The organism is Nocardia amikacinitolerans NBRC 108937 (assembly GCF_001612615.1).
Lineage (GTDB): Bacteria > Actinomycetota > Actinomycetes > Mycobacteriales > Mycobacteriaceae > Nocardia > Nocardia amikacinitolerans.
The window spans coordinates 114,163-171,833 of record NZ_BDAU01000021.1; the positions used below are offsets into that span (position 1 = coordinate 114,163).

Sequence of the window (57,671 nt, forward strand, 5' to 3'; positions counted from 1 at the left end):
CGGGCGACGGCCGGGCTCGGAGCGGCGCGCAGGGCGAGGTCGCTGAGCAGCCGGTCGGAAGCCTGGAGTTCGCAGACCTTTTCGACCAGGTAGGCGAAAGAGTCCCAGGGGTCGTCGATTTCGCGCGCCTCTTCGGCGATGCGGCTGCCCGCCTCGAGCCGGTCCTCGACGGCGGCGGCGATGAGGTCGTCGCGGGTGGGGAAGCGGTTGTAGAGCGTGCCGATCGCGACACCCGCCCTGGCGGCGACCTCCTTGAGCGGCGCGTCGAGCCCGCGCTCGGTGAACACCTGCCGCGCCGCCGTCACCAGCGCGTCGCGGTTGCGGCGTGCGTCGCTGCGTAGCGGCTTGTCCTCGGGCACGGGCCGATCCTACAAATTCGGGAATATGTTGAGCATGGGTTCAAGTTATTGTGGTCGTTCGAATGAAACTTGAACCACTGCTCAACTTAATCAGGACGGGTGAAATGACCAGGACCCTCGCGATATTCGGCTACGGACCGGGCCTCGGCGTCGGCACCGCGCGGCGCTTCGGCAAGGAGGGCTTCCGCGTCGCCGTCGTCGGCCGCGACGGGGAAGGCGCGAATCGCAACGCCGAAAGGCTCCGCGCTGAGGGCATCGAGGCCGCCGCCTTCACCGCGGACATCACCGACGCACGGGAACTACAGACCGCCGTCGACGACATCACCGCCACCCTCGGCCCTATCGATGTCGCGATGCACGGTGCGGCCGCCGATCCCTCCGCCCGCACCCCGTCCACCCTCGAAGTGGACGTGGCCGCCCTCGCCGTTCCGATCGCGCTGAAACTGCACTCGCCGATCCTGCTGACCCGCGCGCTGGCCCCCGCCATGATCGAGCGCGGCGACGGCGCACTGCTGTTCTCCTCTGGCTCCTCCGAACGCCACCTGCTGCCCTACCTGGCCAACTTCGGCATCGTCCTCGCCGCACAACGCGCCTACGTCCGTCAGCTGCATGCCGAGCTTGAAGGCACCGGCGTTTACGTCGGCCTGCTCAACATCGGCGCACTGATCGGCAACAGCAAGGCCGAACGTATGGTCGACGAACACCCCGAACTCGTACCGCCCGGCGTCGAAATCCCTCGCATCACCAATGACGAACTGGGCGAACACTACTGGCGCATGTACACCGAGCGCGTCCACGACGAACTCGATGTCGGCTTCCCCGCCTGACCACGCCCATCGTCGACCCCGGCCTCGCAGACCTTCCGTACGCTTCGCGGCCCTTGCACCCTCTGCGAAGCGTATGAAGGCCCTGCGAGGAACCAACTTCAGACCGCGCACATGGACTGCATGACCCCTTTGAGGATCGGCGCGCCATAGGTCGCGGGCGAGAAGGCGAGCGTCTGGATGATCGACAGCGGTGTCGTCACGCTCGAACCGACGCCGGTGAAGCCGAGCGCCATATTGCCCGCGGTCAGCAGCAGGCTGGTGACGTCCAGGGTCAGCGTCGCCAGGTCGAAGGCGTGCTCGACGCGCACCTCCGCGAGCGGCACGGTGTTCAGCGCGCGGCCCTCGTAGAGGCTGAAGCCGAGATTGGTCAGGAAGGTCAGCGGCCCGTAGTCGATGGCGTGCACCAGCGGGCCGAGTTCCTCGGTGCGGCGAAGCAGCGCCAGCTCGGCGACCCGGTTCTCGCCGAGGGAGGCCTGGAGCGAGTCGGCGGCGGCGTGCATCGCGGGCCGGTCCAGCGGCAGAGCGGCGGCGTCCAGGTAGGCCCTGGTGCGTTCGACCAGCGCGGCTGTGGTGAGCTCGGCCATCGGCGTGCAGGTCCCGTCGGCGCGCACCAGGGCGTTGGCCAGGTCGATCAGCGGCGCGGGCAGCTCGACTCGCTCGATCGGGAATTCGTCCAGCTCGAGCTTCGGGTAGGCGTTGGGCGCCGCGCAGTTGGCGGCGATGAACTCCTGCACCTTGCGGGTCACCGCCTTCACGCCGTTGAACATCGCGCCGACGATCGGCTTCAGGAAGAACCGGCGGTGGGCACCAAGCTGGCGGCCAGCTGCGCCGGGATCTTCACGATCCTGGTCGCGAGCACGAACACCTCGATGGCGTCGTTCACCGTGAGGTGGGCGACCGACATGGTCTCGTGGACGCGTCCGGTGCGTATCGCGTCCAGCCCGTTGACGAGATAAGTGACGATCGGGTCGTCCAGGAACTCGGGCCGCTCGCCCACCTCGGCAGGGTGCTTGGGCAGACCGTCGCGGTGCACCCGCACGGCGGCCAGGGTGGCGCGGAAATCGGCGACCTGGCGGTCGTAGCCCGCGACCTGCTCCGGCGGGACCATCGTGCGCACGGCGGTGGCCGCCGCGGTGACGACATCATCGAAGGTGGGAGCGCCGGTGACGCACAGCGCCGCGGCGTCGGTGATCGGCGTCGAGGCGAGGGAATCCTCCTCGGCGTGGGCGGTGGCGGGAATCAGGACGCTGCCGCCGAGGACCGCGCAGGACTGTAATAGCGCCTCGATGGCCGCGACGTAGCCTTTTCGGCGAACAATGCGGGAAATTCCGGTTGCCGCCGCCGGGGGCCCGCCTTCCCCCCGGACCGCGCGCGGACTTCCGATACGCTGGGCTCCCGTGACCGTCGCATCGTCCCCCGGTAACTCCGCCAACCCCTCCGCCCCGTTCGATCTGATCGTCGTCGGCTCCGGCTTCTTCGGGCTGACCATTGCCGAACGCGCCGCCAACGTCCTCGGCAAACGGGTGCTAGTGCTCGATCGCCGCTATCACATCGGCGGCAACGCCTACTCGGAGCCGGAACCGGAAACCGGGATCGAGATCCACAAGTACGGTGCGCATCTGTTCCACACCTCGAACAAGAAGGTCTGGGACTACGTCACGCAGTTCACCGAGTTCACCGGCTACCAGCACCGCGTCTTCGCGATGCACAAGGGACAGGCCTACCAGTTCCCGATGGGCCTCGGCCTGATCTCGCAGTTCTTCGGCCGCTACTTCACCCCGGACGAGGCGAAGGCGCTGATCGCCGAGCAGGCCGCCGAGGTGGAGACCAAGGACGCGCAGAACCTCGAGGAGAAGGCCATCTCGCTGATCGGCCGCCCGCTCTACGAGGCGTTCGTCCGCGACTACACCGCCAAGCAGTGGCAGACCGATCCCAAGGAACTGCCCGCGGGCAACATCACCCGCCTCCCGGTGCGCTACAACTTCGACAACCGCTACTTCAACGACACCTTCGAGGGCCTGCCCGCGCAGGGGTACACGAAGTGGCTGGAGAACATGGCCGCCTCCGAGCTCATCGAGGTCCGGCTGAACACCGACTGGTTCGAGGTCCGCGACGAACTGCGCGCGCAGAACCCGGACGCCCCGGTGGTCTACACCGGCCCGCTGGACCGCTACTTCGACTACAGCGAGGGCGAACTCGGCTGGCGCACCATCGACTTCGAGACCGAAGTGCTCGAAACCGGTGACTTCCAGGGCACCTCGGTGATGAACTACAACGACGCGGACGTGCCATTCACCCGCATCATCGAGCCCCGCCACTTCCACCCCGAGCGCGAATACCCCACCGACAAGACGGTGATCATGCGCGAGTACTCCCGTTTCGCGCAGACCGGCGACGAGCCGTACTACCCGATCAACACGCCGGAGGACCGGGCCAAGCTGCTCGCCTACCGCGAGCGCGCCAAGCAGGAAACCGCGTCGGCGAAGGTGCTTTTCGGCGGTCGCCTCGGCACCTATCAGTACCTGGACATGCACATGGCCATCGGCTCCGCGCTGAGCATGTTCGACAATGTGCTGCGACCGCATCTGGAGTCGGGCGCGCCGCTCGTGGATGCCGAATGACCTCCTCACCGATGTTGGAAGAGATGACGACCGAGACCCGCGCGAAATCGCTGCTGCAGCGCATCATCCTGCCGAGGCCGGGTGAGCCCCTCGACGTGCGCACCCTCTACCTGGAGGAATCGGCGACCAACGCCAAGCGCGCGCACGCGACGACCCGTACCTCGCTGTCCATCGGCGCGGAGTCCGAGGTCTCGTTCTGCACCTACTTCAACGCGCTGCCCGCCAGCTACTGGCGCCGCTGGAGCGTGCTGACCTCGGTGGTGCTGCGACTCGAGCTCGCCGGACACGGCCGGGTCGACATGTACCGCTCCAAGGCCGACGGCTCGCGAATCCACGTGCAAGGCAGCGAGTTCGCCGTCGCCGCGGGCGCTGACTCCACGACGGTGGAGTTCGAGACCGATCTCGCCCCGTTCGAGGACGGCGGCTGGATCTGGTTCGACATCACCACCGACACGGCGGTCACGCTGCTCTCCGGCGGCTGGTACGCCCCGATCGATGCGCCGGGCGACGGCAGCATCGCGGTCGGTATGCCCACCTTCAACCGGCCAACCGACGCGGTGAAGACCCTCGGCGCCCTCGGCTCCGACCCGCTTGTGCTCGAGAAGATCAAGGCCGTCATCATCCCGGACCAGGGCACCAAGAAGGTCGTCGACGAGCCCGGTTTCGCGGAGGCCGCCGCGGTGCTCGGCGACCGGCTCGCCATCCACGACCAGCCCAACCTCGGTGGCTCCGGCGGCTACAGCCGGGTCATGTACGAGGCGCTGAAGACCACCGACGCCCAGTACATCGTCTACATGGACGACGACATCGAGATCGAGCCGGACTCGATCCTGCGCGCGCTGGCCTTCTCCCGGTTCAGCAAGTCGCCGATGCTGGTCGGCGGGCAGATGCTCAACCTCCAGGAGCGCTCGCACCTGCACGTCATGGGCGAGGTGGTCGACCGCAGCATCTTCATGTGGACGGCCGCCCCCAACGTCGAATACGACCACGACTTCGCCAAGTACCCGCTGCGCGACCGCGACAACTCCAAGCTGCTGCACCGCCGCATCGACGTCGACTTCAACGGCTGGTGGACCTGCGTGATCCCGCGCCAGGTCGCCGAGGAGATCGGCCAGCCCCTGCCGCTGTTCCTGAAGTGGGACGACGTCGAGTACGGCCTGCGTGCCCGCGCCGCCGGCTACCCGACCGTCACCCTGCCCGGCGCGGCGGTCTGGCACATGGCGTGGAGCGACAAGGACGACGCCATCGACTGGCAGGCGTACTTCCACCTGCGCAACCGCTTGGTGGTCGCCTCGCTGCACATGCCGGGCGACGGGCGCGGCATGATCGTCAACACCGTCAAGGCCACCCTCAAGCACCTGCTCTGCCTGGAGTACTCGACGGTCGCGATCCAGAACCTCGCCATCCGCGACTTCCTCGCGGGCCCGGAGCGGTTGTTCCAGCTGCTGCCGAGCGCGCTCGGCGCGGTGCACGAGCTGCGCAAGCAGTACCCGGACGCGGTCATCCTGCCCTCCTCGACGGAGTTGCCGCTGGCCAGCCACATCGGCGTCGGCGCGGTGGGCGAGCCGCCGAACCCGATCGCGAAGGTCGTCCGGCTGGTCAAGGGCGTGGTGCACAACTTCCGCCCGGCGCACACCGAACACCACAAGACCCCGCAGCTGAACGTGCCGACGCTGGACGCGCGCTGGTTCCTGCTCTCGCAGGTCGACGGCGTCACCGTCACCACGGCCGACGGCCGCGGCGTCGTCTACCGCAAGCGCGATCCGCGCCAGGCCCTCGGCCTGTTCAAGGAGGCCATGCGGCTGCGCAAGGAGCTCGCCGCCCGCTTCCCGGAAATGCAGCAGCGCTACCGTGCCGCGCACCCGCGGCTCACCAGCACCGCGGCCTGGGAGAACGCCTTCGGTATCGATCAGAACGGAAGCAAGTAGTGAGTGCGATCAACCCGAGCCTCCAGGATTCGGCCACCCGGCCGCCGGAGGTCGCGATCATCAACGCCGTGCAGGCGAGTATCGGCGCGAATCCGTCGGTCGTCTCGGCCGCAAGGGGTATGTCGCACTTCGGCGAGCACGCGCTCGGCTGGATCGGCATCGCGGCCGCCGGCTGGTTGGTCGACAAGCCGCGGCGGCGGCAGTGGGCCGGGGTCGCGGTGGGCGCGGTCGGCGCGCACGCGGCCTCCATCGTGATCAAGCGTGTTGTCCGGCGTCCGCGCCCGAACGACCCGTCGGTGCAGGTCAACGTGGGGACGCCGAGCAAGCTGAGCTTCCCCTCCTCGCACGCCACCTCCACCACGGCGGCTGCGGTGTTGCTCGGCAGGCTCACCGGGCTACCCTTGCCTGCGGTGCTCGTACCGCCGATGTTGCTCTCCCGAGTCGTACTCGGGGTGCACTATCCCTCCGACGTGCTCGCCGGATCCGCGCTCGGTGCCGCGTCCGCCGCCGCCCTGCTCGCCGCCGAAAAGAGGCTCGAGCCGCGGCGCGAGCGACGGGCGCGGAGGCGGTAGCTTGCGTAACCATGCAGGGCACCGGGAGCGCCGCACAACCAGACACAGTGACCGCACGAGAAAAGGCCTTGGTTGACATGAGTGAAGAGCCGACCGGCGCCGATCTGGCAGAGGCCGTTGTCAAGGGCCCGCCCAAGACGCTGGCAGGTGGTTTGATCAAGGCCGTCCGGCCGCGGCAGTGGGTTAAGAACGTCCTCGTGCTCGCCGCCCCGCTCGCCGCGGGGTCGGTGACCGAGATCGACGTGCTCGCCCACGTCGGTGTCGCCTTCGTGGTGTTCTGCATGGCGGCCTCTGGCATCTACCTGGTCAACGACGCGCTGGACGTGGAGGCCGACCGGGCCCACCCGACCAAGCGGTTCCGGCCCATCGCCGCGGGCATCGTCCCGGTGAACCTGGCCTACGGCCTTTCCGCGGTGCTGCTTGTCGGCTCGATCGTCGGCTCGTTCCTGGCGGCCTGGCAGCTCGCCGTGGTGATGGCGGTCTACATCGTCATCCAGCTGGCCTACTGCTTCGGGCTCAAGCACCAGGCGGTGCTGGACATCTGCATCGTGTCGAGCGGCTTCCTGCTGCGCGCCGTCGCGGGCGGCGCGGCGGCGGCCATTCCGCTCTCGCAGTGGTTCCTGCTGATCATGGCGTTCGGCTCGCTGTTCATGGCGGCGGGCAAGCGCTACGCCGAACTGCAGATCGCGCTCGGCACCGGCGCCAAGATCCGCAAGTCGCTGGAGTACTACACGCCCACCTACCTGCGTTTCATCTGGACGCTGGCGGCCACCGCCGTCGTTGTCTTCTACGGTCTGTGGGCCTTCGAGCAGGATCGGGACAACGACACCACCTGGTTCGCGATCTCGATGATTCCGTTTACCATCGCAATCCTGCGTTACGCGGTCGACGTCGACGGTGGCGAGGCCGGAGAACCCGAAGAGATCGCGCTGGGGGATCGCGTCCTCCAGTTCCTCGCAATCGCCTGGATCGGAGCGGTAGGTGTCGCTGTCTATCTCACCTGACGAGATGTTGGTAGAGGGAGCGGAGCGAACTGAAGACGAGGCGGAACGCACTGCCAACGCGCAGGCGCGGTCCGTCTCGTCGTTCCAGCGCCTATCCCGAGCCACGTTCGTCGGTGGGATCGCGCTCACCGCGGCGCTTTTCACGATCGGCGGCTGGCAGCGTCGCTGGATCGCCGACGACGGTCTGATCGTGCTGCGCACCGTGCGCAACCTGCTCGCGGGCAACGGCCCGGTGTTCAACATGGACGAGCGGGTCGAGACCAACACCAGCACGGCGTGGACCTACATCGTGTGGTTCTTCAGCTGGCTGACCCAGGCGCGGCTCGAGTACGTGGTGCTCGGCATCGCGCTGACGCTGTCGGTGGCCGCCATGGTGTTCGCCATGCTCGGCACGGCTCGGCTGTGGGGCGGCACCAAGTCGGCGCTGCTGTTGCCCGCGGGCGTGCTCGTCTACATCGCGGTGCCGCCTGCTCGCGACTACGCCACCTCCGGTCTGGAGAGCGGACTCGTCATCTGCTGGCTCGGCGCGCTGTGGTGGCTGATGCTGCGCTGGGCGCAGGCCGAGCGGGTGCGCCTCGCCGGGTTGTTCGGTCTGGTGTTCTTCGCCGGACTCGCCCCGCTGATCCGTCCGGAGATGACGCTCGTCGGCGCGCTGGCGCTGCTGATGATCTTCTTCGCTCCGCTGCCGGAGACCCGCTTCCGCCCGATCGTGCTGCGCGCGGTCATCGTCGGCGTGGCGGGCCTGGTGCCGCTGGGCTACCAGATCTGGCGGATGGGCTACTACGGCCTGCCCTACCCGAACACCGCCGTCGCGAAGGACGCGGGCGGCGCGAAGTGGAGCCAGGGCTTCACCTACCTGTGGGATCTGGTCGGACCGTACTACCTGTGGATTCCGCTGCTCGTGCTGCTGGTTCTCGGCGTCGTCGCGGCTCGGTCGGCAACGGCCGGTGCCAAGCCCGCCGCGACGGAGGGGCGCCTGCGCCGGTTCAGCGCGTGGCTGCGCTCGCCCGCCGCGGTGGTCACCCTGGTGCTGGTCAGCGGTTTCCTGCTGACGATCTACGCGCTGCGCGTCGGCGGCGACTTCATGCACGGCCGCATGCTGCTCCCGCAGCTGTTCCTGCTGTTGCTGCCGGTCGCGGTGATTCCGCTGCGGCTGCCCGAAGGCGGCCTGCGCGCGGTGAACTGGTCGTTCGCGGTGATCCTGATCGCCTGGCTCGGCACACTGGGCTGGGCGCTGTTCGCCTCGGGTACCACGGCCATCAAGACCGGCACCAAGATCAGCTCGTCCGGCATCGTCGACGAGCGCGTCTACTACGTGCTCAACACCGGCCACGACCACCCGATCCGGGCCGAGGACTACCTCGACTACCCGCGCATCCGGGCCATGGTGAACAACATCCAGGAGACGCCCAACGGCGGCCTGCTGCTGAACTCGCCCTCGTTCATGTTCTGGTACATCGCGCCCCCGCCGCAGCCCATCCCCGATGGCGGCGCAGGCCACACGGTGTACTTCCTGAATCTGGGCATGACCAGCATGAACGTCCCGCTCGACGTGCGCGTCATCGACCAGATGGGTCTGGCGTATCCGCTCGCCGCGCACACCGATCGGCTGGTCGACGGCCGCATCGGCCACGACAAGAGCCTGTACCCGGACTGGGTCGTCGTGGACGCGGGCATGGTCGACAAGAAGCCGTGGATGCCCTGGTACCTGGACGAGAAGTGGGTCACCCAGGCGCGCACGGCCATGTCCTGCCCGGAGACGCAGGCCCTGCTGATCTCCTCTCGCGATCCGCTGACCTTCGAGCGTTTCCGGCACAACCTGCGCAACGCGCTGTCGTTCGCGAAGTACCGGATCGAGCGGGTGCCGAAGTACGAGATCCAGCGCTGCGGGCTCGTCGACCCCTTCCCGCAGCAGCCGCCGAACTGAACCTCTGGAGTCACACTGGGCCCACGGATCACCGTGGGCCCAGTGGTTTCCAGTGAAGTTCGGATAAACGTGGTGTACGCCGCTTTATCTCTTTTTGATAACGCCCTTGCATCGATGGCGGGTTAGGCTCTCCCGGTACGCCCGCCGGGGTGTCCACTCGACGTGGACAGGGACCGGCGGTCTCCGTCGAGGCGCGGCCGTCTCCGGTCGCATGTAGCGAAAGGCCTAAAAAAATAATGCGAGGCGTGATGGGGCGCAGCGCGCAGGCTGGTCGCCTGCGTGCTCGAAGAGCCGGTGGATGGCTCAAGAAGTCGGTCTTGGTGTCGATGGCAGTCGTGCTACCGCTCGGGGCGTCGGTGGCAGGCCAGGGCGCCACCGCGTCCGCGGCGTTCAACCCGGAGGGCTTCGACTTCTGGGTCGACTCCAGCATGGGGCCGATCAAGTCGCGCATCTTCCGCGCGGCCGACGGCAACACCAACCGCGTTGTCTACGCGCTGGACGGCATGCGCGCCCGCGGTGACCTGAGCGGCTGGGAGATCGACACCGAGGTCGCCCGCGAGCTGACCAAGTGGAACATCAACGTGGTCATGCCGGTCGGCGGCCCGTCCAGCTTCTACGCGGACTGGAACGCGCCGAGCACCTTCCTCGGCATCCCGACCGGCTCGGGCCCCTCCGGCTCGTCCTCGGGTTCCTCGATGACCGGCTCGTCCGGCTGGAACGAGACCGTCGGCAAGGTCAGCACCTACAAGTGGGAGACCTTCCTGACCCAGAACCTGCGCTGGGCGCTGCGCGACCGGCTCGGTTTCAGCCCGAACCGCAACGGCGTGTTCGGCCTGTCGATGGGCGGCTCCGCCGCGCTGACGCTCTCGGCCTACCACCCGGATCAGTTCAGCTTCGCCGGTTCCTACTCCGGCTACCTGAACATCTCCGCGCCGGGCATGCGGGAGGCGCTGCGCGTCGCGATGCTGAGCGCCGGTGGCTACAACATCGACGCGATGGCGCCGCCGTGGGGCCCGCAGTGGCTGCGCATGGACCCGTTCGTGTTCGCGCCGCAGCTCAAGGCCAACAACACCCGCCTGTGGATCGCCGCAGGCAGTGGCCTGCCCGCCGCGGGTGACGTGCACTCGCCGATGGACGTCGTCCAAGGCGTGCCGCTGGAAGCGCTCGCGCTGGTCAACACCAGGGCCTTCCAGGTGCGGATGATGACGCTCGGCGCCAACAACGTCACCTACAGCTTCCCGCCCGTCGGTATCCACAACTGGCGCAACTGGGAGTCCGAGGTCTACCGGATGATTCCGGACCTCTCGGCCCACATCGGCTGATTCCAGGCTCGACCCGAAACCGCCCGGCGCGCCCCGCGCCGGGCGGTTTTTCGTACGCCGCGCCGGGCATCCGTAATGGGGGTCGACAACGAATCCTCAGCGGGAAACCCGCGAATCCTTGTGGGCTGGATCACTTTCCAGCAACATAGAAGCATTCGTTGCCGATCGATACCCATAGAACATGCACAGAGGTCGAAAGGTCCGTTTTCAGCGCGGATGCGTGATCTTCGTGCCCGATCAGGGGGCCGGTCGAGTTGCTTGCTGTTTGCCTCCCCCGGTTGTCGAGGAAAGGTCGAGTCGAATGCGTACTGCCCGTGGGAAACACCGTCGCCATTCGTCCGGATCGTGGATGCGCAAGTGGGCGCTCGGCGTAGCGGTCGCGATGTTGGCGCCGCTGGGAGTTTCCGTCGCGGGCACCGGAGCGACGGCCTCGGCGGCGTTCAACCCGGCGGCCTTCGACTTCTGGGTCGATTCGGGCATGGGCCCGATCAAGTCCCGCGTCCTGCGCGCCGCGGACGGCAACACCAACCGCGTCGTCTACGTCCTCGACGGCATGCGCGCTCCCGAGACGCTCAACGGCTGGGAGATCGAGACGAATATCCCCGCGCTCCTGGCCAGCTGGAACATCAACGTCGTGATGCCGGTCGGCGGCATGTCCAGCTTCTACGCGGACTGGAACGCGCCGAGCGAACTCCTCGGCATCCCCGCGGGTTCCGGCTCCAGCTCCGGCTCCGGCGCGATGAACATCCTCGCGGGCGGTCCAGGTAAGAGCTACCGGTACCAGTGGGAGACCTTCCTGACCGAGAACCTGCGCTGGGCGCTGCGCGACCGGCTCGGTTTCAACCCGAATCGCAATGGCGTCTTCGGCCTTTCGATGGGCGGCAGCGCCGCGCTGACCCTGGCGGCCTACCACCCGGACCAATTCAGCTTCGCCGGTTCCTATTCCGGCTACCTGAACATCTCCGCGCCCGGCATGCGCGAGGCGATCCGCATCGCCATGCTCGACGCGGGCGGTTACAACGTCGACTCGATGGCGCCGCCGTGGGGCCAGCAGTGGCTGCGGATGGATCCGTTCGTGTTCGCGCCCAATCTGATTCGCAACGGCACCCGCCTCTGGATCGCCGCGGCGAGCGGCCTGCCCGCTGCCACCGATCCGCCGAGCTTCAACACCCTCAACGGCATGGGGCTCGAGGCGCTCGCGCTCGCCAACACCAGGGCCTTCCAGGTGCGCATGGCGACGTTGGGCGGCGGCAACGCCGTGTACTCCTTCCCGGCCTACGGCATTCACGCCTGGAACAACTGGGCCGACGAGGCGACCCGCATGCTTCCTGACCTGTCCGCGAATATCGGCTGACGCACCACCGAGGACCGCTCGGGGCCGCCAGGGCTCCGGGCGGTCTTTCGCGTTGGCTGAACGATCGCTGGTGAACGAGCGACACCGACCCCCTATATGAGGAGACGCCCACCGGGGCCGGAACCGGCCGCCATCCGGTTTTGATCACGATCCGATATACGGGCGCGTCCCTCGGCTGTTTGCTTCGAATATGCACATATAGAAGAGCAGTACCGCTTCGGAACAGCAGTACCGCCGAAACCCGTGCTAGTCCGGTTCTCGGCACCAGTGGCGATCCTCATGCACGACGGTTGCGGTCGATGGAGACCGCGCGGGCGAAAGGTCTGGTCGATGCGAGTTGACGGGTTGAGCGAACGCAGTGAGCGAATCATGGTCCGGCGCGCACCGCACATGGCGCCGCTGAGCGCGGGCGAGGTGCGGGCATGAGCGAACGCAGTGAGCGAATCATTTGCCAGCGCGCCTCGCGCATGCCGGAGCCGAGCGTCAGCGAGGCGCAGGCATGAGCTGGAGGGTTGCCGGGGGACGTTCCCCGCGGCGGTGGTTGCGGCGTTCGGTCGCCGGTCTCGCGCTCGCGCTCGCGGTACCGTTCGGCGCCGCGTCCGCCGGGCTGACGGCACCGGCCACGGCGGCCTTCAATCCGGCCGGTTTCGATTTCTGGGTCGATTCCAGCATGGGCCCGATCAAGTCGCGCATCTTCCGCGCGGCCGACGGCAACACCAATCGCGTCGTCTACGCACTGGACGGCCTGCGCGCGCGCAACGACCTGAGCGGCTGGGAGATCGACACCGACATCTCCCGGATCCTCACGCAGTGGAACATCAACGTCGTGATGCCGGTCGGCGGTCAGTCCAGCTTCTATTCGGACTGGATCGCGCCGAGCAACACCAACGGCCAAGCGGTCACCTACGCCTGGGAAACGTTCCTGACCGAGAATCTGCGCTGGGCGCTGCGCGACCGGCTCGGTTTCAATCCGAACGGCAACGGCGTGTTCGGCCTGTCCATGGGTGGCAGCGCCGCGCTCGCGCTGGCCGCCTATCACCCCGATCAATTCCGTTACGCGGGTTCGTATTCGGGATATCTGAACATTTCGGCGCCCGGCATGCGCGAGGCTTTGCGGCTCGCGCTGCTCGACGCGGGCGGTTTCAACATCGACGCCATGTGGGGCCCGCCGTGGGACCCGCGCTGGCTGCGCCACGACCCGTTCATGTTCGCGCAATTGTTGCGGCAGAACGGGACGCGGCTCTGGATCTCCGCGGGCAGCGGCCAGAACGGACCGCGTGACGTGATCAACGCGCCGATCGACGTCTATCACCTCGGCAACGCCATGGCATTGGAGACGCTCGCGCTCGCCAACACGCGTGCGTTCCAGGCCAGGATGGACACCCTCGGCGGCGGGAACGCGATCTACAACTACCCGGCGGTCGGCGTGCACAACTGGCATTACTGGCAGGACCAGGTGCTCGCGATGCTGCCCGATATGAGCGCCCATCTTGGATGACGTAACAAAATGACCCTTCGGGGACGACATCACTGCTGAGACGCGGTAGGGTCACCGCACGATCACAGATTGTGCGCGGGCGGATTTCGGCCACCCGGTCGACCGCAGCCTTGCTAAGGATTCGGACGTCGAATATCCTCCTGCGAGCGTAAGTGTGACCATATCGTTGTAGCGCCGTCGATTGATGCCGGAATGTCGGGAACCGGTATCGGTGTGACGCGCGTCTCGTTGGCAGCACGGGTGTCGTCCCGCCGTTTCGGCGCGGCGGCACCGCAACAGCAGAAAGTGAGCAGGATTCATGCGTTTCGGCAGGGCCGCCGCGCCGAAGAGTGTCAAGTCGGGTCGGCGAGGCGCACCTCGTGGTTGGCGTAATCGAATTCTGGCTGTCGGTGCCGCTGCGCTAGCGCTGCCGATCGCCGCAGGACTGGCTTCCCCGACCGTCGCCACAGCCGCTCCCGTGCACGCCCCGGCGCTGCGCGCGCCGGCCGGTGGTTACGAGGAGTTGATGGTCCCGTCGCAGATGGGTCCGATCAAGGTTCAGGTGCAGTGGGCATCGCGCGGCGGCAACGCGGCGCTGTACATGCTCGACGGCCTGCGCGCTCGCGACGACCGCAACGCGTGGTCGTTCGAGACCAACGCGATGGACCAGTTCAAGAACGACAACATCACCCTGGTGATGCCGGTCGGCGGTCAGTCGAGCTTCTACACCGACTGGTACGCGCCGAGCAACACCAACGGTCAGAAGACCACCTACAAGTGGGAAAGCTTCCTGACCAACGAGCTGCCGAACTTCCTCGCGGGCTACGGCGTCTCCAAGACCAACAACGCGGTCATCGGCCTGTCCATGGGCGGTAGCGCCGCGCTGGCGCTGGCCGCCTACCACCGCGACCAGTTCAAGTTCGCCGCCTCCTACTCCGGCTACCTGAACATCTCGGCGCCGGGCATGCGCGAGGCGATCCGCATCGCGATGCTCGACGCGGGCCGCTACAACGTCGACTCGATGGCCGCGCCGTGGAGCCCGCAGTGGCTGCGCATGGACCCGTTCGTGTTCGCGCCGCAGCTGAAGGGCCTGCCGATGTACATCTCGGCGGCGTCGGGTCTGCCCGGTCAGTTCGACCGGCCCGCCTCGCCGGTCGGCCTGTTCAACACCGGTAACGCGATGGCGCTCGAGGCTCTGTCGCTGGTCAACACCCGCGCGTTCCAGGTCCGCCTGAACTCGCTCGGCATCCCGGCCTTCTTCGACTTCCCGGCCGCGGGCACCCACTCCTGGAAGTACTGGGAGGGCCAGCTGTGGAACTCGCGCAAGGGCATCCTGGACGCCACCGGCGCCTGGTGATCACCGCGCACTGAACAACCGCACGACGCCGTCGCTTCCTCGCGAAGCGGCGGCGTCGTCGTTTTCCCGGCCCCGACACGCCGTCGACCGCGCGAAAACACATCGGTTCGCTACGGGCGAGTCTCCCGGAAACTGGAGGTTTGCCGGAGTACAAAACTCATGTGGCTGGAGTTGCGTGTGGTAAATGGAGGAGAGGTCGACGCCGCGGCGGACGCACGACGCGTGGCCGTTTCGCTCTGCTCGCCACCGTCCTGGTGCTACCTCTCGCCGCGGGCATCACCCCGCTGACCGCGCCCGTCGCCGCCCAGCCCGCGGCCGCCCTCGCCGAGGCCACCACGCAGAACGTGGTCTGGCTCGGTGACCGCCGGGTGGCGCTGTGGGTGCACTCGCCGTCGATGGGCACGCCGGTGCAGGTGCAGTTGCTGCTGGCCAGGGACTGGAACTCCCGGCCGGACGCCAGGTTCCCCGTGCTGTTCATGCTCGACGGCCTGCGCGCGACCGAGGACGAGAGCGGCTGGACCAAGGACGCGGGCGCCGCGGGCTTCTACGCCGACAAGAACGTCACCGTGGTGTTGCCGGTCGGCGGCCAGTCCAGCTTCTACTCCGACTGGTTGCAGCCGAACAACGGCAAGAACTACAAGTGGGAGACCTTCCTGACCAAGGAATTGCCGCCGCTGCTGGAGAGCCAGTGGCGGGCCACGGCGGTGCGTGGCATGGCGGGCCTTTCGATGGGCGGTACGGCGGCCATGTTCCTCGCCGGGCGCAACCCCGGTTTCGTCAGGTACGCCGCCTCGTACTCGGGCTTCCTCACCACGACCACGCTCGGCATGCCGCAGGCCATCGAGTTCGCCATGCGCGACGCGGGCGGCTTCGACTCGGCCGCCATGTGGGGTCCGCCGACCAGTCCGGAGTGGGAGAACCACGACCCGTACGTGCTCGCCGACCGGTTGAAGGGCACAAGCATCTACGTCTCCAGCGGCAGCGGCGCCACCGGGCCGTTCGATCAGGCCTCCGGCATTCCCGGCGTGAGCACCAACTACGCGGGCATGGGCCTGGAGATCCTGTCCCGGCTGACCTCGCAGAACTTCGTCACCAAGCTGGCCGAGTTGTCCATTCCGGCGCAGGTCAACTACCGGCCCTCGGGCACTCACTCGTGGCCGTACTGGGACTTCGAGATGCGCCAGTCCTGGACTCAGGCGGCGGCAGCGCTCGGGGTGGAATCCGACAAGCCCGCCTGCGCGCCCGCCGAGACGCTCGGCGCCGCGGTGGCCGCCAACGGCTGGCTCGGCGAATGCCTCACCGGGGAGTACCAGGTGGCGGGCGGCGTCGCGCAGGACTTCCATGGCGGCCGGGTCTTCCATTCGCCGGAGAGCGGCGCGCACGCGGTCGGCGGCATGATCGGCGGCGGCTACCAGGCCGCGCACGGACCCGCGGGCCCGCTCGGCCTGCCCACCGGCGGCGAACGCGCGCTGCCCGACGGTCGCGGCCGGTTCCAGCCGTTCCAGCACGGCTCGCTGTATTGGACGCCACAGACCGGAGCACAAGTGGTGCGAGGCGCGATCCTCGACGAATGGGGCGCGCAAGGCTTCGAACGCGGACCGGCGGGCTATCCGATCGCGCCGGAGATCAAGACGCCGAACAAGGACGGCGCCGTGCAGGCCTTCGAAGGCGGCCCGTTCTATTACAGCGCCAAGACCGGCGTGCACCGGGTGCACGGGCTGATCCTCGGCAAATACGCCCAGCTGGGATTCGAGAACAGCTGGCTCGGTTTCCCTGCGGCGGAAGAACTTCCGCTCAAGGATCTCGGTCGCTACAGCCGATTCGAGGGCGGCAACATCTATTGGAGTCCGCTCTCCGGAGCCTGGGCGGTGCGCAACGGGCCGATGATGGACGCCTGGCAGAGCGCCGGCTTCGAGAACGGCAAACTCGGGTACCCGATCAGCGACGAGTTCGCGATTCCCGGCGGCGTGCGGCAGAACTTCCAGGCCGGGTTCATCACGGTGGTGAACGGCAAATCGGAGGTTCACGGCCTTTGATTCCGACCGGTCTGTTGGCTGACTGACGTCGCCAGGCCCGTCGTTGCCATTACCCTGGGGGCGACCGATCCCCCTTGCCCAATAGATCGAGGACAGAAATACATGCATCGGACCCGAGGAAAGGTACTCGGCGTCGCCGTGGCGATCGCCGCGACCGGCCTGCTCAGCGCCTGCGGTGACAACGACTCGACCGCGACGAGCACGCCGACGCTGAAGCCGACCACGACGACGTCGGCGCAGGCCGCAGCGCCGACCAGCCCGGCAGAAAGCGGCCACGAAGGCCACGAGACCACCCCGGCTCCCGCGCCCGAGCAGGCACCGCCGCCCGCCGAGACCGTCGCGCCGGAGCGCCCGGAGCCGGTGCCGACGAACGAGGTGCCGCCCGCCGACACCTCCAACCTCACCGAGAAGGACCGCAAGTTCCTCGACGCGCTGAAGGCGCAGGGCATCACCCCGTCCAGCCCGGACATCGCGCTGAGCATCGGTAGCTACGTCTGCCAGGGTGTCGCCGCGGGCGCGTCCGAGCAGGACCTGACCACGTTCGTCAACGCGATGGCCGGTTCCGACCCGTCCTTCGACCCGGCCAAGATGCCGGTCGAGCAGGCCGGTCAGATCTACATTCAGACGGCCAAGCAGAACTACTGCCAGTGAACGCGCGCGGTTCGAGACCCCGCCGGCTTCGGCCGGTGGGGTGCCTGATAGCGCTGGCGGTCATCGCGTTGATCGTCGTCGTGGTGATCCTGCTGTGGTTCCTGCTCGCCGGACGGCTGCGGGTGCCAGAGCCTGGCCCCGAACCGCCGAAGCCACCCGTCTCGCAGCCCGCCACCTGCCCGGACGTACAGATGATCTCGGTGCCGGGCACCTGGGAGTCGAACAGCAACGACGACCCGCACAACCCGGCGGCCAACCCGCTGTCGCTGATGCTCAACATCTCCGGGCCGATTCAGCAGCAGTTCCCCGACGAGCGCGTCGACGTCTACACCGTGCCGTACGTCGCGCAGTTCTCGAACCCGATCGCCATCCCGCCGGACGGCCAGGAGTCCTACAACAACAGCCGTTCCGAGGGCACCCAGCGGATGGTCGACATGATGACCGAGCGGTCCCGTGAATGCCCCTTGACGACCTATGTGATCGCCGGGTTCTCCCAGGGCGCGGTGATCGCGGGCGACGTGGCCGCGCAGATCGGCGCGGGCAAGGGTCCGGTTCCCGCCGACCGGGTGCTCGGCGTGACGCTGATCGCCGACGGCCGACGCACCCTCGACACCGGCCAGGGACGCGCCATTCCGATCGGCACGCCGCCGCCCGGCGTCGGCGCGGAGGTCGCGCTGGCGGGCCTGAAGGTGCCAGGCATCACGATGACGGGTCCGCGCGACGGTTTCGGCGCACTCGCCGACCGCACCTACACGATCTGCGCACCGGGCGACATGATCTGCGACTCGCCGCCGCAGGCGCTGAATCCGGTGAACTGGATTCCCAGCGTGCTCGCGTTGGTGCGCGCGGTCGGAAATCCGGTGCACGCCTTGTACAACGGATACGTGGTGGATGGCAACGGCACCACGGCGACCCAGTGGACGGCGAGCTGGGCGAGCGGTCTGATCGAGGGCGCCCCTCGGCCCCCACATTCGTGAGATGGCACAAACCACGCCGACGTCGTCGTGTGTTCGGCCAGCCGCTGCCGCAGCAACCGTACGGGAGTTCGTCGCAACGTTGTAAAGTGCGCTGATGATCGCGACTACCCCCGAGTATCAGGGGCGCGAGTCGCGCCGCATTTTCCTTACAGCCAGGAGCATGAGTTCATGACACAAGCCGCCGCCACGGCCGGTGAGCTGACCGCATTGGGCACCCCGTTGCGTCCTTTTCGCTTCGCGGCTGCGGGCGAGGGAAACAAGCAGGAGGGCGGCGCCCGCAAGTTCGTTCAGACGGCGCAGCAGGCCGAGGAGTACGGCTACGACACCTTCGTCGTGCCGGATCACCTCGGTGACCAGATCGGTCCGATCGCCGCGCTCGGCGCACTGACCCAGGCCACCGAGAAGATCCGTCTCGGTACGTCGGTGCTGGCCAACGGCTTCCGCCACCCCGTGGTGCTCGCCAAGGATCTGGCCACCATCGACGTGCTGTCGAAGGGCCGCCTCGAGGTGGGTCTCGGCGCGGGCTGGAAGCAGGACGAGTACCAGGCCGCGGGTCTGGTGTACGACTCCCCGGGTGTGCGTCTCGCCAAGCTGGACGAGGCGCTGACCATCCTGGACGTGCTGCTGCGCGGTCAGGAGTGCACCTTCGAGGGCAAGTACTACCAGGTCAACGGCATCAAGGGCACCCCGCGTCCGCGGCAGGGTCCGCGCCCGCCGATCTGCACCGGCGGCGGCGGACCGAAGATGCTGCGCCTGGCCGCCAAGCACGCCGACATCATCTCCGTCGTTCCGGTCACCACCAAGAACGGCAAGGGTCTGCTCTCCGGTATCACCTTGGAGAAGACCATCGAGAAGGTGAATCTGATCAAGGAGGCCGCCGGCGAGCGGTTCGATCAGATCGAATTGAACTGGGCCATCACCGCGATCGTCATCACCGACGATCGGGAGAAGACCGCCGAAATGGCGCTGACGGCCATCGAACGCGGCCTGCACCCCGATCTCGAGGTCGACACCAAGCTCTCGGTCGAGGACATCCTGAATTCGCCGTACGTGGCGATCGGGACGTTCGAGGAGATCGCCGAACAGATCCGTCGTGTGCGGCAACTCACCTCGATGTCGTATGTCGGGGTGTTCCCCACCCAGATGGACGCGTTCGCGCCGGTTATCCCCCTGCTGCGGGATGAGTGACCCGGCCTTCTCTGTAACATGACTCTGGTTTGAGAACATTTAGCCGATAGCGGTCACCGCGCAGACCGCGTGAAAATCTGCAGGTTCGGCGCTAGGACGACGAGCACCCGCGGGCGAAAGCGAGTCGGGGCCTCACAGGTAACAGGCGGCGGGGCCGCCGTCTTGCTGCGTGTGCCTCGGAGGAGAAGAAGGAATGGAAGAGACTTTCGACGACTACCTGGACGAAACCGGGAACATCCGTATTCCCGAGGATCACACCCTGGTTGATCACGTCGAGAAGCACACCCGCAACGACGCGAACACGCTCGCGTACCGCTACATCGACTACTCGCGGGAACGCGATGGCGAGGTACACGAGCTGACGTGGCAGCAATTCGGTGTTCGGCTGCGCGCGGTGGCCGCCCGTCTGCAGCAGGTGACCAAGCCGGGCGACCGGGTTGCGATCCTTGCTCCGCAGGGCCTCGACTACGTGGTCTCCTTCTTCGCCGCCATCTACGCGGGCACCATCTCGGTGCCGCTGTTCGACCCGGACGAGCCAGGTCACACCGACCGCCTGCACGCGGTGCTCGGCGACTGTGAGCCCTCGGCCATCCTGACCGCGAGCTCCTCCGCGGCCGGGGTGCGTCAGTTCTTCCGCGCGCTACCCGCGGCGCAGCGCCCGCGCATCATCGCGGTCGACGCGATCCCGGACAGCGTCGGCGACACCTGGGTCCGCCCGGACATCAAGATCGACGACATCGCCTACCTGCAGTACACCTCGGGGTCGACCCGGGTTCCGGCCGGTGTGGAGATCACCCACCGCGCCGTCGGCACCAACCTGCTGCAGATGGTCCACTCCATCAACCTGGACTGGAACTCGCGCGGCGTCACCTGGCTGCCGCTGTTCCACGACATGGGCCTGCTGACGGTGATCCTGCCCGCGGTGGGCGGCAAGTACATCACCATCATGTCGCCGAGCGCGTTCGTGCGCCGCCCGTACCGCTGGATCAAGGAACTCGCCGCGGTCTCCGACGGCGCCGGGACCTTCGCCGCCGCACCGAACTTCGCGTTCGAGCACGCCGCGGCGCGCGGTCTGCCGAAGCCGGGCGAGTCGCTGGACCTGTCGAACGTCATCGGTCTGATCAACGGCAGCGAGCCGGTCACCACCTCCTCGATGAAGAAGTTCAACGAGGCCTTCGCGCCGTACGGTCTGCCCAAGACCGCCATCAAGCCCTGCTACGGCATGGCCGAGGCGACCCTGTTCGTCTCCGCGACCAAGGCCGAGGACGAGGCCAAGGTCGTCTACGTCGACCGCAACGAGCTCAACGCCGGTCGGATGGTGAAGGTCGACCAGAACGCGGAGAACGCCATCGCGCAGGTGTCCTGCGGTTACGTGGCGAAGTCGCAGTGGGCCGTGATCGTCGACCCGGAGACCGTGGAGAACGACGGCGGCGGCCACGAGCTGCCCGACGGCCGGGTCGGCGAGATCTGGTTGCACGGCAACAACATGGGCATCGGCTACTGGGGCCGTCCCGACGAGACCGCGAAGACCTTCCAGAACAAGGTCACCGAGCGGCTTGCCGAGGGCAGCCACGCCGAGGGCGCCGCGGCCGACGGCAACTGGATGCGCACCGGCGACTACGGCGTGTACTTCGAAGGCGAGCTCTACATCACCGGTCGAGTCAAGGACCTGGTGATCGTGGACGGCCGCAACCACTACCCGCAGGACCTCGAGTACTCGGCGCAGGAAGCGAGCAAGGCGCTGCGCCCCGGCTTCGTCGCCGCGTTCTCGGTGCCCGCCAACCAGCTGCCGCCCGAGGTGTTCGAGCAGGGCAGCCACTCCGGCCTGAAGACGTTCGACGCCGACGACGCCTCCGAGCAGCTCGTCATCGTCGCCGAGCGCGGCCCTGGCGCGGGCAAGGCCGATCCGCTGCCGATCGCCGACGCGGTGCGCGCGGCCGTCTCGCAGCGCCACGGCGTCACCGTGCGCGACGTGCTTCTGGTTCCCGCGGGCTCGATCCCGCGCACCTCCAGCGGCAAGATCGCCCGGCGCGCCTGCAAGACCGCTTATCTGGAGGGAACCTTGCGCGGTGGTTACACCCAGCAGGCCTTCCCCGATGCACCGGAAGAGTAATAGCCCAGGGTGAGCTAGAGGCCGACCAGCGACGCTCGGCGCGGACAATACTCATCCACGCCGAGCGTCAATTCACGGCGCGCCCGGTTACGCAGACAGGTAGCTTGAGGAATTGATGGCTGACAACGAGGGCACGCCCACCCAGACGACCGAAATCGCGTCCGCCGCCACGGAAGGCACGGCCGCGCCTGCCACCACGGACATCTCGGTGGCCGAACTGCGAGAATGGTTGCGCCGCTGGGTCGCCGACGCGACCGGGCAGCCGATCGAGCAGATCACCGTTGATCGGCCGATGGAGGAATTCGGGCTCGCCTCGCGCGACGCCCTCGCTCTCGGCGGCGACATCGAAGAGCTCACCGGCGTCGTGCTGAACGCGACCGTCGTCTACAAGCACCCGACCATCGCGTCGCTGGCCGAGGTCATCGTGCACGGTGAGCCCGAGGCGCCCGAGGAGTCGGCCGACGACGCTTTCTACACCGCCGGTTACACGCCGGGCGAGGCGCACGACATCGCGATCGTGGGTCTGTCCACTCGGCTGCCCGGTGCGGGGGATACCCCGGAGTCGACGTGGGAGTTCCTGATCAACCGCGGTGACGGCATCCGGGAAGCACCCGAAGGCCGGTGGTCGGAGTTCCTGAGCGAGCCCGAGGTCGCCAAGGCTGTCGCCGAGGGCAATACGCTCGGCGGTTACCTGGACCAGGATGTCGTCAAGGGCTTCGACGCGGAGTTCTTCGCGATGTCGCCCATCGAAGTCGAGCGCGTCGATCCGCAGCAGCGACTGATGATGGAGCTGACCTGGGAGGCGCTCGAGCACGCCAGGATTCCGGCGAGCGAGTTGCGCGGTGAGTCGGTCGGCGTCTTCATCGGTTCGTCCGCCAACGACTTCCAGTTGATCGCGGCGCTCGGCCTCGGTGGTGAGCGCGACGCCAACTTGCCCGCGACGGCCCAGGGTTACGCCATCATGGGCAGCGTCTCCAGCATCATCCCCAACCGGGTGTCCTACTTCTTCGACTTCCGCGGTCCATCGGTCTCGGTCGATACGGCCTGCTCGTCGACGATCGTCGCCGTGCACCAGGCGGTGCGTGCGCTGCGCGATGGCGATGCCGACCTGGCGCTGGCCGGCGGCGTCAACATGATCCTGACGCCGATGGCCACGCTCGGCTTCGACATGGGCGGCGGCGTCGCGAAAGACGGCCACATCAAGGCCTTCTCCTCCGACGCCGACGGCATGGTCCGCTCCGAGGGCGGCGGCTTGGTCGTGCTGAAGCGTCTGGCCGACGCGGAGCGGGACGGCGACCGGATTCTCGCGGTGATCAAGGGTTCCGCGGTCAACAACGACGGCCGTTCCAACGGTCTGCTGGCGCCGAACCCGGACGCCCAGGCCGACGTACTGCGCGCCGCCTACCGCGACGCGGGCATCAAGCCCTCCACCGTCGACTACATCGAGGCGCACGGCACCGGCACCCCGATCGGCGATCCCATCGAGGCCGACGCGCTCGGCCGGGTGATCGGTCGCGGTCGCGATGCCGACAAGCCAGCGCTGCTCGGCTCGGCCAAGACCAACTTCGGGCACCTGGAGTCCGGCGCAGGCGCGGCCAGCTTGGCCAAGGTGCTGATGGCGTTCCAGCACAACGTCATTCCGCCCAACATCAACTACGCGGGCCCGAGCCCGTTCATCCCGTTCGAGCAGGCGCGGCTGAAGGTCGTCGACGAGCCCACCGAGTTCCCGCGCTACAGCGGCGTCGCCACCGTCGGCATCTCCGGCTTCGGCTTCGGCGGCACCAACGCCCATGTCGTACTCCAGGAGTACGTGCCCGCTGCCGCGCAGGCCGAGGCTCCCGCCGCGAACCTGGACGACGAGAACACCGACGTGGTCGCCGAGGCCACCGAGATCGTCGCCGAAGCCGCCGAGGTGGAAGCCGCGACAGCGGAAGCCGAAGCGTCGGCCGAATGGTCGGCCGAGCGCGAAGAGCCGCTGCCGGTGATTCTCGCGGTGTCCGGCTATCTGCCGTCGCGGCGTAAGCGCGCCGCCGCCGTGCTCGCCGACTGGCTGGAGTCCGACGCGGGTCGCGACGTGCCGCTCGCGGACGTGGCCCGTTCGCTTGCCAAGCGCAGCCACTGGCGTTCGCGCGGTGTCGTGATCGCCAAGACGCACGAGGAGGCCGTCGCCGGTCTGCGCGCGATCGCCGCTGGCAAGCCGGGCAACGGCGTGTTCACCGCCGACGCCCCCGCCGCGCAGGGCCCGGTCTGGGTGCTCGCCGGATTCGGCGCGCAGCACCGCAAGATGGGCAAGCAGCTCTACCTGGAGAACGCGATCTTCCGCGCCACCGTCGACCAGGTCGACGAGCTGGTGCAGGACGAGGCCGGTTACTCGATTCGCGAGATGATCCTGGACGACGCCCAGGACTACAACGTCGGCACCTCGCAGGTCGGCATCTTCACCATCCAGATCGGTCTCGCCGCGCTGCTGCGCGCGCACGGCGCCGAGCCCACCGCCGTCGTCGGCCACTCGATGGGTGAGGTCGCGGGCGCCTACATCGCGGGCGGTCTCGCGCTCGAGGACGCGGTGCGGGTGATCTGCGCCCGTTCGCGCCTGATGGGCGAGGGCGAGGCGATGATCACCGACGCCGACGTGCGCAACATGGCGCTCGTCGAGCTGAGTGCCGCCGACGTCGAGGCCATGCTGCCGGAGTACCCGGACGTGGAGGTCGCGGTGTACGCCGCGCCGACCAACACGGTGATCGGCGGCCCGACCGAGCAGGTGCAGGCGATCGTCGCCAAGGTCGAGGAGGCGGGCAAGTTCGCCCGCGTGCTCCAGACCCGCGGCGCGGGCCACACCTCGCAGATGGACCCCCTGCTGGGCGAGCTGGCCGCGGAACTCGCGGGCATCGAGCCGACCCGCATGAAGGCGGGCCTGTACTCGACGGTGAACAAGGAGCAGTTCTACCGTCCCGGCCACGACCCGATCCACGACGAGGACTACTGGGTCAGGAACATGCGCCACAGCGTGTACTTCACCAACGCGGTGAAGCTCGCGGTGGACTCCGGGCACACCACGTTCCTCGAGCTCGCGCCGAATTCCGTTGCGCTGATGCAGGTTCTGGGCACGACCTTCGCCGCAGGACTGCACGACGCGCAGCTCATCCCGACGCTCAAGCGCAAGGAAGACGAGTCGGCGGGCGTGATCTCCGCGCTTGCCCAGCTCTACGTGCACGGTCACGCCGTCGACCTGCCGTCGCTGCTGCCCGCCGGTGACTACGCCGACGTGCCGCGAACGGTGTTCGTGCGCAAGGAGTACTGGCCGAAGGCGCAGATCAACAGCGGCAGCGGCAATACCAAGGTGCCCGGCGCGCACGTCGCGCTGCCGGACGGTCGCCACGTCTGGGAGGTCCAGGCGGGTGTCGTCACGGATCTCCCGGCGCTGGTGAAGTCCGCCGCGGTGCAGGTGCTCAGCGATGTCGCGGTGGGCGCTTCGATCACCCACGGCGCGCTGCCTGCCGCCGGAACGCTGACCACCACGCTGTCCCCGCACCTCGGCGGCGCGTCGGTGCAGGTGCACGCCAAGGAGGGCAACGGCTTCCGCCTGCTCTACGAGGCCGTCGTCACCTCCGGCGCCCCGCTGCCGGAAACCGCTGTCGCACAGCCGGTCACCGAGACCGCGGTCGCCACCGTCACCGAGCCCGAGGTCGTGGAGACCTTCGGCGACCGCTGGGATCCCAACGGCAGTCAGACCATCGAGGAGCGGCTCGCCATCATCGTCGCCGAGTCCATGGGCTACGCGGTCGAGGACCTGCCGATGGAGATCCCGCTCATGGAGCTGGGTCTGGACTCGCTGATGGCGATGCGCATCAAGAACCGCGTCGAGTACGAATTCGACATTCCGCAGTTGCAGATCCAGGCCGTGCGCGACGCCAACCTCAACGAGGTCGGCAAGGTGCTGCGCTACGCCATCGAGCACCGCGACGAGGTGCAGGCCATCGCCGACAAGCAGGCCGCGGGCGAGGAGATCGCCGTCGACGGCGACTTCATCGCCGCGGCGCGCTCGGCGCTGGAGGCGGGCGAGGATCCGGCCGCCGCGGCGAAGGCCGTTGGCGCACCGGTGCCGGGGCTCGACGCCGAGAACACCACGATCGAGGCCGAGGCGGAAAAGATTGTCGCCGAAGCGGAATCGGCCGCGGTCGCGCCTGCCGAGTCCACCCCGGCCGCCGCGCCTGCCGAGGCGGCGGCGATGTTCGGCGGTCAGCAGCAGAGCTCCGATGCCGAGGACGATGTGCCGCCGCGCGACGCCGCCGAGCGGCTGACCTTCGCCAGCTGGGCGGTCGTCACCGGCAAGTCGGCGGGCGGCATCTTCAACACCCTGCCGATCCTGGAGGAGGAGGTCGCCGAGAAGCTGGCGGCCCGCCTCACCGAGCGGGTCGGCGCCGAGATCACCGTCGACGACGTGCTCGACTGCGAGACGATCGAACAGCTGGCCGACGTGGTCCGCCAGCTCCAGGACAGCGGCGCCGACGTGGACGGCTTCGTCCGGCCACTGCGTGCGCGCGCCGAGGGTTCGAACGCCGTTCCGGTCTTCGTGTTCCACCCCGCCGGTGGCAACACCCTGGTGTACGAGCCGCTGCTCAAGCGACTGCCCGCCGACACCCCGATGTACGGTTTCGAGCGAGTCGACGGCTCGATCGAGGAGCGCGCCCGCCAGTACCTGCCCGAGCTGCGCAAGCTGCAGGGCAACGGACCGTACGTGCTGTACGGCTGGTCCCTCGGCGCCGTCTTGGCGCTGCAGGTCGCGCAGCTGCTGCGGGCCGAGGGCGCGGACGTTCGACTGGTCGGCCTGATCGACCTGGCGATTCCGGTCGAGAACGAGGACAACAGCCCCGCCGAGCGGGTGCGCCGGATCGAGCGCTTCCAGGTCTTCGCCAGGAAGACCTACAACGTCCCCGGCGAGCTGGATCGCGGACAGATCGAAGAGCTGGCCGCAGCCAGTGACGAAGAGCAGTACAAGATGATCACCGACCTCATCAAGATGAGCGGTGCGAAGATTCCGGGCGGCGTGCTCGAGCACCAGCGCACGTCGTGGATCGAACAGCGGGCACTGCAGCAGGTCCAGCCGAGTCGCTACGACGGCGACGTCGTGCTCTACCTCGCCGATCGCTACCACGACGGCGCGATCGAGCTGGAGCCCCGTTACGCGGACCGGCGCCCGAACGGCGGCTGGGACGAGTACATCGAAAACCTCGAGATCGTGCACATCCCCGGTGATCACTTGCAGATCGTCGACGAGCCGCGGATCGGCCGGATCGGTGCCGACCTGACCGCGAAGCTCGGGGAAATCGAGGCGAAAGGCGCACAGTGAGCACTACTGCCGAAAAACTCGCCGACCTGCGTAAGCGCCTCGAGCTGGCGCAGGAACCGGCGGGGGAAGCGGGAGTCGCGAAACGGGCCAAGAAAGGCATCCCCAGCGCCCGCGACCGGATCAACATGCTGCTCGATCCGGGAACGTTCGTGGAAATCGGCGCCCTGGTGCGCAAGCCGGGTGATCCCGCCGCGCTGTACGGCGACGGCGTCGTCACCGGCCACGGCCTCGTGGACGGTAGACCCGTGGCGGTGTTCTCCCACGACCAGACCGTGTACGGCGGGTCGGTCGGCGAGATGTTCGGCCGCAAGGTCGCCTACATCATGGAGTACGCCGCCAAGGTCGGCTGCCCGGTCGTCGGCATCAACGACTCCGGCGGCGCGCGCGTTCAGGAGGCGGTCACCTCGCTGGCCTGGTACGCCGAGCTCGGCAGGCGCCAGGAGCCGCTGTCCGGCCTCGTTCCGCAGATCTCGATGATTCTCGGCAAGTGCGCGGGCGGTGCGGTGTACGCCCCCATCAACACCGACGTGGTGGTGGCGACCGAAGAGGCGTACATGTTCGTCACCGGTCCCAAGGTGATCCGCGAGGTCACCGGCGAGGACGTCAGCCTGGAGGAACTCGGCGGCGCGCAGAGCCAGGCCGAGTACGGCAACATCCATCACGTCGCCAAGGACGAGCAGGCCGCGTTCCAGTGGGTGCGCGACTACCTGAGCTTCCTGCCGACCAGCTGCACCGAGCGGGCCCCGATCGTGAACCCCGGCCTGGAGCCGGAAATCACCGATTCCGACCGCGAACTGAACTCGATCGTGCCCGACTCCGACAACGCGGGCTACGACATGCACGAGATCCTGCTGCGCATCTTCGACGACGGCGATTTCCACGAGATCGGCGCGACCGCGGGACGCAACATCATCACCGGCTTCGCCAGGGTGGACGGTCGCAGCGTCGGCGTGGTCGCCAACCAGCCGATGGTGTACGCCGGAGCGCTGGACGCTCGCGCCTCCGACAAGGCGGCGCACTTCGTCCGCCTCTGCGACGCCTTCGAGATCCCGCTGATCTTCGTGGTGGACACGCCCGGCTTCCTGCCCGGCGTGGAACAGGAGAAGATCGGCGTCATCAAGCGCGGCGGCCGCTTCCTGTTCTCCTTCGTCGAGGCGACCGTGCCCAAGGTGACGGTGGTGATCCGCAAGTCCTACGGCGGCGGTTACGCGGTGATGGGCTCCAAGCAGCTCGGCGCCGACGTGAACCTCGCCTGGCCGACCGCCCGCATCGCGGTGATGGGCGCGGAGAGCGCGGTGAGCCTGATCGGGGCGCGCCAGATCGAGGCCGCGCCGGAGGAGCAGCGCGCCGCGATGCGCCAGCAGATGATCGACTTCTACAACGCGACCGTGGCGACGCCGTGGGTGGCCGCCGAGCGCGGGTACATCGACGCCGTCATCGAGCCGGCGACCACCCGCTTGGAGCTACGCCGCGCCCTGCAGCTGCTGCAGGACAAGCAGCTCGAGCGCAACCCGCGCAAGCACCACCTGCTGCCGCTGTAATTTCCTCGCGAACCGGAATCGGGCCGTACTCCCTTGGAGACGGCCCGATTCGCGTCCTTGCGGAAGGTGTTCAGCCGACGGTCGCGGACTTGATGGTGACGGCCTCGAGCGGCACATCCTGGTGCATGCCCGCCGAGCCGGTCTTCACCCCCGCGATCTTGTCGACCACCTCGGTGCCGTCGACGACGGCGCCGAACACGGTGTAGCCCCAGCCGGACGGGGTCGGCGCCGAGTGGTTCAGGAAGTCGTTGTCGGCGACGTTGATGAAGAACTGCGCGGTGGCCGAGTGCGGGTCGTTGGTCCGCGCCATCGCGACGGTGTACTTGTTGTTCTTCAGGCCGTTGTTCGCCTCGTTCTGGATCGGGGCGTTGGTCTTCTTCTGGCTCATGTTGGGCTCGAAGCCGCCGCCCTGGATCATGAAGTTCGGGATCACGCGGTGGAAAATCGTGCCGTTGTAGTGGCCGGCGTTCACGTAGTCCACGAAGTTCTGCACCGTCTTCGGCGCCTTCTCCTCGTCCAGCTCCAGGACGATCGGACCGAAATTCGTCTCGAGATTCACCTTGGTCATACCCATACCTTTCCATTCGGCCGGTAATGGGTCAGCACGTCGGGTCGACTTTCGGGGTGGAAAGGACCCCGGCCCGGAATTCGGCGAACTCACAGCATGCTTCCGGGACCCGGTGCCGTCCCTTTACCCGCTAGCATTGCCAACCGTGCCCGACGCCGCAACCGCTGTCTTGACGAAGCCTCCCGCCGCACCCGAGATCCGACCGAAGGATTATCGGACGGCGCGAATAATCGCGCTGGTAGCCGGAGTGTTGGGAGCCCTGCTGGCACTGGCGACGCCGTTCCTGCCCGTCGAGCAGACCACCGCGGTGCTGAAGTGGCCGCAGGGCGGCACGCTCGGCAACGTGCAGGCGCCGCTGATGTCGCAGGTGCCGACCGACCTGCGGGCCAGCATTCCGTGTTCGGCCGTGGCGACGCTGCCCGCGCAGGGCGGCATGCTGCTGGCGACCGCGCCGCCGCAGGGCGACCGTGCGGCGCTGGAGGCCATGTTCGTGCGGGTCTCCGAGTCGTCCGTCGACGTCGTCGACCGCAACGCGGTCGTCGCGTCGGCCGAGCGCGAGCGGATGGGCGAGTGCTCCTCGATCGTCATCACCTCCGATCGTGCGCGCACCCACGCCGCGTTCGAGGGACTGACCAGGACGGTCGAGCAGCCGACCGAGGACGGGCGCGGCGTCGAGACGGTCCAGGTCCCGGTCGAGGGACAGTTGACGGGTGACCTGCGTCCGCAGGTGGTCGGCGTCTTCTCCGATCTGAAGGGCGCTGTCCCGGCCGGTCTGTCCTTCGACATGACCGTCGACACTCGGTTCAGCTCCAGCCCGACGCTCGTCAAGATGATCGCGATGATCGCGGCGGTGCTGTGCACGCTGATCGCGCTCGCGGCGCTGGCCCGCCTGGACAGCAGCGACGGCCGCGGGCATCGCCGCTTCCTGCCCGCCAACTGGCGGAAGCCGACCTGGGCCGACGGCGCGGTGATCGGCACCCTGTTGCTGTGGCACTTCGTCGGCGCCAACACCTCCGACGACGGCTACATCCTGAGCATGGTGCGGGTGGCCCCGGAGGCGGGCTACATGGCCAACTACTTCCGCTGGTACGGCGTGCCGGAGGCGCCGTTCGGCTGGTACTACTACGTCATCCAGGTGTTCGCCGAGATCTCCACGGCCAGCCCGTGGGTGCGCCTGCCCGCGCTGGCCTGCGCCATCCTCTGCTGGATGGTGATCAGCCGCGAGGTGGTGCCCCGCCTCGGGCGCGGCGTGCGCACCAGCAAGGTGGCGCTGTGGACCGGCGGCCTGGTGTTCCTCGCCTTCTGGCTGCCGTTCGACAACGGCCTGCGCTCGGAGCCGATCGTCGCCCTCGGCGCGCTGCTGACCTGGGTCTCCATCGAGCGCGCCATCGCGACCGGCCGCCTGCTGCCCGCCGCGGCGGCGGTGCTGATCGCCGCCTTCACGCTCGCGGCCGCGCCGACCGGTCTGATGTGCGTCGCGGCGCTGCTCGCCGGTATCCGGCCGCTGGTGCGGGTCGTGGTGCGTCGTCATCGCGAACACGGCACGCTGCCGCTGCTCGCGCCGATCGCGGCGGCGGGCGTACTCGTGCTGACGGTGGTCTACAGCGATCAGACCTTCGCGGGCATCCAGGAAGCGAACCGGGTGCGTCAGGCGACCGGCCCGAACCTGGCCTGGTACGAGGACTACCTGCGCTACTACTACCTGTTCGTCGAGACGGTGGACGGCTCGCTCTCGCGCCGTTTCGCCTTCCTCGTCATGCTGCTGTGCCTGTTCACCACCATGCTGGTGCTGCTGCGGCGCAGGCGGGTGCCCGGCATCGCGAGCGGCCCGACCTGGCGGCTGATGGGCATCGTGCTCGGCACGATCTTTTTCATGATGTTCAACCCGACGAAGTGGACCCACCACTTCGGCGCGTACGCGGGCATCGCCGGTTCGCTCGCCGCGGTCACCGCCGTCGCGGTCTCGGCAAGCGCGCTGCGGGCGCGCAAGAACCGGGCCATCTTCCTCGCAGGTCTGCTGTTCGTGCTGGCGATCGCGTTCTCCGGCATCAACGGCTACTGGTACGTCTCCAGCTTCGGTGTGCCGTGGTTCGACAAGCAGATCTCGCTGAGCGGCTACCAGTCCAACACGCTGATGCTCATGCTGTTCGGCCTCGCGCTCGCGCTGGTCGCCTGGTTCGCGCTGCGCGAGGATTACACCAAGCCGCAGCCCTCTGCGAAGACGGTGCGCGGCAGGCGGATTCGCAAGTTCGCCGCGATCCCGCTGACCGTGGTCGCCGCCATGATGGTGCTGCTGGAAGTCGCGTCGCTGGCGAAGGGCGCCTACTCGCAGTACCCGGCGTACTCGCTGGCCCGCTCCAACTTCGACGCGCTCGGCGGCAACATGTGCGGCCTGGCAAGCGACGTGCTCGTGGAGTCCGACCCGAACGGCGGGCGGCTGAACCCGATCATCGATCCGGCCGACCCGCCCGCCAACGGCGACCCGCTTGCGGGCGCGAAGCCGGTGGGCTTCGATCCCAACGGCGTGCCGGACGACCTGTCCGCTGACAGCGTGGAGGTGAAGCCAGGCACCGGCAACACCTCCACCCAGTCGGTCGGCGCGGCCTTCGCGGAAGGCGAGAGCGCGGGCACCGGCGGTGGTCAGGGCGCGCTCGGCGTCAACGGCAGCACCGTGGCCCTGCCCTTCGGTCTCGACCCGGCGACCACGCCGATCATGGGCAGCTACCAGGAGGGCGTGCAGCAGCCCGCCAACCTGACCTCGAGCTGGTACGAGCTGCCCGCGCGCTCGGCCGACCGGCCGCTGGTGGTGATCTCGGCCGCCGGACGCATCCTCTCCTTCGACGACACCGGCTCGATGAAGTACGGCCAGTCGCTGACGGTGGACTACGGCCGCCGCCAGCCCGACGGCAGCGTGCAGAAGCTGGGCACCTACCTGCCGCGCGACATCGGCCCCTTCCCGTCCTGGCGCAACCTGCGGGTGCCGCTCGACGAGCTCGCGCCGGACGCCGACGCGGTGCGCATCGTCGCCAACGACCCGATCCTGATCGGTGACCAGTGGCTGGCGTTCACCCCGCCGCGGATGCCGAAGCTGAACTCGCTCAACGACTTCCTCGGTTCCGAGCAGCCGATCCTGCTGGACTGGGCGGTCGGCCTGCAGTTCCCGTGCCAGCGGCCGTTCTACCACGAGAACGGCGTGGCCGAGGTGCCGAAGTACCGCATCCTGCCGGACCGGCCGCTGGCCATCAGCTCCACCAACACCTGGCAGGCCGAGGAATTCGGCGGCCCGCTCGGGTTCGCGCAGATGCTGGCCAAGTCCACCACCCTGCCGACCTACCTGAAGGACGACTGGGCGCGCGACTGGGGTTCGCTGGAGCGCTACGACCAGTACGACTCGAACGCCGTGCCCGCCCGCCTGGAGACCGGGACGGCGAACCGTTCCGGTCTGTGGTCACCGGGCGACATGCGGGTGTTCTGACCCCGAACGTAAGCAGGGCCGTGCCGCAGGTGAGAATTCACCGGCGCACGGCCCTGTGCGTTTTCGGGGGGACGTAGTAGGGATTTCGGACAGACTCGTAGACACGGCTTTTCGGCTTTCGCCGGCCTGCCGCGGCTGAGTTCGGGGGTCGGGGGTTCGGCTCAGACCTCGAGCATGCGGCGCCCGAGTTCCCGGCGCAGGACCTCCTGGGAAGGGAGGCGGCCGAGTACCCGCTGCACCGCAGGGCGTATTTCGCGCTTTTCCTCGTCGGTGAGCAGATCGACGAGATCGCGGAGATCCATGTCATCGAAGGCTGCTGTCATACCCACAAGATTACGGTCCAAACGCGGCGGCGTCTCGTATTCGAATCATCGGTTACGGAGGTGTCACCTCATCGAAACCGACAGTGCGTCAGGAGGTTTCGTGGGGGGCGCGGGACGCGGGGTCGCCGGGGGACGGCGGTTCGAAACCGACCGTCCGGCCTCCCGGTCGGTACGCGACCGACGACCCGTTCGGGGTCGAACTCCCCGTCGTCCCGGCGGATTCGCGGCCGGGACGACGGCGGAGATATGCCCTACTTCACCCGTATCGGGTCGTCCTTCGCGATCCCGCTGCGGGTCACCGTGGTGACGCCGATCGACGCGGGCCGCGCCTCGGGATCATACGGCGTGAACTGCTCCAGCGAACCCCAATCGCGTGCCCAATCGTGGTCGAGATAGGTCGGCACCGTCTCGGCCTTCAGCAGTAGTCCGGTCCAGCCGAGCGGGCCGCCGCCGATGTCGTCCTGCCAGGCGTTGGAGGCGTCGGAGCCGACGCGGTCGGGCAGGATCCGCCACTTGGGCGCCTCGGCGACGCCGTTGTGGTGGTCGAAGGGCCGCTGGCACGGGAACGCCAGCCCGACGTGCCAGTCCAGCAGCACCGGATCCGATTCCCCGACAACCGAATTCAGGGTCGCAAGGCGCGGCAGGCGCGGCGGGGTGACGGCGAGCCACTGCCGCTGGGTGATGTCGTTGTCCACCGCGACCAAGCGGACGGCGTTCACCTCGCGGGGCAACTGATCGAGTGGCACCCGCAGATTGCGCCAGGACGGCGCCCCGCCGATGTCGAGCGGGTTCACCGAGCCCAGTGTGGTCACCGCGCCGTCGGTACCGCGGGTGCCGTACTCCAGGCGCAGGTCCTGGCCGTAGGTGACTACGCCGTCGGCGTCGACCGACCTGATCCGGCCCGCCGCGGTGATGGCGAGGACACGGTAGGCGGGGTCGTCGCGCATGCTGTCGGTGAGGTCGAGGCGGTACCACTGCGAGGTCAGCGACGACTGCTTCTGCTCGCCCTCCTCGTAGGAACCCAGCACCGGGGTGCGCGCCGGGTCGAGGCCGAACGGCAGCGCCACGGTGCTGCCGTTGATGCCCGCCTGCTCGGTCGAGCCGCCGCCGGTGCCCGCGCCGGTGGTGTTGGTGGTCTTGTTCTTCGCGTCCTTGTTCACCGTGTTCGCGCCGCCCGTGGTGGTCTCCTCCGCGTCGGCGGTCAGGTCGCTCGCGACGCCGTTGGGGGAGAAGCCCTTCGACTCGGCGTTCAGGCCGTCGGCGGGCGCGCCCTCGTAGGGCAGCAGCAGCGAGTCGGCCGTGTCGGTCTCGACGAGCACCTCGTCGGCCAGCGCGCACGGATTGCCGCGCAGCGACTCGACATTCGACTTGGCGATCGAGTACGCCGGGTACTGAGTCGCCGCGGCCTTGGCGAGCGAGGCGAACTCGAAGAGCACGAGCAGCGCGGCGGCGATGGTCAGCGGCGCGGACGCCAGCCGGTCGAAACCGTTGGCGGGCCTGGTCCTTTCGCGCCGGTACGGCTCGCGGTAGTGGAACCAGAGCGCGAGCAGCAGCGCGACGCCGGTCAGGCCGAGGAACAACGTCGAGATGCCCTTGCCCGCCACCAGCGGAGCCTTGTCCCACCACGGGACGCCGTAGCTGGAGACGTACCACCAGCCGTTGGAGCCGGTGAAGGTGATCGCGAGCAGGAACAGCACGGCGGCCGCGAACAGCGCACGGTTGCGTGCGGAGCGAATCGCCGCGGTGCCGACGGCTACGGCGGCCAGCGCCGCCAGCGATCCGGCCAGACCCGCGTACACGCCGAAGTGGTGGGTCCACTTGGTCGGCGTGAACATCATCAGGAACAGCGAGGCGAACACGATGCCGAGGATGCGCACCGAAGGACCGCGCGAGGTGCCGGGGATGCGACCCTTGCGCAGCACCTGGAGCACGCAGACCAGCAGGCACAGCAGCATGAGCAGCACGCCGAAGCGCCGGGACAGCGAGCCGTCCGGCGCGAGCATGAGCAGCGAGTCCCAGCGAGTGCGCTCGTCGAACCAAGCCACGTTCGGCCCGACGACGGTGCGCACGCGGGTCGCTTCCATGACCGTCGACAGGGTCTGATCGGCGAAAACCGCGATCAGCACGAGTGTTCCGGCCGCGAGACCCGGAAGCACCACCGCGCAGTAGCGGAAGACCTTGGTGCCGAAGGAATCCGTGGCCGAGCCGCGCGCCCGCTTGACGATGATCTCCAGCAGCGGCCGCGATCCGGCAATGAGCGCGGCGACGCAGATCAAGCCGGTCGGGCCTGCCGCGAGCGAGAAGGCCGCGATGAGCACGGCGACGGCGGCGGGCAGCAGCCTGCCGGTGGCGATGGCGCGCTCGATCGAGCACCAGGTGAGCAGCGCGCCCGCCGCGATCAGCGGTTCCGGGCGAAGACCGTTGTCGTAGGGGAGCCAGAAGGCGAGGAAGACCAGTCCCGCCGTCCACAGCGCGACCCGGTCGCGGCGCACCCGAGCGCCGAGGCGCGGCAGCACCTCGCGGCTGATCACCAGCCACGACACGATCCCGGCGAGCAGCGTCGGCAGGCGCATCCACGGGCTGGCGTCGGAGATCTTGGTCATCCAGGCGAGCACCTCGTACGACCAGCCGAACGGGGCCTCCGGCACCGCGAACCAGCGGTAGTAGTTGGCCATGTAGCCCGAATGCTCCGAGGCGCGAGCCATATTGAGGATGTAGCCGTCGTCGGAGGTGTTCGCGCCGATGACGTGCCAGCCGACCAGCGCGCCGAGCACCACGGCGTCGGCGGGGGAGAAGCGCCACCAGTGCGCGGGCAGGAAGCGGCGGGCCCGCCTGCCGTCGCCGGTGTCGAGCAGGTGCAGTGCGACGAGCGCGATGATCGTGCAGACCGCGGCCGCGATCATCGCGGCCAGTTTCAGTGCGCTCGGTGTGGAGGAGAACCGGGAGTCGATGTCGGCGTGCAGTTTCGCGGCGCCGAGCTGGTCGGCGGTCAGATCGGTGAAGACGCCGACCACCTGCGGGCGGATGTCGCGGTCGATCGTGTTGCGGAAGGCCGTGCCGTCTTCGCGTCGCACGCCGGTGAATTCGACGGTGGTCGCGGCCGCGGTCGAGACGATCTCGATCCCGCCGCAGGACCCGATCTCGGCCACCGGCGCGGACAACAGCGGGATATCGCGTTGCAGCACCGAGAGCGTGCCGTCGGCGATCGAGACCACCAGGCCCTTGCTGTTGGCCTGGCCGGAGGCGGCCGGGATGGTCGACAGCAGCGTGGCGGCGCCGGACTGGAGCGTCGAGCACGGCAGCGTGGCTTCCAGCCGCAGCGGGACGTACGACACCAACGGCGCCTCTACGTCGGCGGCGCCCGGCTGGGGCCAGTCCAGCGTCGCCCGGTCCTGCTCCACCGGCAGCAGCGGCGTGAGCAGCGCCAGCACGAATCCGAGAAGTCCGGAGACGAGGGCGATCAGGCGGTATCGGGTGAACGCTCGAGTAGATCGGTCCGGTCGCACGATCGTTCATGCTAGGCGTAACCTCCGCGTCCGCTCCGGCCGTGCGCGTTTTGCGTAACCTCGGTGCCCGCTCGGGCCGTGCGCGTTTTGCGTAACCTCGGTGCCCGCTCGGGCCGTGCGCGTTGTGTAACCTCCGGGTCCGCTCCGGCCGTGCGCGGGATAAGGACGGACTTCCCCCGGCAGCGCCCGTGGTCACACCGTGACCGTGACTCTCGGCACGAAGGCGAGCTGCCCGGCGTTGCCCTGGGACCCCGCGGACATCGGCAGCCGATTCAGCGTGTCAGCGCGGGAGCGGCTGGCGGAGATGCGCGATCGCGCGGTCGCGCACGCCGCGAACTTCTCCATCGCGGGGCGTGATGAGCGTCGATGCACGCCGTGAATACGGCGGGCCTCAGTGCAGTGCGCGGACGTCCCAGATCCACACGTCCTCGACACGCGTCGGGGCGAAGCCGAGCAGCTGGGTGACCGTGCTGGTGAGCACGTCGGAGTTCTTCGCGGTCGGCAGCACGAGCACGTCGGCCCGCCAGAACCGCAGATCCGCCAGCGCCGCGGCCCGCTCCTCGGCGCCGATCGGCGGCACCGTGCCGGTGTCCTGCGCTTTCACCAGGAGCATGGCGGTCTGTCGCGCTTCGGGTCCGTAGCTGCCCTTCTTCTCCGCTCCGGTGGGGCCGACGAAGTAGCCGTCGGCGAGCGGGAACACGAAGTTCGCGTCGGCCTGCCAGCGCAACGCCCGCGCGTCGGGCGGACGCGGCGGCGGGATCATGACGACCGAGCCGTCGTCCACGTACTGCCGCACCGCGCCGTCGGTGAAGAAGCGCGGCGCGGGGGCGCGTTCGGTCACGGGCAGAACGGTCGGCGTCAACGGCAGCAGCGCGCAGGTCAGTGCCGCGAACCAGGCCAGCGGCTTCCAGTCCGCCGCCGACTGTTTCCATGACGCGACGGCGCGATCGGAGGCCAGTGCGAACACCGCGGCGATCGCGGGCACGGCGGCCATCGTCAGCCGGGTCTCCAGCACCGAATTCAGCAGCGGGATCCTTTCGGCAAGCGCCCACGGCAGTTCGACACCGGTCGGGCGCTTGCCGATGGTGGCGACAGAGCCGAGCGAGAGCACGCCGAACACCGCGATCACCGCGGCCGCCGCGCGCACCACCCGGTCGCGCCAGAGCAGCGCGACGGTGGCGGTCAGCACCAGAAGCAGCGGCCAACCGAAGTAGGCGTTCTGTTCGGTCTCGTTGATGGCGACGTACTGGCCGGGCGCCCACGCGCCGCCGAGGGATTCGGACGGGAACTGCACCAGGGTCTTCAGGTCGTTGCCCATCGGTCCGTGATCGATCGAGCGATAGCTCTGCGGTCCGAAGAACTGCCACCACAGCGGGACCGCCGTGAGCAGCAGGGTGATTCCCGCGGCCGCGGCGACGGTCGGGGCCAGCGCACGAAGCAGGCGCACACCATGCCGCGCCTCGTGCAGGTGGTAGACCACCGCGAACAGCCCGAACGCGAGCGCGAAGATCAGCAGCGGTTCCTCGCCGAGCGCGATCTGCGCGGCGACGAGCAAGGCGAGCGTGATCGCGTCCCTGATCCGGTTGCGCGGTACGGCCTCGCTGACCGCGCGCGCAATCCTGATCAGCAGTCCGGCGATGATCGGCAGCAGCGCCAGCGCGACGAAGTTCGGGTGCGCGTTGGCGTGCGAGATCATCGCGGGCGCGAAGCCGCAGAACAGACCGCCGATCGCCGCGGCCGCCCGCGAGCTCACCAGTTCGCGGGCGAACAGCCAGTACCAGGCGTAGGCCGTGGTGGCCAGGCCGAGGGTGAGCGCGAGCACGAACGTGACCGTCGGACCGAACAGCAGCGTGACCGGGGTGAGCGGGACGCCGACGCCGAACATGGCCGTGTTGGCCATCATGTTCACCCCGGCTGGGAAGTTCTGGAGATTCGTGCCGAGGGGACTCTCCAGCTGGGCGACCGAATGCGCGGTCACCGCGAAGAACCACTCCCACATCGTCTGGTCCTGACCGCTCTTGATCAGGTAGCCGCTGTCGGTGTCGCGCCACTGGGCGGAGAGCACCGTCGCCGCCAGCGCGAGGTAGGCGAAGGCGACGAGGAGATCGGCCGGTCGGACGCGGTCCCGCATCCGCGCGAGCGATAGGCGGGCGATCGCCGGGATGCTGGGCGCTCGCTTGCGCCGGGGACCTGCGGGTTCGATCGCCGACGCCGGGCGATCGAGTACGGCCGCCTGTTGGAGCGTTGTCGCGGGCCGTTCGTGCGAGGCTCTTGTGCCCGCCGAGCCGCCCTCCGCCGATTCGTCCATCGTGTCCTGATCGGCGCTGTCCAAACGCACGCGCGAACTCTCCCTCTGCCCTGCCGGAAATCAGCCGCCAAAGGTATCGCCGGGCGCTCATCGAGCCCGGGCGGAACCTGGCACCAAGAGTTCGGTTGCCCAGAAATCGCCGCGCCGACACATTTGTCCGGCGGCCGAGGCTGTGACCTGCGGGTTCGGTTCGCTGATCAGCGACGGACGGTGATCAGCGTGAAGGGGCCGATGTCGGTGGTGGTGAAGGCCGGGTCCTCGAACAGTTCCTTCGGGAAGCTCACCGAGTAGCGCTTGACGTTCGGGTCGTTCGGGTAGACGTCCTCGGCCAAGCGGAGCGTGTAGGCGTCGCCGCCGCGGCGGAACAGGAAGGCGTCCGGCGCGCGCCACGGGCTGTTGTCCATCGTCGCCAGCAGCTTCGCGGGCGAATCCAGCTTGCTCCAGTCCTTGATGGTCGCCGCCCGGCCCGCGAAATCGGCGAGCGGGTTCGCGTAGTGCGAGGTGAGGGCCTGGAAACCCCAGTACGGATAGAAGGAAAGGAAGCTGGTGTCGGCGGTGAGGACGACCGACTCGTCGCGCGGGCGGCCGGTCTGCGCGAGCAGCGTCGCGTCGATCTCGTCGTAGTAGGAGACCGCCGAGGGCGGGCGCTTGTCGGCGCGGTTGCCGTCGCCGTCGGTGTCGGTGTAGGCGGTGGTGATCTCCGGGGTCAGCACGTGCGGAATGTCCTGGACGAAGGCGAGCGCGCCGACGATCGCGAGCGCGACGACGGCGACCCGGAACCGCGCGGGCTCGTTGAACGCCTGGTACGCGGCCCGCGCGCCCTCGACGAAACCGAACGCGCCGGCCGCCGCGAGCAGCACGAGCAGCGGCGCCTCCAGCCGGAACGACAGCAGCGTGGTCCCGGCCGCCGTCGCCAGCATGGACAGCAGGCACCACAGGTAGATCGCCACAACACCGATGCCGAGCGCCTGCGCGCGCCGGGAGGAGCCCGCCCGCACGACCAGCCACACGGTTCCGATCAGGCACAGGCCGCCGAGCAGGGTGAACTCGGCCATCGGCAGGGGGAGTTCCGCGCCGGACTTGGGGAGGTAGTGCAGGGCGGTGCCGGAGCTGGGAGTCTTCGTGGTGAGGGATTCGAGGAGATACGGGCCCCAGCAGATCAGCGCGATGAGGCCGGAGATCGCGGCGATCGCCAGGAGACGGACGAGTGGGGGCACGGCGGCGCGCCACGCCGGTCCGGCGGTCGCGCGGTTGCCGGGCTGTTCCACCTGTGGCGCCGCGGCCTTTTCCGCCACCGTCGGCTGTTCGGCTGTGTCGCCAGTCGATGTCGTGCTCGTCAGCGGTGTCGCGGTACTCGTGGTCGGTGCTGTGCTCGTCTGCGGTGTCGCGGTGCTCGCAGTTGGTGTCGTGCTCGTCCGCTGCGTCTCGGCGCTTGCAGTCGACGCCGCTGTCGTCCGCCCGCCCGTGCTTGCGTGCTGGGTGGAACCGCCCCTGCGTGCTGCCCTCGGGTGCTGCTCGGCCCGCCGCTGCCGGAACTCGAGTCCTGCGGCCAGCAGTCCCATCAGGCCGATCGCGAAGGCGGCCACCAGGAAGTACAGGGTGTAGAAGTTCGCGGCGACGCCGAGGAACAGACCCGCGCCGACGACCGCGCCCCAACCACCGGCGGTCCGGTAGGGCCGCGCGGGCGCGACGACCGGCGCCGATTCCGCCCGAGCATCCGTCGCGACCTCGTCCGCGCGGATCGCACCGGGTCCGTTCGGCGGGTTCACGGCGCGTGCCGCATCCTCGACCGGCCGGTAGAGCGCACCCCAGGCCAGCACAAGCGCGGGCGGCAGCAGCACGACGATCACCGCGCTGTACGCCTCGGGCGACGCGTAGGTCACCGCGACGGCGGTCGTCGCGGCGGTCACCGCCACCGCCCAGTCGGCGCGAATCAGTCGCGTCCACAGCACCAGCGCAAGCACCGCCGCCACGGCCAGCGACCCGATCGCATACGGCTTGAACGCCTCCCAACCGTCCATGCCGAGCACATTCGCCACGCGCCCACCGACCCAGAACCACCCGGCCGGATAGAACGGCGGCACATCCACATACGTCATATCCCGCAGCGCCGCACTGTCGGTGAGCCGCGTCAGATACTCGGTCCTGAACTCCTGATCCACCGAAACACCGAACAAATACAGCTTCGTCGCCGCCAACGGCATCCCGAGCGTCACCGTAACGAACGCCGAAACCCCCACCCACGAAAGCACTTTCGCCACCAGCGGCCACTTCCGTACCCGCAACAACCACACCGCGGCGACAACGAGCCCCGCCGCCCCCACCTGCCCCACCGTCGTCAACGCCCGAGTCACATTCGACGAATTGAACGCAGGCCACTCCACCAACGAAAACGCGAACAGCCCCACGGCAGCAACCACCGCCGCCACCACCGCGGCAACCACCCCTTCCCCAACCCCGGCCCCAACCTGCCGCAGGAACAGCGACATCCGCCCAGATGCGGTCGCGGTGCTCTGTTCCGTGACAGGTGTGCTCATAGCGCCTCCGTTTTCACTAGTCGGCTCCGGGCTCGGTTGCGCACCGGCCGCCGCCGCGGATTCGCACCGCACGCTAACAAACTCCCCGCACGGAAGTTGGGCAGCGGTCTCACCGCCGTCGAGCGAGTACGGCTGCGCCCAGGCTCCGAGCCGCCCGGTGTTGCGAACGCTCACCAGTGGCAGCCGAGCTCGCGCCGGAGAGCTTCCTGTGAGGTGGCGGCGAAATCAGGCGGCGCTTCGCCTGCTCCAGCGAAGGACAAGTGTGGACTCGGCGGCGTGCCGTCGGCATCCGGTTCGCTGCGCTCGCGAGCCAGTTCGAAGTAGTGGTCGCACGCCGCAGCGCGGGACAGTCGCTTGTTGTATTCCGTCAAGGCGGCGGCAACTGCTGCTGCCTTCGTTCGGTGCCCACCGAGCGTCATCGCCAGCGCGAGCGCATCATCATCGATCTCGATATAGGTCAAGGTCATGGGTGAGCCTTCCGTCAACCGTCGATTTCGAACTGCCCGTCAGACGGGTGTAGCGCCGACGCGTTGAGCGAATCGGCCGAGGTCACCTGTCGTCAGGTCACGTCGGGCCTTGCGCATCATGTGGCCCACCAACTCGCGGACGATGGACATGCCGCGCACATGCTGCTGCGCGGCGTGCTCGGCGCGCAGCAGCGCGTTCAGTGACTGTCGATAGTCTCGACGCAGCGCGTGTGCGCGGCCGACTTCGATGAAGTACTGCGCCCTGCGCCCCGCCGCTGGGAGGGTTTCCGGGTTCAGTCGCGACGCCAGCTCGAGCGTCTCGCCTGGCTCCCGTCGCTCCATCGCCGACGACATCCGCCAGAGCTCCACGTTCGCGGGCCCGAACGTCGGGTTCCGCAGGATCGACGTACCGGCCTGCGCGGTCGCGAGCCTGCGCGCTTGGTTCGCCGCCTCATCGAGGTGTGCGTTCGGGTCGCCGCCCAACGCTGAGGTCACGAGCGACGCCTGAAGGTGCAGCATGCCCAGCGTCTCTATCTCCCCCTTCATGCGTGCGTCGGATTCGAGCCGATCGGCGGTCGACTCGACGCACTCGAGCGCGGCGGACCATGAACCAGGCCGTGCGAACAGGACCTGGCTGCGGTTGAACGCCGCCGATGCGAACGCCGCTGTACCGCCAACGTGTTCGGCCGCCTTGTCCGCTTCCTGCGTCGCGGTCCACGAAAGCGCCGGATAGCCACGGGCTTTCAACGCTGCTGCGGTGGTGTGAGCGATGGCCGCCAAGATGTCCCACGCCCGCTCCTGCTCAGCGCCCTTGGCGTCGCGGGTGTGGCGGTAGCAGTCGTTCAACATCGGGGCGAGCATCGGCCCGAGAGAGGCATAGTCGCATGCGATTCGCAGTTGCGTCGCCCGGGTGACGTCCTGAGTGAGCTGATCGAGGCTGCGGGGTCGCTCGGTTTGCGTGACGTTTCCTGCTGTCCAGATCGCAGTCTCGATGTCGGGCACCGCTGTGTGGAAACGTTCAACCGACCGATCGAACCGGTCGTGATCGTGCCCGGTCAGATCGCCGATGTTGACATCGAGAGCTAGGGCGAGCGCGTGCAGTACCTTGCGCGAATCGACGGGACGTTCCCCGTTCTCGTATTTCGCGATCGCCCCACGTGACAACCCAACAAGGTCGGCGAGTAGCTGCTGGGACATGCCGCGGCGACGACGGATGACGTGCACCTGCTGACCGACGTAGTGATCGTGGTCCTGATCTGCGGTTTCGCTCATGTTCGTGCTCTCCCTCTGCGGCACGGTCTATTCCAATGCTAGAGGGATCAGATGTTGTCCCGCGGCGGGACAGTTTCGGTTGTGCAAAGTCTGATCCTGGTTCCCGCACACCGGCGCTGGACCGCAGGCGAATTCCTCTATCTCGTCTCGGATACGTGAACCGGCCGCACGGGAGGGCGTGTTGGGCTTTACAGCCCGGCGCGGTCGGACCGGCGTCGGTGTGCTCCTAACCGTCGCAGGGGAGAGGCACGAATGTCGTCGCTGATGGACCGCGTACAGAAGTGGGAAACCGAACACCGGGACTGTGCAAGTCCGCCGACCGTCATGGACTGCGCGCGTGCCGCACTGGTGTTGTCGCGGCACGCCGAACACGGTCCGCGCTGTCGCCAGTATCTGGCGGCGCTCGCCTGTGTCTCGACGGTCCTGGACTGAAAGCCATGCCGGAGAGCACCGTTCGGACGGCCGCCTACGGTTCGCGGCCGACGCTTCCGGGATGGCGTGAACTCTCTGCCGCGTTCCGCGGCGTGGCCGGGCATCGGCCCGGCGATCACCTCGTGTTGCGCTGGTCGCACGCGCTGGCTCACCTGCACCGAACCCGAAACACTGATCCGGCCAGGCTGAGCCGGATCGACTCCCGCCGCGACGAACTGCGCACCCTGATCGACGGCTCGGTGATCGTCCACATTCAACCGCGCCAGCCCTGGTCGCAATCGACCGGCTACGGCCCAACGGTCGACGACATGGCCGCCGCATATGTCGCCGCCGAACTCGTCCTCGCCACCGACCACACCGCCGACGAACTGCACCGAGCGTGGTCGCACGTTGGCTACCTCGCCACCCGCTGGGCCGATCTCGTCACCGAAGCCGTCGACGGTCAGCGCACGATGCCACCCCGTCCACCCGTTGACGACTTCACTCGGGAGACTGCGAAATGACTCTGCTGCAATACGATCCACTCGTCATGGCCGCCTTCGCCATGGTGATCGCCGCCATTCTCGCCATCGGACTGCGCGCCGAGGACGAGCCGCCGAGACCGAGCGTGCGACAGATCCAGGACCGCCTCGCCCGCCAGGGCTACCGCATTGCGTCGGATCGAAACCCCGGCGCGCACCGCGTGTCCGCTTCGGTCGGCTCGCGGCACGGTCTGCTTCGCGGGCGCGGGACCGCGACGATGGTGTCCGGCGGAGGTCGCCGCGGCCTGGCAAGCGTCGAGCCGCGCCCGTACCGCGCCTCGGGGCGGTGACGAACGCGGCTCGATGGAACAAGCTCAGCGCGCCTCGAAGTTCGGGCGCGATCCGAAACTCAGAGGGGCAGCTTGCGGAAGAGGGGGCGGGGGATGTGGCGGAGGATGGACATGAGATAGCGGACGGGGCCGGGGGCCCAGATGAGGTCCTTGCCCTTTTCGGAGGCCGTTACCGCGAGTGCCGCCACTTCTTCCTTGTCGACGGTGAAGGGGGCTTCCTTGGCGCCGGTGGCCTTCCAGTGGTCAAGGGTGGTCTTGGTGCGCACCTGGCCGGGGCGGATGACGAGGACGCGGGGCCCGAAGGGGCGCAGCGCCTCGCCGAGGCCGAGGTAGAAGCCGTCCAGGCCGGCCTTGGTCGACCCGTAGACGAAGTTGGAGCGGCGCACCCGCTCACCGGCCACCGAGGACATGGCGATGATGCGCCCGTACCCCTGCGCCTTCATCTTCTCTCCAACCAGCACGCCGACGGAAACCGCGGCGGTGTAGTTGATTCCGGCGATCTGCACGGCCTTGCGCTGGTCCTGCCACAGCTGTTCGGCGTCGCCGAGCATGCCGAAGGCCACGATGGCGACGTCCACGTCACCGCCGGCCCAGGCCGCGTCGATCACCTTCGGGTGCGAGTCGGTGTCGAGCGCGTCGAAGTCGACGACCTCGACCTTGTTCGCACCGGCGGCCTCCATCTGAGCCACCGCGCCCGCGCGCAGTGGATCGTTGGGCAGGGTCGCGAGGATGATCCGCGCCGGCCCCTTCTTCAGGTACTCGGCACAGATCGCGAGCCCGATCTCCGAGGTGCCGCCCAGCAGCAGGATGGTCTGCGGGTTGCCTACGGCATTGATCACTGAAGCTCCAGCCTTCTCGCCATATCGGACATGAAAACGCCTGTGGGATCGACACTTCGGCGGACCTTGATCCACTCGTCGATCCGCGGGTACATCTTGTGGAAGGTCTCGGCGGTGGTGCGCGAGTCCTTGCCGGTGTAGAGCCGTCCGCCGAATTCGAGCACCCGGCGGTCCAACTGGGTCACGAACTCGTTGAGTCCCGGCGTGATCGGGAAGTCCAGGCAGACGTTCCAGCCGGGCATCGGGAAGCTCAGCGGCGCCTGGTTGCCCTGCCCGAAGTACTTGAAAACGTTGAGGAACGAATAGAAGCCGGACCCCTGGATATCGATCAGGATCTGCTTGAACTCGTTCACGGCCTCGGGCGGCACCACGAACTGGTACTGCAGGAAGCCTCGCGAACCGTAGGCGCGGTTCCACTCGCCGAGCATGTCGAGCGGGTGGTAGAAGGCCGTCAGGTTCTGCGGCTTCTGCCGGTAGGTCGCGCCCTTGCGGTACCAGACCTCCGTCGCCAGCGTGAAGGTCTGCTTGTTGAGCAGTCCGTTCGGGAAGACGTCGGGGAAGGTCAGGAACGTCTTGCCGGTGAACCCGAGCGGATTCTTGCGCAGCTTCTTGGGCAGTTCGTCCAGCTTGGCCAGCGAGCCCCGGGAGATCACCGCGCGGCCCAGCTTGGGCATCGGGCTGATCGCGTCGAACCACGCCGAGCTGTACTCGTAGCGGTCCTCCGAGCCGTCGCTGTGGAAGGCGATGGTCTCGTCCAACCCGGCCGTCACATCACCGTCGGCGATGAAGTACGCGGTCTCCGTCGGCGTCATCTCGATGGTGGCGCGCAGGATGATGCCGGTCAGTCCGCAGCCGCCGATGGTGGCCCAGAACAGCTTGGCGTTCTTCTTCGGCGTGATGTGCTGGACGGTGCCGTCGGCGGTGAGCAGCTCCATCGAACGCACGTGGTTGCCGAAGCTGCCCGCGCTGTGATGGTTCTTGCCGTGGATATCGGAGCCGATCGCGCCGCCGATGGTGACCTGCCTGGTGCCGGGCAGCACCGGGACCCACAGGCCGAACGGCAGCGCCGCCTTCATCAGCTGGTCGAGGTTCACGCCCGCGTCCACGTCGACCAGGCGGGTGTCGCGGTCGATGCGGTGGATCTTGTTCAGCGCGGTCATGTCGACGACGAGGCCGCCCGCGTTCTGGGCGTTGTCGCCGTAGGAACGGCCTAGCCCGCGCGCGATCACGCCGCGGCGTAGATGGGCGGGCTTGCCGTCGTTGTCCTCGGCGACCATGGCGACGGCCTTGGCGATCACTTCCGGATCGCTGGTCGAGAGCACTTCGGCGGAGGTTGGCGCGGTGCGACCCCACCCGGTCAGTGCCTGGGTCCGGGTCGGCAGCGCGAAGCTGTCGGCGCTCGCAGCGCCGTTGTCGGTGCTACCTGCGGTCCCGCTGACACCGTTCGTCGTGGTGGCGGTCGAAGCTTTCGTGGACATCGGCATAGAGGCTACAGGCATGACGGCCGGACGGGTCGATGTCACCGTACTCGTGAGTATGGGCGTACCTCCGCATCCGCTCCGGCCATGCGCGGACCGAGGGCGGACTTCGTCCGGCAGCGCCTATTGGGCGTACCCACTGGGATGGGTCTGCGAGGCCGTTCCCATTACGCTCGTGCGCGTGCAAGCCGAACCCCACCTTCCGCTCCCGGCCGAACTGCCACTGGTCGACGAGCCCGGCGGTACCGATGTCGACCTGAAGACGCAGATCATCCGGTTCACTCTGACCGGCGGACTGTCGGCACTCGTGGACTTCGGGTTGTACGTCCTGCTGCTGAACGTGCTCGGCCTGCCGGTCTCGGTCGCCAAGTCCATCGGCTTCATCGCGGGCACCACCACGGCATACCTGATCAACCGCAGGTGGACGTTCCAGGCGCCGCCGAGCCGCGCCCGCTTCGCCGCCGTCGTCGCGCTGTACGCCACCACCTTCGCCGTGCAGGTCGGCATCAACCAGGTGCTGTACTACGCGATCGGCGAGCAGTGGTGGCGGGTGCCGCTGGCGTTCGTCGTCGCGCAGGGCACCGCGACCGTCATCAACTTCGTCGTGCAGCGCCTGGTGATCTTCAAGATCCACTGACGCCGAGAACTGAGGCCGACCGGGCGCCCCGAGACGGAGACCTTCGTCAGCTACCGCCGGAGCGTAGGAGAAGGTTCGCCCAGCCGGACGGACCCCGTCGAGACCACTCGTGGCCGCGAAGGCAGAGGTTCCGCCAGGGGACGGGCCGCAAGCAGTCTCTCGTCAAGCTGCACGGCCAGCGAAGGCGGACGCATGCTGAATAACGCTGCTGGACTCAGTCCGTCATGAGCCCGCACGTGGGCCGAGCGGAGGCGGAGATACGCCAAGGAGGCGCCCGTCGGACGCAGTCCGTCCTCAGCCCCGCGCACGGCCGGAGCCGATGCGGAGGTACGCCTACGCGAGCACCGGCGCCGACTCCGGCAGGTCCGCGAGTTCGGCTCGGGCTTGCGCTTTCACACCGAAGTAGTCGCCGCCCTTGGCCCGCACGTTGTCGGTGCCCCACTCCCGCTGCTCGCGTTCCGCGGGTACGAGGTGCGGAATGTGCTTGCGGCAGTGGATGTATGCCTCTTCGACGTCGACCACGACCCAGAGTTCCGCGGCCCTTCCCTTGACGTTCGAGGGTAGGTCGGGCACTGTGCGCCGTAGCGCTTCGTCCTCCACGATGCGGGCCGACCCGTTGATGTGTAGGCCGATGAGATCGCGCACGAAATCGATTAGCAGGATGCCTACGTGCGGGTTCTCCAGAATATTGCCGAGACTGGCCATCACGCCGTTGCCGCGGTACTCGGGATAAGCGACCGTACGGTCGTCGATCACATGCAGAAATCCGGGTGGACCGGCGCGGAAACTGTTGTCGCACTCGCCGTGTTTGTCGGCGGTGGCGATGAACGCCATGTCCATCCTGCCGATGAATTCGATCATCGTCTCGTTGAGTCGATCGACCACCTGATCTGCGTAGAACCGTTCGGCTCTGCCCTGTGTACCGTGTCTTTCCTGTAGTTCGTGCTCGCCGTCGCTGCCACAACGTGTACCGGGCATCGAGCCCCCTCTGATCGCCGGAATCCGGGGTACCGCGCGACTCGACGCTGAACCGCGACTTGACCGAAATCCTGTCCATTTTAATGGGATCGGGCATGGCAAATCTACGAAACCGACAACGAGGATGCACTGAATACGGAGTTAGCGCAAGGCTTTCCACAAGTTTGCCGCATTCCGACCGACCGGAATTGTTTCCGATCGGTCGGCACCACCGGCGGCGGCGGGCGATTTCACGCGGGCGTCAGCGTCACCGGCACGCCGTTGAACACCGCGTTCCCCGAGGGCACGTCCACCACCGAATCATCGGTCAGCGCATTGGCATTCACCCCGGCGTTGGCCTTGGCCACCGTCTGCGTGCTGCCGTCGTGGCCCCAACCGTGCGGCAGGCTCACCACGCCGGGCATGATCGCCTCGGTCGGCTCGAGCGGCACGGTCAACGTCCCCGCCGCGGACTTCACCACGGCTTGATCGCCGAGTCCGAGCCTGCTCACGTCGTCGGGGTGAATCTGCAAGGTGCACCGGTTGGTACCGCTCACCAGGCTCGCGACATTGTGCATCCAGCTGTTGTTGGAGCGCAGGTGCCGCCGCCCGATCAGCACGAAATCCGGTGCCTCCTCGGCCAGTTTGGCGCGCAGCCGCGCCACGTCCGCGAGCAGCGGCGCCGGCGCGAGCTCCACCCGCTTCGAAGCGGTGCGCAGCGCCTCCGGCAGCCGAGGGCGCAGCGGCCCGAGATCGACGCCGTGCGGATTGTCCAGCAGCACGCGCAGATTCAGCGTGCCGCCGTTCCACTCGCCGTAGGGTCCGAGCCGCAGCATCAGATCGAGGCGCTGCTCGGTGCTTGTCTCCCCGTGCAATTCGGGCCGACGCTCCGGAATGCCCGCTTTGTGCAGCATGCCCGCGATGACCAGTTCGTCCACCATGGTCAGCGGATCCTGATCGCCGGTGCCGTTGTGCGGCCTGCCGGTGAGCGCGGCGCCGAGCCGGGCGAGCACCCCGCCCTCCGACGGACGGTCGCCGAGTGGAACAAGCGGGCGCGAGTAGCGCGCGTAGTTGCGCACGGCGAATTGGAGCAGCGCGAAATCGTAGTGCGGTGACTGGAGCGGACGCGGCGGCGGCAGGATGACATCGGCGTGCTTCGTCGTCTCGTTGACGTAGCGGTCCACGCTCACCATGAACTCCAGCCCGGCGAACGCCTCGTCCAGCCGCGCGCCGCTCGGCGCGGAGAGCACCGGATTGCCCGCGACCGTCACCATGGCGCGCACCTGCCCCTCGCCCGGCGTGCGGATCTCGTCGGCGAGCGTGGCCACCGGAAGTTCGCCCATCGATTCGGGCAGCCCGCGTACCCGGCTGGCCCAGCGCCCGGTGCGGAACGGCTTGGTGCGGGTGATGCCGCCCGCCGCGGCGGTCGCGAACATGGCGCCGCCCGGGGCGTCCAGATTGCCGGTGAGCACGTTGAGCACGTCGACGAGCCACTGGGTGAGGGTGCCGAATTCGGCCGTGCAGGTGCCGATCCTGGCGTAGACCGCCGCGGTCGGGGCGGCGGCCAGCTCGCGGGCGATGCGGACGACGGTCTCGGCGGACACCCCCGTGCGCTCCGCGACGACGTCCGGCGTGAAATCGGCGGCGGCCTCGCGCACTTCGTCCAGGCCCGCTACCTCGACCCGCACGTCGGTCAGTCCCTCGGCGAAGAGCGTGTGCACGATGCCGAACAACAGGTACGCGTCGGTACCCGGCCGGACGAAGAGGTGCTCGTCGGCCAGCTTCGCGGTGCGCGTCAGCCGCGGATCCACCACGACGAACTTTCCGCCCCTGCGGCGCAGCGCCTTCAGCCGACCGGGGAAATCGGGCGCGGTGCACAGCGATCCGTTGGATTCCAGCGGATTGGCCCCGAGCATCAGCAGATAGTCGGTGCGGTCCAGGTCCGGAACCGGCACAGTGAGCGGGTCACCGAACATCAGTCCGCTGGCCACCTGCTTGGGCATCTGATCGGCGGTGCTCGCGGAGAACAGATTCTTGGTGCCGAGCGCGCGGATCAGGACGGGCAGGTACAGCGCGCCGGCCACGGTGTGCGCGTTCGGGTTGCCCAAATAGAGTGCGGCCGCCTGGTTCCCGTGCTCCGCGACGATCGGCGGAAAACGCTCGGCGATGTAGTCGAATGCCTCGTCCCAGGTCGCGGTGCGCCGCACGCCGGTCGCCCGGTCGCGGATCAGCGGTTCGGTGACGCGGTCCGGGTCCTCGTCGAGGTGTCCGAGGCTGGCGCCTTTGGGACAGATGAAGCCTTTGCTGAAGGGGTCCTGCTTGTCGCCGCGGATCGAGGTGACGTGATCGTCGCGGTCGAGGGTGATCTCCAGCCCGCACACCGCTTCGCACAGCGGGCAGGTGCGCAACAGGTTGCGGGAGAGCTCTGTGATCGGGGCCATACCCCATCTTGACCCGGCGGCCGTACGGAAGGGAAGGCTAATTTGCGACATTCTTGGTGAATGTCGCATAGCCGCGAGTGGCGGTGGAAATGAGGACGACCGGCATCCGTCGGGCGGATGCCGGTCGTACAGGGTCGGTAGTGCGGGCCGTCCCCTACCTCGGGGAGCGGGTCAGCAGGCGACGCTGGTCAGCTGGGCCCGGCGGCGGATGCCCGCCGAACGGACCGCGGCGCTGATCGCGACCACCGGAGGCACCCAGCGGGCCTCGTGCGGGGCGACGCCCCAGCAAGCCGAACCGGCCGAGAGCTTGCTCGGCGGCAGCGGGATGCCCGCGCCGTCGGTGTACACGATGGCGCCCGCCTCGCGCAGCGCCTCGAGCGCCATGGCGGCCTTGCGGACGCCGGTGACGAGGTGGATCTCGCGACGGTCGGCGCCGGGGAACTCGATCACCGGCCCGGACAGGTTGTTGGCGCGCAGGAAGCGGCGGACCGCACCGGCCAGCTCGCCGCTGACCTCGATGCCGGAAATCTCGTCATCGGTGATCAGGCAGATCCCGTTGGCCGTTTCGGCGACCGTCCACCCGCGCTGGATGTAGTCCTGCGCCGCGGCGTCCATGTCGGCCGCGGAGACGGAAGTCGGAAACGAGGTGCGCACTGTTTTCTCCATTCCCCGATAGATCTGGGTCCTGCGTTCATGGTTCGTATCGAGGGGCGGTGCCCCCGGCGTTACGCGATTCGGCAAAGTTTCTTGAACTGTGGACTAGGTCTCATTCGGCGGAGGTTCGGTCGGGTTGTTCTGCTCGCTGCCACGGGGCCAACTTTCGGCGACCCCGCTGTGCCGCAGCCGAGTCCGGGCTGTGAGGTTCCTTGGGACTGGTTCGGGGAGCGGAATACGGGGAAGATGCGCGACATGACCGACGAACCGACCACTCCCGTGGAGCTCGATCCCGCGGAGTACGAGACCGAATCTCGTTGGATCGCTTGGAAAGAGTCGGCCGCAAGGCGCTTCCGGGCGCAGGAGCGCGACGAGGAGCCCGCCGAGCCGTTCCGCAGCCCGCGCGCCTTCCGGCAGTGGAGCGTGGAGACCGCGCGCGCCCTGATCGATGTGCAGTTCCACCGCACCGCGACCACCACGCTGCTGCCGCTGGCCTACATGCTCGGCCTGATCTTCGCCGTGGCGCTGCCGATCGCGATCACCGTGTGGATGTGGCAGATCTCGGCGGTGCTCGGCGTGCTCGCAGGCCTGGTCGCGGTGCCCCTCGGCCTCTCGATCGCCGCCGCCGTGCGCCTGGTGCTGGAGTTCCTGGTCAACGCTTCGCGGTTGGCGACCCGGGTGGAGCACATCAGCGAGCTGGCCGACGATCTGTTCCAAGCGCTTTCGGATGTCGCCGAGCCGGTGAACCAGCTCTCCGAGGACGTGCGCGCGGTGCAGTTCTGGCGCTTCCGCAAGCGGGGTTCGCGCAAGTAGGCAACCAGGCAGAGTTGCCACGTAGTGACCCTGCCGAACCTGATTGTCTCTCTTGCGACATCGACCTGCCTGTGACAGCAATCCTGCAAAATGTCAGTTTTGCTGTGAAACAATGCTGTTCGAGCGTCCGGGAAGGCTCCGGGCACTGGGTAGGGAGCGTCGATTTCGGGTGACACGGGAGGTTTCGCCGTGTCTCGTCGGCGCATGGCGCGAGGGGGAAAGCATGGCTTTACCGCAGGCAACGACCGGATCGACCATGCCACGTCGGCAACTCGGCCGACACCTGCGCGACCTGCGTAACCGAGCCAGGATGACCACCAGGATGGCCGCGCAGCAGCTGGAGTGGTCGGAGGCCAAGATCTGGCGGATCGAGACCGGCCAGACCTCCCTGCGCAGCCTGGACGTCGAGGCGATGTGCAAGATCTACGGCGCCCCCGGCGATCTCGTCGGCCCGCTCACCGCGCTGGCCAAGGAGACCAAGGCCAGGGGCTGGTGGACCGCCTACAGCGACGTGCTCGGCGAAGGCTTCGAGATCTACATCGGTCTCGAGGAGGCGGCGCGCCAGCTGTCCACTTACGAGAACGAGCTGGTGCCAGGGCTTTTGCAGACCGAGGAGTACGCGAGGGCGCTGCTGAGCGCGGCGCGGCCGGACGCCACGCCCGCCGAGATCGAGCGCCGGGTCCAGTTGCGCATGGCCAGGCAGGCTTTGGTGACCCGCGGCGAATCGCCGGTGCAGCTGGAGGCGGTGATCAGCGAGGCGGTGCTGTGGCGGCGCGTCGGTGCCGCAGAGGTGACGGCGGGTCAGCTCGAACATCTGCGGCGCATGTGCGACCTGCCGAACGTGCGGATCAAGACCGTGCCGCCGGAGTCCGGGTATCACGCCGGGATGGAGTCCGGCCGGTTCGTGATGCTCGAATTCCCCGAGGGACGCATGGGTGAGGCGCCCGAGCCGCCGGTTGTGTACGTCGAGGCCTTCACCGGCCCGGTCTACCTGGACAAAGACAACGAAATCGACCGGTACCGGAAGGCTTTCGCCGACATCAAGTCGGTCGCGGTCGACGCGCGCCAAGTGCTCGACGACGCCCGCGCCGCTATCGCCTGATTCCACTCGGGCCGCGCTGCTGTCCGGCGTCCGTTTCGCCGCTACCGCCAGGTGCGACCGAGCACGTCGCGATGGGTCGGCAGCGCCTCGTCGTAGGCCTGCTTCCCCTTCTCGGTCATGCAGACGAAGATCGCGCGGCGGTCGTCGGAGCACATGCTGCGCTCGACGAGCCCGTCGCGTTCCAGTCGCGCCACCGCGCGGGAGAGCGCGCTCTGGCTCAGATAGATGTCGTTGGCCAGATCGCTCATTCGGTACTTGCCGCAGGCGGCGTCGACCAGCCGGTCCAGCGTCTCGAACTCGCTGAGGCCCATCTTGTGCTTGCCCTGCAGGGCTTTCTCCAAAGCACAGCTGACTGCGGCGTGCCGATCGAGCAGTTCGCGCCATTCGCCAACCAGCTCGGTGGGCGCGACGTTGCGCCGAGCGGTGTCTGTGGTCGGCTTCGACATGGCCCCATCTTAGTGGTCGCCGCTAGTCCATGCAACGACATTTAATGTGTTGGCATTTAATGCGTGTGCATGTAATGTCCTCCGCATGACTTCACCGGCAACGCTCTCGGCCGCCGCGACGGCGACCGATCCGACCAGATGGTCCGCACGGCTCTGGGGCATGCTGATCACTCTCTGCATCGTGTTGTTCCTCGACGGTCTCGACGTCTCGATGATCGGTGTCGCGCTGCCGTCCATCGGCGCCGAACTCGATCTGTCCACCTCGACCCTGCAGTGGCTGGTGAGCGGCTACGTGCTCGGTTACGGCGGCCTGCTGCTGCTCGGCGGACGCACCGCCGACCTGCTCGGGCGGCGCAAGGTCTTCCTCATCGCACTGGCGGTCTTCGCCCTCGCCTCGCTCGCGGGCGCCCTGGTCAGCTCCGGTCCGCTGCTGATCCTGACCCGATTCATCAAGGGCCTCGCCGCCGCGTTCACCGCGCCGACCGGTCTGTCGATCATCACCACCAACTTCGCCGAGGGCCCGGCCCGCAACAAGGCGCTGTCCATCTACACCGTGTTCGGCGCGGGCGGCTACTCCTCCGGCCTGCTGTTCGGCGGACTGATGACCGGCGTCGGCTGGCGCTGGACCTTCCTGCTCCCGGTGCCGATCGCGGTGGCCGCCTTGGCCGCGGCGTGGGTGCTGGTGCCCAAGGACAAGCCCGCGGAAGAGGGCGGCCACGACATCCTCGGCGCCGTGTTCTCCACCGCCGCCATGCTGCTGCTGGTCTACACGGTGGTCACCGCGCCCGAGGTGGGTTGGGGTTCGGCGCGCACCATCGTTTCCTTCGTCGCGGTGATCGCGTTGTTCGCGGCTTTCCTCGCCGTCGAGCGGCGGGTCGCGCACCCGCTGGTCCGCCTCGGCATCCTGCGCAAGTCGTCGCTGGTGCGCGCCAGCCTCGCCATCGTCGCGGTCGCGGGTTCGTACTTCAGCTGGCAGTTCATCGTGACCATGTACATGCAGGACACCCTCGGCTGGTCGCCGCTGAAGCTGGCCATGGCCCTGCTGCCGGTCGGTTTGCTCGTGGCGCTCTCGGCGGTGTTCTCCGACAAGCTGGTCGACCGCTTCGGCACCGGCCCGATCATCGCCGTGACCATGGTCGTGATGGCCATCGGCTACCTGCTGTTCCTGCGGCTGAACACCGACCCGTCCTACCTGACGGTGATCCTGCCCGCGGTGCTGCTGATCGGCATCGGCTGGATCGGCTTCCCCGCCATCAACATCCAGGCCACCAACGGCATCGATGACGACGAGCAGGGTCTGGCCGCCGGTGTGTTGCAGACGTCGATGCAGGTCGGCGCGGCCATCGTGCTCGCGGTGACCACCGCGATCATCTCTTCCGGCGGGCACAGCACCGCGCCTGCGGACATGCTCGACACCTACCGTCCCGGTTTGGAATTCGCGGCGGGCGTCGCCATCGTGGGCGCACTGGTCGCCCTGCTGGCCTTCGTTCCGAAGCGCGGCAAGAAGCCCCAGGCTGCCGCCGAACCGGAACTCGAGCTCGTCGGCTGATCCGCAGCGGCCGACGAAAAATCGGAAGCCACGTCCGGCGGCGCACTGCCGCCGGACGTGGCTTCCGGCTATGGGGATTCAGGAGAACGGCGGCGCGGCGGCGTCCTTGGGCGAGCGCAGGTAGGTCAGCGGGGTGCCGTCGCGGCCGACCTTCGGCCATTCGATGGCCAGCCGCGGATCGAAAGCGTCCAGGTCCCTGTCGAATTCGGGGGTGTATTCGATGGAGCACAGGTAGGTGACCGTGGACTCGTCCTCCAGCGAGAGGATGGCGTGCCCGAGCCCCTCGGACAGGAAGACCGAGCGCCGGTCCACGTCGTCGAGCAGGACGCTGTCCCAGCGACCGTAGGTCGGCGAGCCCGGCCGCAGATCGACGACAACGTCCAGGAACGCGCCGCGCACGCAGGTCACGTATTTGGCCTGGCCGGGCGGGTCTTCGGTGTAGTGGATGCCGCGCAGCACGCCCGCCGCCGAGACCGAGCAGTTCACCTGGTGCAGCTCGAATGGACGTCCCGTCGCCTTCTCGAACTCGGAGGCCTTGAACGATTCGACGAAGGTGCCGCGTTCGTCCTCGAACCGCCGCGGCGTGATCACCCAGGCGCCGGGCACCGCGAGCTCGCGAATCTCCATGCTCACCAATCCCGTCCGCGTTCCAGCAGATCGAGCAGGTAGGCGCCGTAGCCGGAACGGACGAGCGGCTCGGCGCGGGCGCGCAACTGCTCGTCGTCGATGTACCCCATCCGCCAGGCGACTTCCTCGGGCACGCCGATCTTGAGTCCCTGCCGTTCCTCGATGGTGCGCACGTAGTTGGCGGCGTCGAGCAACGAGTCGAAGGTGCCGGTGTCCAGCCAGGCGGTGCCGCGGGCGAGCACGTCGACGCGCAGCCGGTCCTCTTCCAGGTAGGCGCGGTTGATGTCGGTGATCTCGTATTCGCCGCGCGCCGAAGGCCGAAGGCCGCGGGCGATCTCCACCACGTCGTTGTCGTAGAAGTACAGCCCGGGGATGGCGTAGTTGGATCGAGGGACCTTCGGCTTCTCCTCGATCGACACCGCTCTGCCCTCGGTGAACTCGACGACGCCGTAGGCCGTCGGGTCCGAGACCCAGTAGGCGAACACCGCGCCGCCGTCGATACCGGCGAACCGGTTCAGGCTGGTGCCGAGGCCGGGGCCGTGGAAGATGTTGTCGCCGAGCACGAGCGCCGCGCACTCGCCGCCGATGTGGTCCGCGCCGAGCACGAAGGCGCGCGCGAGACCGTCCGGTTCGGGCTGCACGACATAGCTGATCGATATGCCGAACTGAGAACCGTCGCCGAGCAGCCTGGCGAACGCCTCGGCGTCCTCTGGCGTGGTGATCACCAGGATGTCCTTGATGCCCGCGAGCATCAGCGTGGACAGCGGGTAGTAGACCATCGGTTTGTCGTAGACCGGGACCAGCTGCTTGCTCACCCCGCGCGTGATGGGGTGCAGCCTCGACCCGGTGCCGCCCGCCAAGATGATTCCGCGCATGCCCTGGAGTCTGCCAGTTCGACCGCTCCCGGATTCGGGGAGGTTCCGACTCGTGCACGAATTCATCACGAACGTTTCGCCGCCCGGCGTGGCGGGCGATTGATGTTGCATAGATCACTTTCGCGTGGTGTTCTGAAAAGCGAATGTGTGAGATGTCAGCGCTGACTCTCGCCGGTGGCCTCGTCCGAATTGGGCTCGGTTCCGTGTGGTCGTCGGCGCGCCAGGATGAGGTAGGTGCGCTATGACAGCGACCACGGTCGACGGCTCCGCCATCGTGATGAATCCGGACGGCCCGAGCGCCGCGGCGCGGCTGCTGCTCGCGACCTGCCGCGGTGTGGTGCGACCGATGTTGCGGATGGCCCCGATCACCAGGGCCACCATTCCGGTCGGCGCGTTCGCCATCGACGGGCTGGCCCGGTTGCGCCCCGCCCCGCGCGGCATCGAACGCGAGCAGGTCACCCTCGGCGGTTTCCGGATGGAGATCGTGCGCCCGTCCGGCGCGGCGCGGGCGCTGCGCCACGGCGCGGTGCTGTACATGCACGGCGGCGGCTTCGCGGTGTGCGGGCTGGAGACGCACCGGCCGGTCGCGGCCAGCCTGGCAAGGCGCATCGGTCTCCCGGTGGTCAATGTCGACTATCGCCAGCTGCCGGTCGGCAGCATCGGCGAGTCGGTCGAGGACTGCCTCACCGCCTACCGCTGGCTGCTGCGGCACGGCGCCGATCCGGGCCGGATCGTCTTCGCCGGTGATTCGGCGGGCGGGTACCTGACCTTCGCGACCGCGCTGCGCGCGGTACAGGCCGGACTTCCGGTGCCTGCCGGGTTGATCGGGCTGAGCCCGCTGCTGGACCTGGACTACGCCGCCAAGCGTGAGTACGTCAACGTCGCGCGCGATCCGTACATCCCGCTGTCGGCGCTGGAAGCCGTCGTGAAACTCGGCGCGGAGATCGACG

General features: G+C 68.2%; 45 protein-coding genes (2 of these 45 only partly in view). 27 read left to right on the plus strand and 18 right to left on the minus strand.

The features are described from left to right. Positions 1 to 359: the 5' portion of a TetR/AcrR family transcriptional regulator gene (locus NAM01S_RS17680; protein ID WP_067786592.1), read on the minus strand. The gene continues 268 nt to the left of window position 1, outside the view; 359 of the gene's 627 nt are visible here — the first part of the coding sequence; the start codon lies at positions 357 to 359; its stop codon lies beyond the left edge, outside the window. Between the two features lie 62 nt (positions 360 to 421). Here NAM01S_RS17680 and NAM01S_RS17685 point away from each other — a divergent pair, with 62 nt between their 5' ends. After that, positions 422 to 1,186, plus strand: a complete 765-nt coding sequence (locus NAM01S_RS17685) for an SDR family NAD(P)-dependent oxidoreductase (RefSeq protein ID WP_084483026.1) — start codon at positions 422 to 424, stop codon at positions 1,184 to 1,186. A gap of 98 nt (positions 1,187 to 1,284) precedes the next feature. Here NAM01S_RS17685 and NAM01S_RS36620 read toward each other — a convergent pair whose 3' ends face one another. Together NAM01S_RS36620 and NAM01S_RS36625 are read right to left on the minus strand one after the other, a co-directional pair. After that, positions 1,285 to 1,953 (minus strand): hypothetical protein, encoded by a 669-nt coding sequence (locus NAM01S_RS36620; RefSeq protein ID WP_067786595.1) that lies wholly within the window; start codon positions 1,951 to 1,953, stop codon positions 1,285 to 1,287. Positions 1,954 to 1,970: 17 nt separating this feature from the next. Continuing rightward, positions 1,971 to 2,618 carry a hypothetical protein gene (locus NAM01S_RS36625; RefSeq protein ID WP_253798915.1) on the minus strand — a complete coding sequence of 216 codons (648 nt, stop codon included), beginning with the start codon at positions 2,616 to 2,618 and terminating at the stop codon, positions 1,971 to 1,973. Between NAM01S_RS36625 and glf the strand changes: the two genes are divergently transcribed. The 16 genes from glf (at position 2,584) to NAM01S_RS17775 (ending at position 28,604) form a co-directional block, all read left to right on the plus strand. Then, positions 2,584 to 3,807 (plus strand): UDP-galactopyranose mutase, encoded by a 1,224-nt coding sequence (glf, locus tag NAM01S_RS17700; protein ID WP_067786599.1) that lies wholly within the window; start codon positions 2,584 to 2,586, stop codon positions 3,805 to 3,807. The genes NAM01S_RS36625 and glf overlap by 35 nt on opposite strands. Next, complete coding sequence (locus tag NAM01S_RS17705) at positions 3,804 to 5,735, plus strand: glycosyltransferase (protein ID WP_067786601.1); 1,932 nt, start codon at positions 3,804 to 3,806, stop codon at positions 5,733 to 5,735. The genes glf and NAM01S_RS17705 overlap by 4 nt, the downstream gene beginning before the upstream one ends. Before the next feature lie 8 nt (positions 5,736 to 5,743). After that, a complete protein-coding gene (locus NAM01S_RS17710; protein WP_067786709.1) occupies positions 5,744 to 6,307 on the plus strand; it encodes a phosphatase PAP2 family protein in 564 nt (187 codons plus the stop codon). Positions 6,308 to 6,384: 77 nt separating this feature from the next. Then, positions 6,385 to 7,311 carry a decaprenyl-phosphate phosphoribosyltransferase gene (locus tag NAM01S_RS17715; RefSeq protein WP_067786603.1) on the plus strand — a complete coding sequence of 309 codons (927 nt, stop codon included), beginning with the start codon at positions 6,385 to 6,387 and terminating at the stop codon, positions 7,309 to 7,311. Between the two features lie 4 nt (positions 7,312 to 7,315). Further along, entirely contained in the window at positions 7,316 to 9,238 is a 1,923-nt protein-coding gene (locus NAM01S_RS17720; protein WP_372511677.1) for an arabinofuranosyltransferase AftB family protein, read from the plus strand. Positions 9,239 to 9,486: 248 nt separating this feature from the next. Then, positions 9,487 to 10,560, plus strand: a complete 1,074-nt coding sequence (locus NAM01S_RS17725) for an alpha/beta hydrolase (RefSeq protein WP_067786605.1) — start codon at positions 9,487 to 9,489, stop codon at positions 10,558 to 10,560. A 301-nt stretch (positions 10,561 to 10,861) separates the two neighbouring features. Next, on the plus strand, positions 10,862 to 11,914 hold the full coding sequence (locus tag NAM01S_RS17730) for an alpha/beta hydrolase (RefSeq protein WP_084483028.1): 1,053 nt from the start codon (positions 10,862 to 10,864) through the stop codon (positions 11,912 to 11,914). A gap of 499 nt (positions 11,915 to 12,413) precedes the next feature. After that, positions 12,414 to 13,412, plus strand: a complete 999-nt coding sequence (locus NAM01S_RS17735) for an alpha/beta hydrolase (protein ID WP_084483029.1) — start codon at positions 12,414 to 12,416, stop codon at positions 13,410 to 13,412. A gap of 298 nt (positions 13,413 to 13,710) precedes the next feature. Continuing rightward, complete coding sequence (locus tag NAM01S_RS17740; RefSeq protein ID WP_253798913.1) at positions 13,711 to 14,748, plus strand: alpha/beta hydrolase; 1,038 nt, start codon at positions 13,711 to 13,713, stop codon at positions 14,746 to 14,748. Positions 14,749 to 14,909: 161 nt separating this feature from the next. After that, complete coding sequence (locus tag NAM01S_RS17745; RefSeq protein ID WP_084483030.1) at positions 14,910 to 16,784, plus strand: alpha/beta hydrolase-fold protein; 1,875 nt, start codon at positions 14,910 to 14,912, stop codon at positions 16,782 to 16,784. A gap of 102 nt (positions 16,785 to 16,886) precedes the next feature. Then, positions 16,887 to 17,435, plus strand: a complete 549-nt coding sequence (locus NAM01S_RS17750; RefSeq protein WP_067786611.1) for a DUF732 domain-containing protein — start codon at positions 16,887 to 16,889, stop codon at positions 17,433 to 17,435. After that, a complete protein-coding gene (locus NAM01S_RS17755; protein WP_084483031.1) occupies positions 17,426 to 18,412 on the plus strand; it encodes a cutinase family protein in 987 nt (328 codons plus the stop codon). Before NAM01S_RS17750 ends, NAM01S_RS17755 begins: the two co-directional genes overlap by 10 nt. 168 nt (positions 18,413 to 18,580) lie before the next feature. Further along, on the plus strand, positions 18,581 to 19,600 hold the full coding sequence (locus tag NAM01S_RS17760) for an LLM class F420-dependent oxidoreductase (protein ID WP_067786615.1): 1,020 nt from the start codon (positions 18,581 to 18,583) through the stop codon (positions 19,598 to 19,600). Between the two features lie 193 nt (positions 19,601 to 19,793). Further along, positions 19,794 to 21,713, plus strand: coding sequence for a long-chain-fatty-acid--AMP ligase FadD32 (fadD32, locus tag NAM01S_RS17765; RefSeq protein ID WP_067786617.1), 1,920 nt, complete (start codon positions 19,794 to 19,796; stop codon positions 21,711 to 21,713). Positions 21,714 to 21,828: 115 nt separating this feature from the next. Next, complete coding sequence (pks13, locus tag NAM01S_RS17770; RefSeq protein WP_067786619.1) at positions 21,829 to 27,063, plus strand: polyketide synthase Pks13; 5,235 nt, start codon at positions 21,829 to 21,831, stop codon at positions 27,061 to 27,063. Next, positions 27,060 to 28,604, plus strand: coding sequence for an acyl-CoA carboxylase subunit beta (locus NAM01S_RS17775; protein WP_067786621.1), 1,545 nt, complete (start codon positions 27,060 to 27,062; stop codon positions 28,602 to 28,604). Before pks13 ends, NAM01S_RS17775 begins: the two co-directional genes overlap by 4 nt. Positions 28,605 to 28,674: 70 nt before the next feature. On the opposite strand, the gene NAM01S_RS17780 is transcribed toward NAM01S_RS17775, so the two are convergent. Then, positions 28,675 to 29,172, minus strand: coding sequence for a peptidylprolyl isomerase (locus NAM01S_RS17780; RefSeq protein WP_067786623.1), 498 nt, complete (start codon positions 29,170 to 29,172; stop codon positions 28,675 to 28,677). A 145-nt stretch (positions 29,173 to 29,317) separates the two neighbouring features. Here NAM01S_RS17780 and NAM01S_RS17785 point away from each other — a divergent pair, with 145 nt between their 5' ends. Beyond that, positions 29,318 to 32,647, plus strand: a complete 3,330-nt coding sequence (locus NAM01S_RS17785; RefSeq protein WP_067786625.1) for an arabinosyltransferase domain-containing protein — start codon at positions 29,318 to 29,320, stop codon at positions 32,645 to 32,647. A 161-nt stretch (positions 32,648 to 32,808) separates the two neighbouring features. Here NAM01S_RS17785 and NAM01S_RS35750 read toward each other — a convergent pair whose 3' ends face one another. Together NAM01S_RS35750 and NAM01S_RS17790 are read right to left on the minus strand one after the other, a co-directional pair. Further along, positions 32,809 to 32,970, minus strand: coding sequence for a hypothetical protein (locus tag NAM01S_RS35750; RefSeq protein WP_169810867.1), 162 nt, complete (start codon positions 32,968 to 32,970; stop codon positions 32,809 to 32,811). Positions 32,971 to 33,221: 251 nt separating this feature from the next. After that, complete coding sequence (locus NAM01S_RS17790) at positions 33,222 to 36,476, minus strand: arabinosyltransferase domain-containing protein (RefSeq protein WP_067786627.1); 3,255 nt, start codon at positions 36,474 to 36,476, stop codon at positions 33,222 to 33,224. A 199-nt stretch (positions 36,477 to 36,675) separates the two neighbouring features. On the opposite strand from NAM01S_RS17790, the gene NAM01S_RS35070 reads away from it, so the two are divergent. After that, positions 36,676 to 36,855 (plus strand): hypothetical protein, encoded by a 180-nt coding sequence (locus NAM01S_RS35070; protein WP_157107778.1) that lies wholly within the window; start codon positions 36,676 to 36,678, stop codon positions 36,853 to 36,855. A 12-nt stretch (positions 36,856 to 36,867) separates the two neighbouring features. Here the strand turns inward: NAM01S_RS35070 and NAM01S_RS17795 are convergent, their stop codons facing one another. From NAM01S_RS17795 to NAM01S_RS17810, 4 genes are all read right to left on the minus strand, one after another. Then, a complete protein-coding gene (locus NAM01S_RS17795; RefSeq protein ID WP_253798909.1) occupies positions 36,868 to 38,814 on the minus strand; it encodes a glycosyltransferase family protein in 1,947 nt (648 codons plus the stop codon). A 167-nt stretch (positions 38,815 to 38,981) separates the two neighbouring features. After that, positions 38,982 to 41,321, minus strand: coding sequence for an arabinofuranosyltransferase (locus tag NAM01S_RS17800; RefSeq protein ID WP_373862678.1), 2,340 nt, complete (start codon positions 41,319 to 41,321; stop codon positions 38,982 to 38,984). A gap of 170 nt (positions 41,322 to 41,491) precedes the next feature. After that, positions 41,492 to 41,782 (minus strand): type II toxin-antitoxin system VapB family antitoxin, encoded by a 291-nt coding sequence (locus NAM01S_RS17805; RefSeq protein WP_253798907.1) that lies wholly within the window; start codon positions 41,780 to 41,782, stop codon positions 41,492 to 41,494. Positions 41,783 to 41,827: 45 nt separating this feature from the next. Beyond that, positions 41,828 to 43,060, minus strand: a complete 1,233-nt coding sequence (locus NAM01S_RS17810; protein WP_067786633.1) for a helix-turn-helix domain-containing protein — start codon at positions 43,058 to 43,060, stop codon at positions 41,828 to 41,830. A 252-nt stretch (positions 43,061 to 43,312) separates the two neighbouring features. On the opposite strand from NAM01S_RS17810, the gene NAM01S_RS17815 reads away from it, so the two are divergent. The 3 genes from NAM01S_RS17815 to NAM01S_RS17825 are packed head-to-tail and all read left to right on the plus strand — an operon-like array spanning position 43,313 to position 44,303. Continuing rightward, positions 43,313 to 43,492 carry a hypothetical protein gene (locus NAM01S_RS17815; protein ID WP_067786635.1) on the plus strand — a complete coding sequence of 60 codons (180 nt, stop codon included), beginning with the start codon at positions 43,313 to 43,315 and terminating at the stop codon, positions 43,490 to 43,492. A gap of 5 nt (positions 43,493 to 43,497) precedes the next feature. Further along, entirely contained in the window at positions 43,498 to 43,995 is a 498-nt protein-coding gene (locus tag NAM01S_RS17820) for a hypothetical protein (RefSeq protein WP_067786637.1), read from the plus strand. After that, complete coding sequence (locus NAM01S_RS17825; protein WP_067786639.1) at positions 43,992 to 44,303, plus strand: hypothetical protein; 312 nt, start codon at positions 43,992 to 43,994, stop codon at positions 44,301 to 44,303. The genes NAM01S_RS17820 and NAM01S_RS17825 overlap by 4 nt, the downstream gene beginning before the upstream one ends. Before the next feature lie 59 nt (positions 44,304 to 44,362). Here NAM01S_RS17825 and dprE2 read toward each other — a convergent pair whose 3' ends face one another. Beyond that, on the minus strand, positions 44,363 to 45,142 hold the full coding sequence (gene dprE2, locus NAM01S_RS17830; RefSeq protein WP_067786641.1) for a decaprenylphospho-beta-D-erythro-pentofuranosid-2-ulose 2-reductase: 780 nt from the start codon (positions 45,140 to 45,142) through the stop codon (positions 44,363 to 44,365). Next, positions 45,139 to 46,626 carry a decaprenylphosphoryl-beta-D-ribose oxidase gene (gene dprE1 / locus NAM01S_RS17835; protein ID WP_253798905.1) on the minus strand — a complete coding sequence of 496 codons (1,488 nt, stop codon included), beginning with the start codon at positions 46,624 to 46,626 and terminating at the stop codon, positions 45,139 to 45,141. Before dprE1 ends, dprE2 begins: the two co-directional genes overlap by 4 nt. 175 nt (positions 46,627 to 46,801) lie before the next feature. Between dprE1 and NAM01S_RS35755 the strand changes: the two genes are divergently transcribed. Next, positions 46,802 to 47,257 (plus strand): GtrA family protein, encoded by a 456-nt coding sequence (locus NAM01S_RS35755; RefSeq protein ID WP_303755480.1) that lies wholly within the window; start codon positions 46,802 to 46,804, stop codon positions 47,255 to 47,257. 333 nt (positions 47,258 to 47,590) lie between these two features. On the opposite strand, the gene NAM01S_RS17845 is transcribed toward NAM01S_RS35755, so the two are convergent. The 3 genes from NAM01S_RS17845 to NAM01S_RS17855 all read right to left on the minus strand — a co-directional run bounded on the left by NAM01S_RS17845 (position 47,591) and on the right by NAM01S_RS17855 (position 51,309). Next, complete coding sequence (locus NAM01S_RS17845; RefSeq protein WP_067786643.1) at positions 47,591 to 48,235, minus strand: pyridoxamine 5'-phosphate oxidase family protein; 645 nt, start codon at positions 48,233 to 48,235, stop codon at positions 47,591 to 47,593. Positions 48,236 to 48,465: 230 nt separating this feature from the next. After that, entirely contained in the window at positions 48,466 to 50,655 is a 2,190-nt protein-coding gene (locus tag NAM01S_RS17850; RefSeq protein ID WP_067786645.1) for a molybdopterin oxidoreductase family protein, read from the minus strand. 171 nt (positions 50,656 to 50,826) lie between these two features. Further along, positions 50,827 to 51,309: a hypothetical protein gene (locus tag NAM01S_RS17855; RefSeq protein WP_067786722.1), complete on the minus strand. Its 483-nt coding sequence runs from the start codon at positions 51,307 to 51,309 to the stop codon at positions 50,827 to 50,829. Positions 51,310 to 51,564: 255 nt separating this feature from the next. Between NAM01S_RS17855 and NAM01S_RS17860 the strand changes: the two genes are divergently transcribed. Then, the gene (locus NAM01S_RS17860) at positions 51,565 to 52,122 is read left to right on the plus strand and encodes a DUF4282 domain-containing protein (protein WP_067786724.1); all 558 of its coding nucleotides are present in this window, start codon (positions 51,565 to 51,567) and stop codon (positions 52,120 to 52,122) included. A gap of 256 nt (positions 52,123 to 52,378) precedes the next feature. Next, entirely contained in the window at positions 52,379 to 53,224 is an 846-nt protein-coding gene (locus tag NAM01S_RS17865) for a helix-turn-helix domain-containing protein (RefSeq protein WP_255284317.1), read from the plus strand. A 41-nt stretch (positions 53,225 to 53,265) separates the two neighbouring features. Here the strand turns inward: NAM01S_RS17865 and NAM01S_RS17870 are convergent, their stop codons facing one another. Further along, positions 53,266 to 53,670 (minus strand): MarR family winged helix-turn-helix transcriptional regulator, encoded by a 405-nt coding sequence (locus NAM01S_RS17870; protein WP_067786649.1) that lies wholly within the window; start codon positions 53,668 to 53,670, stop codon positions 53,266 to 53,268. Positions 53,671 to 53,755: 85 nt separating this feature from the next. Here NAM01S_RS17870 and NAM01S_RS17875 point away from each other — a divergent pair, with 85 nt between their 5' ends. Next, positions 53,756 to 55,219, plus strand: a complete 1,464-nt coding sequence (locus NAM01S_RS17875; RefSeq protein WP_067786652.1) for an MFS transporter — start codon at positions 53,756 to 53,758, stop codon at positions 55,217 to 55,219. Between the two features lie 78 nt (positions 55,220 to 55,297). Here the strand turns inward: NAM01S_RS17875 and NAM01S_RS17880 are convergent, their stop codons facing one another. Further along, positions 55,298 to 55,846 (minus strand): dTDP-4-dehydrorhamnose 3,5-epimerase family protein, encoded by a 549-nt coding sequence (locus NAM01S_RS17880; RefSeq protein ID WP_067786654.1) that lies wholly within the window; start codon positions 55,844 to 55,846, stop codon positions 55,298 to 55,300. Between the two features lie 2 nt (positions 55,847 to 55,848). Next, the gene (gene rfbA, locus NAM01S_RS17885; protein ID WP_067786656.1) at positions 55,849 to 56,721 is read right to left on the minus strand and encodes a glucose-1-phosphate thymidylyltransferase RfbA; all 873 of its coding nucleotides are present in this window, start codon (positions 56,719 to 56,721) and stop codon (positions 55,849 to 55,851) included. Positions 56,722 to 56,962: 241 nt separating this feature from the next. On the opposite strand from rfbA, the gene NAM01S_RS17890 reads away from it, so the two are divergent. Continuing rightward, positions 56,963 to 57,671, plus strand: the 5' portion of a protein-coding gene (locus NAM01S_RS17890; RefSeq protein WP_067786658.1) for an alpha/beta hydrolase. It continues 284 nt past the right edge of the window; 709 of the gene's 993 nt are visible here — the first part of the coding sequence; the start codon lies at positions 56,963 to 56,965; its stop codon lies off the right edge, out of view.

Excerpts from the sequence above, each read along its gene's own strand:
- NAM01S_RS17810 (WP_067786633.1), bottom strand. The coding sequence starts at position 43,060 with ATGAGCGAAACCGCAGATCAGGACCACGATCACTACGTCGGTCAGCAG.
- NAM01S_RS17705 (WP_067786601.1), top strand. The coding sequence starts at position 3,804 with ATGACCTCCTCACCGATGTTGGAAGAGATGACGACCGAGACCCGCGCG.
- NAM01S_RS36620 (WP_067786595.1), bottom strand. The coding sequence starts at position 1,953 with ATGTTCAACGGCGTGAAGGCGGTGACCCGCAAGGTGCAGGAGTTCATC.
- fadD32 (WP_067786617.1), top strand. The coding sequence starts at position 19,794 with ATGGAAGAGACTTTCGACGACTACCTGGACGAAACCGGGAACATCCGT.
- rfbA (WP_067786656.1), bottom strand. The coding sequence starts at position 56,721 with ATGCGCGGAATCATCTTGGCGGGCGGCACCGGGTCGAGGCTGCACCCC.
- NAM01S_RS17780 (WP_067786623.1), bottom strand. The coding sequence starts at position 29,172 with ATGACCAAGGTGAATCTCGAGACGAATTTCGGTCCGATCGTCCTGGAG.
- NAM01S_RS17865 (WP_255284317.1), top strand. The coding sequence starts at position 52,379 with ATGCCACGTCGGCAACTCGGCCGACACCTGCGCGACCTGCGTAACCGA.
- NAM01S_RS17735 (WP_084483029.1), top strand. The coding sequence starts at position 12,414 with ATGAGCTGGAGGGTTGCCGGGGGACGTTCCCCGCGGCGGTGGTTGCGG.
- NAM01S_RS17815 (WP_067786635.1), top strand. The coding sequence starts at position 43,313 with ATGTCGTCGCTGATGGACCGCGTACAGAAGTGGGAAACCGAACACCGG.
- NAM01S_RS17715 (WP_067786603.1), top strand. The coding sequence starts at position 6,385 with ATGAGTGAAGAGCCGACCGGCGCCGATCTGGCAGAGGCCGTTGTCAAG.
- NAM01S_RS17750 (WP_067786611.1), top strand. The coding sequence starts at position 16,887 with ATGCATCGGACCCGAGGAAAGGTACTCGGCGTCGCCGTGGCGATCGCC.
- NAM01S_RS17730 (WP_084483028.1), top strand. The coding sequence starts at position 10,862 with ATGCGTACTGCCCGTGGGAAACACCGTCGCCATTCGTCCGGATCGTGG.
- NAM01S_RS17850 (WP_067786645.1), bottom strand. The coding sequence starts at position 50,655 with ATGGCCCCGATCACAGAGCTCTCCCGCAACCTGTTGCGCACCTGCCCG.
- NAM01S_RS17760 (WP_067786615.1), top strand. The coding sequence starts at position 18,581 with ATGACACAAGCCGCCGCCACGGCCGGTGAGCTGACCGCATTGGGCACC.
- NAM01S_RS17725 (WP_067786605.1), top strand. The coding sequence starts at position 9,487 with ATGGGGCGCAGCGCGCAGGCTGGTCGCCTGCGTGCTCGAAGAGCCGGT.
- NAM01S_RS17860 (WP_067786724.1), top strand. The coding sequence starts at position 51,565 with ATGACCGACGAACCGACCACTCCCGTGGAGCTCGATCCCGCGGAGTAC.
- NAM01S_RS17800 (WP_373862678.1), bottom strand. The coding sequence starts at position 41,321 with ATGAGCACACCTGTCACGGAACAGAGCACCGCGACCGCATCTGGGCGG.
- NAM01S_RS17880 (WP_067786654.1), bottom strand. The coding sequence starts at position 55,846 with ATGGAGATTCGCGAGCTCGCGGTGCCCGGCGCCTGGGTGATCACGCCG.
- NAM01S_RS17740 (WP_253798913.1), top strand. The coding sequence starts at position 13,711 with ATGCGTTTCGGCAGGGCCGCCGCGCCGAAGAGTGTCAAGTCGGGTCGG.
- NAM01S_RS17820 (WP_067786637.1), top strand. The coding sequence starts at position 43,498 with ATGCCGGAGAGCACCGTTCGGACGGCCGCCTACGGTTCGCGGCCGACG.
- NAM01S_RS17685 (WP_084483026.1), top strand. The coding sequence starts at position 422 with ATGAAACTTGAACCACTGCTCAACTTAATCAGGACGGGTGAAATGACC.
- NAM01S_RS17870 (WP_067786649.1), bottom strand. The coding sequence starts at position 53,670 with ATGTCGAAGCCGACCACAGACACCGCTCGGCGCAACGTCGCGCCCACC.
- NAM01S_RS17720 (WP_372511677.1), top strand. The coding sequence starts at position 7,316 with ATGTTGGTAGAGGGAGCGGAGCGAACTGAAGACGAGGCGGAACGCACT.
- pks13 (WP_067786619.1), top strand. The coding sequence starts at position 21,829 with ATGGCTGACAACGAGGGCACGCCCACCCAGACGACCGAAATCGCGTCC.
- NAM01S_RS35750 (WP_169810867.1), bottom strand. The coding sequence starts at position 32,970 with ATGACAGCAGCCTTCGATGACATGGATCTCCGCGATCTCGTCGATCTG.
- NAM01S_RS17845 (WP_067786643.1), bottom strand. The coding sequence starts at position 48,235 with ATGCCCGGTACACGTTGTGGCAGCGACGGCGAGCACGAACTACAGGAA.
- NAM01S_RS17825 (WP_067786639.1), top strand. The coding sequence starts at position 43,992 with ATGACTCTGCTGCAATACGATCCACTCGTCATGGCCGCCTTCGCCATG.
- dprE1 (WP_253798905.1), bottom strand. The coding sequence starts at position 46,626 with ATGCCGATGTCCACGAAAGCTTCGACCGCCACCACGACGAACGGTGTC.
- NAM01S_RS17875 (WP_067786652.1), top strand. The coding sequence starts at position 53,756 with ATGACTTCACCGGCAACGCTCTCGGCCGCCGCGACGGCGACCGATCCG.